This is a genomic window from Embleya sp. NBC_00896 (assembly GCF_045207785.1).
Lineage (GTDB): Bacteria > Actinomycetota > Actinomycetes > Streptomycetales > Streptomycetaceae > Embleya.
Genome location: NZ_CP108776.1, coordinates 6070439 through 6126843 on the forward strand (window position 1 = coordinate 6070439; position 56405 = coordinate 6126843).

The following is a 56405-nucleotide window of genomic DNA, read 5'->3' on the forward strand; positions in this document are numbered from 1 at the left end:
GTCCCGCGCGTCGACGGTCGCGATCGCGCAGTTCTCGATGACGATGCGCCCGGAATCGGCTGAGGTATCAACTGCTGAGCTATCAACTGACATGGCAGTCCCTTTGCGGCAGCGGTCCAACGTACGAACGTACCGCCGTCTGGTCCTGCGCGAGGGCCCCGGAGGCGGGACGGCGGATCGAGAATCCTCCGGGGGTGTGCGCCGTTCGTCAGCACATGACGAAAGGCGTCAGTCCACGGGAATCAGTGGAGTGACACCCTCACGGTGCACCGTGCCCTCGATCAAACCGTACGGCCGATCGGCGGCGTAGTACACCTCCTTGTCATTCTTGATGCCGATCTGCTCCATGTCGACCAGGAAGTTGTGCTTGTTCGGCAGCGACAGCCGAACCTCGTCCACCTCGTGGCGATTCGTCAGTACCCGGTTCGCCATCGCGTACAGGGTCTGCTGGAGCGAGTAGGAGTAGGTCTCGGAGAACGCCTCCAACAGGTGCCGGCGCACCTGGGCGTACGAGCGCTCCCAATTCGGCTCGGCGCCCTCGTCGCTCGCGTCGAAGCCGAACCGCCAGCGGGCGGTGACCTGGGTGGCGAGGATCCGGTCGTACGCCTCCGGGAGTGTGGTGTACCGGTCCTTGATGTAGCCCCAGAACTCGGACGACGTCGTGTTCATCACGACCAGGTCCTTGAGTCCGGAGATCACCTGCACGCGGCCGTGCTCCCAGACGATCTCGCTGGTCCGGGTCTCGCCACCGTCCCGGACGAACGAGTGCTGGATCTCGTCCGCGCCGACGAACCGGTTGCGCGATTCGGCGGCGGTGATCCGGTTCCAGGGGTATTCCTCGATTCGGATCCGGGCCCGGGTGATCGAGGGCTGCGACTCGACGAAGTGCCGGGCCAGGCGCACCCCGTAGGCCTCGGCCGAGTCGATGCCGTGCTCCTGCGCGAAGGCGAACACGGTGTTCTTCATCGTGTCCGTCGGCAGGACGTTCTCGTTGCCGCCGGTGATGTGGGTGTCGGAGAGGTCCCCCGACAGTGCGACGCTGACGTTGAGGTCCTTGACCTCGTGCCGTTCGGTGTCGCGGCGGACCCGGACGACGCGGGTCTCCGCCTTTCCGTACTGGTTCTGGCCGAGCACCATCGGCATGCCTGTCAGCTCCCTCGATAAACGGAGTATCCGTACGGGTTGAGCAAGAGCGGTACGTGGTAATGCGTGCCGGGGTCCGCGGTGAAGACCACCTGGACCTCCGGGAAGAACGGCGTCTCGCCGCGGGCGCGGCGGTACGCGGCGATGTCGAAGACGAGGCGTACGTCGACCGGGCCGGCGTCCGGCCCGTCGCCGAGCGGCGGCAGGTCGGGGCAGCGGCCGTCGGCGTTCGTCGCGGACGCGCCGAGGACGGTCCACGTCCCGTCGGCCTCGCGCCGGGACAACTCGACCGGGACATCCGTCGCCGGCCGGCCCTCGCTCGTGTCGAGGATGTGGGTGGAGATCACGCGGAGATCAGCCCTTCGAGGCGCAGGCGGTTGATCTTCCGCAACTCCTCACGGGTGACCTCCCACTCGGTCGCCGGGTCGTTGTCGAGTCGGTCGTGCAGTTCGGCGAGCATCTCCACCGCGCTGCGACCGCTCGCGCAGATCAGGAAGACCCGTCCGAACCGGTTCTCGTACGCGATGTTCCCGGCCCGCAGGTCGGCCAACACGACGTCACCCGCGTGGTGGACCCCCGACTGTTCGCGCGCCGACTGCGGGTCGTCGTGACGCGGGCGGCCGATCACGGCGTGGCCGTCGATGGCCTCCTGGAGATCGTCGGCGGTCAGGGCCGCGATCGCCTCGTCGGAGTTCGTGTAGAGCTTGTCCGGGTCGCCGTAGGGACGGGCGGCGACCACCGCGCCGATCCAGGCGCGACTCGCGCAGACCTCACCGAGCAGTCGGATCGCCTCGTCGGCGGACGCATCGTTGAGCCTGTCGAGTCCTGGCGCTGATGACATGTCAGGACCTCCTCGCTCGGAGGGCGCACCCATCCAGAGGTAAACGCCGCACCCGAGCGGGTACCCCGATGCGGCGATGCCCGGAACGCTAAGCGCTCCGAATCGCCGGCGTCAACAGTTTGTTGAAGTCGATCAACGCAACGAACGACAGCCGACCTTCCGGAAACGCACCAAGGCGACGGATGGCCCACCGGTTCCGCGTGACGCCCTGTGCCGACGTCCGCGCATCCGGGTCAGGGGCGGGATTCGCGGTTGAGGTAGTTGTAGACGGTGAAGCGGCTTACGCCCAGGGCGGCGGCGACGGTTTCGACGCCGTGGCGGATGGTGAAGGCGCCGCGTTGCTCCAGGGTGCGGACGACGCGTTGTTTGTCTTCGCGGTCCAGGTCGGCCAGCGGGCCGTAGGTGCGTTCGGCGTCGCCCAGGAGGCGGTCCAGGGCGGTGCCCAGGCCGGGGAGGCGGACGGCGACGACCGGTTCGCCCTCCCACTCCAGGGTGACGTCGTCGGGCTCGGTCCGGTCGACGGGGACGAACGTCGCGCCCATCGCGGCCACGAGTGGTTTGATCGCCGCGGCCAGGGGGTGTTCGGCGGGGCTCATGTGGCGGTTCCCGGGGTGTCGAGGCCGGTCTCGGCGCCCGCCTCGCGGTCGGCCGGGGGCTCCGGCACGGTCGTGACCTGGACCGAGATCCGGGACGCGCCGACGCCGAGCGCGCCGCGGAAGACTCGGTCCAATGCCGTCAGCACGGTCTCCGCCTCGCCCTCCGCGGTCGTGCCGAACGGGCCGACCTCGACGTCGAGGCCCGCTTCGTCGATGACCCGCCGCGCCTCCAGGGCGTGGGGCGGTACGCCGTCCAGGTCGAACGGCTCTGTCGAGAATTCCATCCGCAATCGCACGCCCGAACCCTAGCGCCCGGCCCCGAGCCCGCGCCCGGTCGCCGACCCCGGTCGCCACGGCTCGCCGGCGCCGGGCCCTAGCCGGCAGCGCCGACGCCGGTCAGACTGCCGTCATCCTCGGCCCTTGACAAACTGTTGAAGCGACGTGGCATGATTCCGGTGAGCAGAATCTTACTTCCGCATTGTGGAACCGACGTGGAAGAGGTGGTCACGTGAGCGCTGACGCTCTGCGCTTCGACATCAATCTCTCGATCCTCTTCACCGAACTGCCGCTCCTCGAACGACCGGCCGCCGCCGCCGCGGCCGGCTTCACGGGGATCGAGCTTTGGTGGCCCTTCGAGGGCCCGACGCCCGCCGACTCCGAACTGGACGCGCTCGCCCGAGCGATTCGGGACGCCGGTGTCGACCTGGTCGGCCTCAACTTCGACGCCGGCCACATGCCCGGCGGCGACCGCGGCCTGTTGTCCAGGCCGAGCGAGTCGGCGCGCTTTCGCGCCAACATCGACGTCGCGACGGGCTTCGCCGAGAGCCTGGGCTGCCGCGCGCTGAACGCGCTGTACGGCAACCGGGAGGACGGCGTGGACCCGCGCGCCCAGGACGAACTCGCGCTGGAGAACCTGGCGGCGGCCGCTGCCGCCGCCGACCGGATCGGCGCGATCGTGCTGATCGAGGCGCTCAACACGCCCGAGAACCCGCGCTATCCGCTGGTGACCGCGGCCGGTGCCGTGGCCGTCGCGGACAAGGTCAACGCCGAGACCGGCCTCGGCAACGCGACCTTCCTGTGCGACCTGTACCACCTCGCCCGCAACGGCGAGGACCTGCCCGCCGTGATCGACACGTACGCCGACAGGTTCGGCCACGTGCAGATCGCCGACACCCCCGGACGGGGGCAACCCGGTACCGGCGAGCTGGACTTCGAAGACCTGTTCCGCCGACTCGTCGCCGCCGGTTACACCGGGCGCGTCGGTCTCGAGTACAAGCCCGTCGGCGCGAGCGCGGACAGCTTCGGCTGGCTCCCGCGCGCGCTGCGTGGCACCAAGGGAGGGGCCGGATGACCGGCGCAGTCACCGTCAAGAAGATCGGCTTCATCGGCCTCGGCATCATGGGCGGGCCGATGGCCGCGCACCTGGTCGCGGCCGGCCACGAGGTCACCGGGTTCAACCTGGAACGCGCCGCCGTCGACCGGCTGATCGCGGCCGGCGGCAAGGGCGCCGAGAGTGTCCACGAGGCCGTGCGCGACGCGGACGTCGTGATCACGATGGTCCCGGCCGACCCGCACGTCGAGAAGGTCATGTACGGCGACGGCGGCGTGCTGGGCAGCGTCAAGCCCGGCACGCTCGTGATCGACATGAGCTCGATCAAGCCCAGCACGTCGATCGCGGTCGCCCAGGCCGGCGCCGAGCACAAGCTGCGCGTCCTGGACGCGCCGGTGAGCGGTGGCGAGGCCGGCGCGATCGAGGCGGTGCTGTCGATCATGGTCGGCGGCGAGGCGGCCGACTTCGCCGCCGCGCTGCCGCTGTTCGAGGCGCTGGGCAAGACGATCGTGCACGTCGGCCCGCACGGCGCCGGCCAGACCGTCAAGGCCGCGAACCAGCTGATCGTCGCGGGCAACATCCAACTCGTCGCCGAGGCACTGCTGTTCCTGGAGCGCGCGGGCGTGGACACCGAGGCGGGCCTGACGGTCCTCGCCGGCGGTCTCGCCGGCAGCACGGTCATGGACCGCAAGGGCCGGGTCATGCGCGACCGCGACTTCAAGCCCGGGTTCCGGATCGACCTGCACCACAAGGACATGGGCATCGTCACCGAGTCGGCCCGCGAGTTCGACCTCGTGCTGCCGCTCGCCGGCCTCACCGCCCAGCTGGTCGCGTCGCTGCGGGCCCAGGGCGGCGGCGGTCTCGACCACTCCGGCCTGCTGCTCGGCCTCGAACGGCTCAACGGCGGCCCCCAGGACAGTAGTTCGAAGCAGGGAGACAACTGATGGCACCCCGTCGAGTTCCGGTCATGAACGCCGTCGTGGAGGTGCTCAGGTCCGAAGGCGTCGACACCGCGTTCGGCTGCCCCGGCGCGGCGATCCTCCCGCTGTACCAGGCCATGGAGGACGTCGGCGGCATCGAGCACCTGATCGTCCGTCACGAAGAGGGCGCGACCCACATGGCCGACGGCTGGGCGCGCACGAACGGCGGTGTCGGCGTCGCGATCGGCACGTCCGGTCCGGCCGGCACCAACATGATCACCGGCCTGTACACCGCCCTCGCCGACTCGATCCCGATCGTCTGCGTCACCGGCCAGGCCGTCTCCAGCAAGCTGCACCAGGAGGCGTTCCAGGCGGTCGACATCGTCGAGATCTCCAAGCCGGTGACCAAGTGGTCCGTGCAGGTCAAGGAGGCCGCGCAGGCCCCCTGGATCTTCCGTGAGGCGTTCCGCCTGGCCCGCTCGGGCCGGCCCGGCCCGGTCCTGATCGACCTGCCGCTGGACGTCCAGAAGCAGGAGATCTGGTGGGACTCCGAGGTGGACGCCCCGCTGCCGGTCAACGAGGTGTTCCCGCACCAGCCGCGGGTGGACGCGGCCCTGGAGCTGCTGCTGGCCGCCGAGCGCCCGCTGCTGCTCTCCGGCGGCGGCGTGATCATCGGCGAGGCGCACGAGGAACTCGTCGAACTCGCCGAACTGCTCCAGATCCCGGTGCAGGTCACCCTCATGGGCAAGGGCTCGATCGACGAGAACCACGCGCTGTACAGCGGCATGACCGGCGTGCAGACCTCGCAGCGCTACGGCAACGCGTCGTTCCTGGAGTCCGACCTGGTGCTCGCGCTCGGCGCGCGCTTCGGCGACCGGCACACCGGCACGCTCGACGTGTACCGCGGCACCCGCAAGTTCATCCACGTGGACATCGAGCCGACCCAGATCGGCAAGGTCTTCGAGCCGGACCTGGGCATCGTCTCGGACACCCGGCACTTCCTCCAGGCGATCCTGGCCACCGCGAAGGCCCGCGGCATCCGCCGCGAGGCGGGCGAGTGGGTCGCGCGGATCCAGGAGCTGCGCGCGACGCTGACCCGGCGCGAGGACTTCGACACCGTGCCGATCAAGGCGCCGCGCGTGTACAAGGAGATCAACGAGGTCTTCGACGCGGACACCTACTTCGTCACCGCGATCGGCCTCTACCAGATCTGGGGCGGCCAGCACCAGAAGGCGTACAAGCCCCGCCACTACCAGGTCTGCGGCCAGGCCGGCCCGCTCGGCTGGGAGATCCCGGCGGCCATCGGGGTCAAGAAGGCGCTCAAGCACAGCGACCCGAACGCCGAGGTGGTCGGCATCGTCGGCGACTACGGCTTCCAATACCTGGTCGAGGAACTCGCGGTCGCGGCGCAGTACAACGTGCCGTTCGTGATCATCATGATCAACAACGAGTACCTGGGCCTGATCCGCCAGGCGTCGATCCCGTACGACATGAACTTCCAGGTGGACATCCACTACGACGAGTTCGGTACGGACAACGTCAAACTGATGGAGGCGTACGGCTGCTCGGGCAAGCGTGTCGTCGAGCCCGACGACATCCGGTCCACGCTCGAATGGGCCCGCAAGGAGGCGCAGCGCACGTCGCGGCCCGTCCTCGTGGAGATCATGATCGAGCGCGAGGCCAACACGCCGCACGGGCCCGCGATCGACGCGGTCAAGGAGTTCGAGCCGGTCCCGGTGCCGTAGCCGGCGGGCCGTGCGAACCGCGCCCGCACAGACCGGAGCGGGGCGTGCCGGGTCATCCGGACCGTCTCCCAGGGCCTGCCCCGCTCCCACGATCCCGCCCGGTGACGCTGATCCCATCCCTGGTGTCGCGCCCGCGTCACCGGGCGGCTTCCACCCCTGTCGGTCTCCCCGAGATCGGCATCCACGTAGTTGACTGTGCCTCGGCACGGTGCTCGATCGGCGGGCCCGGTACCGCCGAAGCTCCGCCCACGCCCCTTGGACCGAAGGAGAACGCGCATGGGACCAGTGGTCGTCCTGGCCCCCGACAAGTTCAAGGGGACCCTGACCGCCGTGGAGGCCGCGGCCCGGATCGGTGCCGGGATCCGGCGCGTGTTCCCGGACGCGGACGTGCGCGTGCTGCCGATCGCCGACGGCGGCGAGGGCACCGTGGACGCGGCGGTGGCGGCCGGTTTCGCGCGGATTCCGGCCCGGGTCACGGGCCCGACCGGTCGGCCCGTGGACGCGGCGCTCGCGGTGCGCGGGCACACCGCCGTGGTCGAACTGGCCGAGGCGTCCGGGCTCGCGCTGCTGCCGGAGGGGCCGGCGCCGCTGACGGCCGACACCACCGGGGTGGGCGAACTGATCGCCCGCGCGCTCGAACTGGGCTGCACCCGGATCGTGCTCGGGCTCGGCGGCAGCGCGTCCACGGACGGCGGCTCGGGGATGGCCCGGGCGCTGGGCGTGCGGCTGCTCGACGCGGCGGGGCACGACCTGCCGCGGGGCGGGGCCGCGCTGAACCGGCTCGACCGGATCGAACCGGGCGACCTGGCGGCGCGCCTGGCCGGTGTCGAGGTGGTGATCGCGTCCGACGTGGACAACCCGCTGCTCGGCCCGAAGGGGGCCGCGGAGGTGTACGGGCCGCAGAAGGGCGCGACGCACGACGACGTGCGCGTGCTCGACGCGGCACTCGCGCGCTGGGCCGAGGTGGTCGCGCCGGACGTCGCCGACGTACCGGGTGCGGGCGCGGCCGGGGGCGCCGGGTTCGGCGCGCTCGCGCTGCTCGGGGCGACCATCCGGCCCGGCATCGGACTTCTGCTGGAACTCCTCGGTTTCGACGAACTGCTGGACGGCGCGCGGCTCGTGGTGACGGGAGAGGGCAGCCTGGACCGACAGACCCTGCACGGCAAAGCGCCCGCGGGGGTGGCGGCGGCCGCCCGGGAACGGGGTGTACCCGTGGCGGTGGTGTGCGGCCGCGTCGAGCTGAGCGGGGTTCAGCTCGACGCGGCCGGCATCGTGGCGGCATACGCGCTGGAGGACCTCGGTGCGGACAGCATGACCCGCGCGGGCGAACTCGCCGAGGTCGCGGGGGAGCGGTTGGCCCGGGACCTGCTCACCGGAGACTCGGAGGACGCATCGTGACCCATGCCCCCACGCTCGTGCTGCGCTCGCGCCGGGTGTTCACGCCGGACGGGGAGCGCCCCGCCGACGTGGTCCTGGCCGGCGACCGGATCGCGGACGTGCTGCCCTACGGGAGCGCCGCCGGCGTGCCCGTCGAGGACCTGGGCGAACTCGCCCTGCTGCCCGGCCTGGTGGACACCCACGTTCACATCAACGAGCCCGGCCGCACCGCGTGGGAGGGCTTCACCAGCGCGACCCGAGCGGCCGCCGCGGGCGGCGTCACGACGCTGATCGACATGCCGCTGAACTCGATCCCGGCGACCGTGACGGTGGACGCGTTGCGGGCCAAGCAGGAGGTCGCGCGCGGGCGGGTGTACGTGGACGTGGGCTTCTGGGGCGGCGCGATCCCGGGCAACACCGGCGACCTGGAGCCGATGCACCGGGCCGGCGTGTACGGGTTCAAGAGCTTCCTGGCGCCGTCCGGCATCGACGAGTTCCCGCACGTGGACGCGACCGAACTGGAGCGGGCACTGACCGAACAGGCCCGGATCGGCGCCCTGGCGATCATTCACGCCGAGGCGCCGAACGTCCTGGACGCCGCGCCGCAGCAGGCCGGGCGGGTGTACGCGGACTTCCTCGCGTCCCGCCCGGACGCGGCCGAGACGGTCGCGGTCGAGCAGCTCCTGGACACCGCCAAGCGCACCGGCGCGCGCGTGCACGTCCTGCACGTGTCCTCGGCCGAGGTGCTGCCGCTGCTCGACGCCGCGCGCGCGGACGGGATCGCGGTGACCGCGGAGACCTGCCCGCACTACCTGACGCTGGTGGCCGAGGGCGTGCCGGAGGGCGACACGGCGTTCAAGTGTTGTCCGCCGATCCGCTCCGAGGACAACCGCGACCGGCTGTGGCGCGGCATCGAGGCGGGCTCCTTCGCCGCCGTGGTGTCCGACCACTCGCCGTGTACCGCGGACCTCAAGCGGCTGGACGTCGGCGACTTCGCGGCCGCGTGGGGCGGCATCGCCTCGCTGCAACTGGGCCTGTCCACCGTCTGGACCGAGGCCCGCGCCCGCGGATTCGCGCTCGCCGACGTGGTCGCGCTGATGTCGGCCGGCCCGGCGCGGCTGGTCGGCCTGGCCCGCAAGGGCGCGATCGCGCCCGGATACGACGCCGACCTGGTCGCGTTCGACCCGGACGCGGTGTTCACCGTGGACCCGACGGGGCTGCACCACCGCAACCCGGTCACCCCGTACGCCGGCCGCGCGCTCACCGGCGAGGTCCGCACGACCTGGCTCGCGGGCGCGCCCGTGGACGTGCACGGCAGCCCGCGCGGGCGCCTGCTCGACCGGACGGAGACCGCCTAGTGCTCACCGCCCGCATGCGCCGCCGACGCGGCCACGGCCCCCCTTCCCGTCCTTGTCGCTGAGTCGTCGCCGATTCCCGCTCACCACAAGGAGATCCACGCATGACCACCGATTTCACCGAATACGTCAACCTCGCCGCTCGCGCCCTCGGCGCGGGTGTGGTCGCGGCCAACGACGAGTGGTTCGCCGAGAAGGAGAACCTGCTCAAGGCCGAGGCGCCGACCTTCGCGCCGCACACGTTCGGCCCCAAGGGCCAGATCATGGACGGCTGGGAGACCCGCCGGCGGCGCGGCGACTCCGCCGAGCGGCCGCACCCCGAACCGGACGCGCACGACTGGGCGATCGTCCGACTCGGCGTGCCCGGCGTGATCCGCGGCGTCGTGGTCGACACCGCGTTCTTCACCGGCAACTACCCGCCGACCGGCTCGGTCGAGGCCGCCTCCGTGCCCGGTGTCCCGTCGGTCGAGGAGTTGCTCGACCCGGCGGTCGAGTGGACCACGATCGTCGCGCGCACCGACCTCAAGGGCGACACGGCGCACCCGTTCGCGGTGTCGACCGAGCAGCGCTTCACGCACGTGCGGCTGAACATCTTCCCCGACGGCGGGGTCGCCCGCCTGCGCGTGTACGGCGAGGCCGTACCCGACCCGGCCTGGCTCGCGGGGCTCACCGTCGACCTCGCGGCGCAGGAGTACGGCGCGGTGGCCGAGGCCGCCAGCGACCGCTACTTCTCCTCGCCGCACAACCTGAACGCGCCCGGCCGCTCGCGGGTGATGGGCGAGGGCTGGGAGACCCGGCGGCGGCGCGACGACGGCAACGACTGGGTGCGGGTGCGCCTGGTCGGGCAGGCCGAGGTCCTGGCCGCCGAGATCGACATCGACAACTACCTGGGGAACGCGCCGGGTTGGGTCGCGCTGGTCGGCAGCGACGCGACGGCGGACCCGGACGCGTGGTTCGAACTCCTGCCGCGCACGCGGGTGCAGCCGGACACCCGGCACCGCTTCCGGCTCGCCGACGCACCGCCCGTCACGCACGTGCGGATCGAGGTCTTCCCGGACGGCGGGATCGCCCGCCTGCGGCTCCCGGGCCGGCTGACCGAGTCGGGCCTGACCGCCCTTCGAAACCGCTTCAACACCGCCGGATAGCCGAGTCGAGGAGCCGACGGGATCCGGCCGGATCCCGTCGCAGGCCTGGCCGGATTAGCTGACAGGGAGTCAACTCCGTTATGAGCAAGCCGATACTGACGACGGAGGCCGGTGCGCCGGTCTCCGACAACCAGAACAGCGCGGCGGCCGGGGCCGGCGGTCCGCTGCTGATCCAGGACCAGTACCTGATCGAGAAGCTGGCCCGGTTCAATCGCGAACGGATCCCGGAGCGCGTCGTGCACGCGCGCGGTTCGGGCGCGTACGGCGTGTTCGAGGTCACCGAGGACGTCACCCGTTACACACGGGCGCACTTCCTGGGCGCGGTGGGCCGTCGGACCGAGGTGTTCCAGCGCTTCTCCACGGTCGCGGGCAACCTCGGTGCCGGCGACGCGGTGCGCGACCCGCGCGGCTTCGCGCTGAAGTTCTACACCGAGGAGGGCAACTACGACCTCGTCGGCAACAACACCCCGGTGTTCTTCATCAAGGACCCGCTGAAGTTCCCGGACTTCATCCACTCGCAAAAGCGCGACCCGTACACGGGCGTCACCGAGCCCGAGAACGTGTGGGACTTCTGGTCGCACTCGCCCGAGGCGACGCACCAGATCACCTGGCTGTTCGGCGACCGCGGCATCCCCGCCTCCTACCGGCACATGAACGGCTTCGGCTCGCACACCTACCAGTGGGTCAACGCCGAGGGCGAGGTGTTCTGGGTCAAGTACCACTTCAGGACCAACCAGGGGGTGCGCTGCCTCACCGGCACCGAGGGCGCCGAACTCGCGGGCGAGGACCCGGATTCGCACCAGCGCGACCTGCACCAGGCGATCGATCGCGGGGTGTTCCCGTCGTGGACGCTGCACGTCCAGGTGATGCCCGCCGCGGAGGCGCCGCGCTACCGGTTCAACCCGTTCGACCTCACGAAGGTGTGGCCGCACGCGGACTACCCGCTGATCAAGGTCGGTCGGCTCACCCTCGACCGCAACCCGGAGAACGTCTTCGCCGACGTCGAGCAGGCCGCGTTCAGCCCGAACAACTTCGTGCCGGGGATCGGGCCGAGCCCCGACAAGATGCTCCAGGGACGGCTGTTCGCGTACGCCGACGCGCACCGCTACCGGCTGGGCGTCAACCACACGCAGCTCGCGGTGAACGCGCCCAAGGCGACGACGGCGAACAACCACGGCCGCGACGGCGCGATGTCGAGCAACGTCGGCGGGCGGGCCAGGAACTACGAGCCGAACAGCTTCGGCGGCCCGCTCCAGAGCGGCGAGCCGCTGTTCGCCCCGCTCGTGGTGAGTGGACACACCGGCACGCACGAGGCGCCGGCGCACCCGAAGGACGACGACTTCTTCCAGGCGGGCCGGTTGTACCGGCTGATGTCCGGCGAGGAGCGGGCGCGGCTGGTGGAGAACATCGCGGGCAGCCTGGGCCAGGTCACCCGCGACGACATCGTGGACCGCATGGTGCGGCACTTCCACGCCGCGGACCCGGAGTACGGGGACCGCGTGGCGAAGGCGGTCTCGGCGATCCGGGACGCCTGACAGCCGGGCCGCGCCGTCCGGGACGGCCCGAACTCGCCCGAGAACCTCCCGAAGCCCGATCGGGTCGGGGCCGGCGCGCGCTTCGACGTCCGCGGATGTCGAAGCGCGCGTTCGGCCGTTTGGCCCCCTCCCGCGGGGTGCCTCACCCCCCCCGACCTCACAGACCTCCGTAGCTACTTGCCCCTCCCGCGTCCCTCCAGTCTCACTCGATCGGGGAATGGCGGGCAGCCCTCGGACCCGTGACGATTGACCGCGAAGGCCGGTTCATCCAAGGGGAGGCGGAATCGTTGTCGATCGATGCTGGGGTGGGGACCGAAAGCGAAGCTCAGGACACGCAGGCTCGGTCGAGTCTCGCGACGGCGGCGGCGCGAAACCTCGCGACGACCACCAAGACCGTCCCGCAGATGCAGGACATCACGTCGCGTTGGCTGCTGAAGATGCTGCCGTGGGTCCAGGTGTCCGGTGGCACCTACCGGGTCAACCGACGGCTGAGCTACCGGGTGGGCGACGGACGCGTGCAGTTCGTGCAGACCGGCGCCGAGGTTCGGGTGATCCCGGCGGAGTTGGGGGAGTTGGCCCCGCTGCGCGGGTTCGAGGACGAAGAGGTGCTGCGCGCGCTCGCGGACCGCTTCGTCCGGCGCGAGTTCGCCGCAGGGGAGACCCTCGCGCAGGCGGGGGCGCCGAACGACCGGGTCTTCCTGGTCGTGCACGGCAAGATCAGCAAGTTCGGCGAGGGCCCCTACGGCGACCGGACGACGCTCGGACTGCTGGGCGACGGTGACCACTTCGGTGAGCGGATGCTCGTCGACGAGGCGTCGGCGTGGGAGTACACGGCCACCGCGGCCACCGCGGTGATCGTCCTGGAGATGCCCAGAGAGGCATTCGACGGAGTGCACGCCGACGCGTTGCGTGCGCACCTCGCGGAGTACGCGCAGGGCAGCAGCCGGCCGCAGAACGCCAAAGGCGAGGCGGAGATCCCGATGTCCGCCGGCCACCACGGCGAGGCGGTGCTGCCGGGCAGCTTCGTGGACTACGAACTCAAGCCGCGCGAGTACGAGTTGAGCGCGGCGCAGACGGTGCTGCGGGTGCACAGCCGGGTCGCCGACCTGTACAACCAGCCGATGGACCAGATCGAGCAACAGCTGCGACTGACCATCGAGGCGCTGCGCGAGCGGCAGGAACACGAGCTGATCAACAACCGCGAGTTCGGGCTGCTGCACAACGCGGACTACGACCAGCGGATCCAGGCCCAGGCGGGCCCGCCGACGCCCGACGACATGGACGAGCTGCTCAGCCGCCGGCGCGGCTCCAGGATGTTCCTGGCCCATCCGCGCACGATCGCCGCGTTCGGCCGCGAGTGCAGCCGCTTGGGCCTGTACCCGGGCACGGTCGACGTCGCGGGCAACCAGGTGCCGTCCTGGCGCGGCGTGCCGATCTTCCCGTGCAACAAGATCCCGATCTCCGACGCGCGCACGAGCTCGATCCTGGTGCTGCGTACGGGTGAGGACGATCAGGGCGTCGTCGGCCTGCACCAGACCGGCCTGCCGGACGAATACCAGCCGGGCCTCTCGGTGCGCTTCATGGGCATCAACGAGCAGGCGCTGATCTCGTATCTGGTCACCGCCTACTACTCGGCAGCGGTCCTGGTGCCCGACGCGTTGGGCGTCCTGGAGAACGTCGAGATCTCCCGGGCCCGGTGAGGAAGGTCACGAAAGTCACGAAAGTGTGTCAAAGGGGTCGTCGGCGGTAATAGGCCCGGCTGGAGATCGCGCGATCACCCGACGCGCGCGGTCGCAGCGACAGGAGGCTCGAACCATGGGCACCGACGACAACATCCGCAACAAGGCCGAGAAAGCCACCGGCCGGGCCAAGGAGAAGGTCGGCGACGTGACCGGCGACGAGGACCTGCGCGCGGAAGGCCAGGAGCAGCAGGGCGCCGCGAAGGCCCGGGAGGTCGCCGACGAGGCCAAGGACAAGGCCACCGAGGCGATCAACAAGATCAAGGGCGCCTCCAAGCGCGACTGATCACACGCGACGTGTCCGTGCGGCTCCCGTTTTCGAACGGGGGCCGCGCGGCTGTGTGATCGCCGGCGGGGAATTTCCGAAATCGCCCGGCCGGTCAGCGCAGTCTGAGGGCCAGAAAGAAGTCCACCTTGTCTTCCAGGCGGGCCAGTTGACGCCCCGTCAGCTCCTCGATGCGGCCGATCCTGTAGCGCAGCGTATTGACGTGCACGTGCAACCGGGCCGCGCAGCGCGTCCACGATCCGTCGCAGTCGAGGAAGACCTCCAGCGTGGTGACCAGGTCGGCCTGATGGCTCTCGTCGTACGCGCGCAGCGGCTCCAGGAGCCGGCCGCGGAAGGCACGGCGGACGTCCTCGGGCACGGCCGCGAGCAGCGCGACGTGGGAGGCCAGCTCGGCGTGCCCGACCACCTCGACCCGCCCGCTCCTGGTGCCCGCGATCCGGCCCGCGTGCCACGCCTCCTCCAGCGCGCCGCGCAGACCGTCGGCACGGGCCACCCGCGCGCTCACGCCGATGTGCACGCGCACGCCGCCCGCCGTCGGGCCGTCGAACGCGGCCAGCCGCTCGCGCAGCAGGCGCGTGGTGGGGTCCGGCTCGGTGCCGTCCGGGTCGCCCGGGCCCTCGCACGGGATCAGCGCGACCGCGCCGGGCCCGGTCGCGGACACCAGGGCCGGGATGGGCTGATCCGCCAACGCCTCCTCGAGCAGGACCCGGGCCAGCCGCTGCGCGTCGCCCGAGGGCAGGTCCGGCAGCGCGGCCGTGGCGAACTGCCAGCGGGTCCCGCCGGCCCCCTCCTCGGCCACCCGAAGCCGCGCGGCCACCTCGACCGGGTCGGCGCCGGACGCCAGCAGGTTCAGCACGTCCTCGGACAGCCGCCGGGTGCGTCGGCGCTGGTCCTCGACCCGGTCGCGCCCCACCGACACCAGCCGGACCAGCTCGCCGAGCAGCGCCTGGTGCCGGTCGGGCCAGTCGGTGACGTCGTCCTCGACCGCCAGGAACCAGTCGCCCCACGCGTCCGGGTCGACCGACCCGCCCGCCTCGGACACCGGCAGCAGCGAGAACGAGCGCCCGTCCACGCGGTAGCGGAACGGCACCCGGGCCTTGCGCTCGCGGGCGCCGAGGTGCGCGCGGGCCATCTTGACGCGCAGCCCCGGCGGGAGATCGGGCCCGCCCGCCGCGGCCTGGCGACCGGTCAGCGAGAGCACCCAGCAGTGGATGTCGATGTCGGCCGCGACCAGGCCGAGCACCCCGTCCAGTCCGGCCCCGCCGGCGGCGGCCTGGACCAGGCGCCGGTGCCGGTCGACCACCGCGGTCAGGTCGGTGGCCCGCTCGGCGGAGATCCGCCGGACCACGAACTCGGTCAGGTGCGCGAAGGACAGTTCCTCCTCGACCGCGAACAGCGGCAGATGGTGCCGTTCACACGCGGTGACCAGATCGGGGGGAATGTCCCCGATCTCGGCCTGCCCGGCGGCCAGCGCCGTGGCGCCGCCCTTGGTCAGCACCCGGACGAAGCGATCGGAGTCCTCCGGGCCCGAGCGCCAGCCCATGCCGGTGAGCACGAGGGCACCGGCGGTGAGGTAGCGGCTGGGGTCGTGCAGGTCGGTGGTCATCACCGCCCGCACCGTGCGATCGAGCTCCCCCTCGCCCACCAACAGTCGAATGCCCGATATTCCGCTACCGGTTATTCCATCGCCGAGAAGCGCGCGCAATCGCATCGACGGCCCCCTCTCGATCGAGCAGTGCACCGGCCCGGCGCACGGCGGATCCGTCATACCGGTTCGACGACCGGGCGAACACTTGGAGAAAAGTACGGGAACAACCCCCGCTTGACACGCCTGGGTCATGTCTTCCGTGGGTACTCACAGTGACCCTCGTCTCGGTGTACTGGTGCGCACCCTCCGAACCACTTCACCCCGAGCGAAGCGCCCCCCGCGACGGGTACAAGGACGGTAGGGCCACACGCAAGGCAGAAGGAGACACCCGTCATGGAATTCCTGCGGCCCGCGACGTGGGAGGAGGCGCTCGCCGTCAAGGCGCAGCACCCGTCCGCGGTCCCGATCGCCGGTGGCACCGACGTGATGGTCGAACTGAACTTCGACCGGCATCGTCCGGACGCCCTGCTGGATCTCAACCGTATCCGCGAGTTGCACGAGTGGCAGATCGAGGACGACGGAACGGTACGCCTCGGCGCCTCCGTCCCGTACTCGCAGATCATCGACTCGCTGCACGACCGGCTTCCGGGCCTGTCGCTCGGTGCGCACACCGTGGGCTCGCCGCAGATCCGCAACCGCGGTTCGGTCGGCGGCAACCTCGGAGCCGCGTCGCCCGCCGGCGACGCGCACCCGCCGCTGCTGGCATCCGGTGCCACCGTCGAGGCGGCCTCGGCGCGCGGCACCCGGCTGATCCCGATCGACGACTTCTACCTCGGGGTCAAGCGGAACGCGCTGGAGCCCGACGAGCTGATCCGGGCGATCCACATCCCCTCGGCGACCGGGCCGCAGCAGTTCGCCAAGATCGGCACCCGCAACGCGATGGTGATCGCGGTGTGCTCGTTCGCGGTCGCGCTGCACCCGGACGCCCGGGACGTGCGGACCGGGATCGGCTCCGCCGCCCCGACGCCGCGCCGGGCGAGCGAGGCCGAGGCGTTCATCCGCGCCGAGCTCGCCGACACGGGGCTGTGGACCAGCGGCGCCGAACTGCCGATCGCGACCGCGAAGCGCTTCGGCGAGCTGGTCGCCCGGGCGGCCTCGCCGATCGACGACGTGCGCGGCTCGGCCGCGTACCGGCGACACGCGCTCGCCGTCATGGCGCGCCGCACCCTGCTTTGGACCTGGAACGACCACCGCGACACCGGGAGGGCCGCCGCATGAGGGTCACATTCACCGTGAACGGCCGCCCGACCGAGGCGGACGACGTATGGGAGGGCGAGAGCCTGCTCTACGTCCTGCGCGAGCGGGTCGGGCTGCCCGGTTCCAAGAACGCGTGCGAGCAGGGCGAGTGCGGTTCCTGCACGGTCTATCTCGACGGCGACCCGGTGTGCGCGTGTCTGGTCGCGGCCGGCCAGGTGCAGGACCGCGAGGTCGGCACCGTCGAGGGGCTCGCCGACGGCGACACGCTGGACGCGGTCCAGCAGGCGTTCGTGGACGCGGGCGCCGTGCAGTGCGGGTTCTGTACGCCGGGCCTGCTGGTCCAGACGCACGACCTGCTCAACAAGGCGCACCACCCGTCCGACGCGGAGATCCGCGAGGCGCTCTCGGGCAACCTGTGCCGCTGCACGGGCTACGAGAAGATCATGGACGCGGTCCGACTCGCCGCCGCCCGCAAGGCGGACGCTCGCGATGTGGCCGCGGCCGGACGGGAAGGCTGAGTCATGGCCGGTCTGACCAAGCCCAAGAACCTCCAGCACGTGATCGCGCCCGGCCGCGACGGCATCGGTGCCTCGCCGCTGCGCCCGGACGGGATCCTCAAGGTCAAGGGCGACTTCGCGTACTCCTCGGACCTGTGGCACGAGGACATGCTGTGGGGGATGGCGCTGCGCAGCCCGCACGCCCGGGCCCGGATCCTGTCCGTGGACGTCGCTCAGGCGCTCGCCCAGCCGGGCGTGTACGCGGTGCTCACCCACGAGGACATCCCCGGCGCGAAGTACTACGGCCTGGAGATCCAGGACCAGCCGGTGCTGGCGATCGACGAGGTCCGCTTCCACGGCGAGCCGATCGTGATCGTCGCGGCCGACCACCCGGAGACCGCGCGGCGCGCGATCGCCAAGATCGTGGTCGAGTACGACGTGCTGCCCTCGATCGGTCCGGTCGAGGCGCTCGACCCACAGACGTACGGCTACGTGCACCAGCCGGCGGACTACAAGGCGCACGCCTCCGCCAACATCGTGCACAGCCAGCACATCCACCACGGCGACGGGGATTCGGCGCGGGTGCGGGCGCTCGCCGACGTGATCGTGCGCGGCGAGTACGAGGTCGGCATGCAGGACCAGGCGTTCCTGGGTCCCGAGTCCGGCCTCGCGGTGCCCGCCGAGGACGGCGGCATCGACCTGTACATCGCGACCCAGTGGCTGCACGTGGACCAGCAGCAGATGTGCCCGGTGCTCGGCCTGCCGCCGGAGAAGGTCCGGCTCACCCTGGCCGGGGTCGGCGGCGCGTTCGGCGGTCGCGAGGACATCTCGATGCAGGTGCACGCGTGCCTGCTCGCGCAGCACACCGGCAAGCCGGTCAAGATCGTCTACAACCGCGAGGAGTCGTTCTTCGGGCACGTGCACCGACACCCGGCGACGATGGTGTTCGAGCACGGCGCGACCCGCGACGGCAAGCTCGTGTTCGTCAAGGCCGAGATCGTGCTCGACGGCGGCGCGTACGCGTCGGCCTCGCCCGCGGTGGTCGGCAACGCGGCCTCGCTGGGCATCGGCCCGTACGTGATCCCGAACGCGGTGGTCGACTCGACGGCGGTGTACACGAACAACCCGCCGTGCGGCGCGATGCGCGGGTTCGGGGCGGTCCAGATGTGCTTCGGCTACGAGACCCAGATGGACCGGCTGGCCGCGGAACTGGGCATGGACCCGGTCGAGTTGCGGCAGCTCAACGCGATGGAGCAGGGGTCGGTGCTGCCCACCGGGCAGGCCGTGGACGCCCCCGCGCCAGTCGCGGACCTGCTCCGGCGGGTCAAGGAGATGCCGCTCCCGCAGTCGGAGAACTGGCGGACCGCGGACGGTGCGGACGTGCGCGAGCTGCCCGGCGGGCTGTCCAACACCACGCACGGCGAGGGTGTCGTGCGTGGGATCGGCTACGCGGTCGGCATCAAGAACGTCGGCTTCTCCGAGGGCTTCGACGACTACTCGACCGCCCGGGTGCGCCTGGAGGTCATCAACGGCGAGCCGGTCGCGCTCGTGCACACCGCGATGGCCGAGGTGGGCCAGGGCGGGGTCACCGTGCACGCGCAGATCGTGCGCACCGAGCTGGGCGTGGACCAGGTGACGATCGCGCCCGCGGACACGCAGGTGGGTTCGGCCGGTTCCACGTCCGCGTCGCGGCAGACGTACATGACCGGCGGTGCGGTCAAGATGGCCGCCGAGGCGGTCCGCACGACGGTGCTCGGCCGCGGTCGGGACCGGTACGGGTGGGCGCCGGCGTTCACGGCGGGCCTGCTGCTCGCGGGCGGCAAGGTGGCCGACCCCGGCGGCGAGGTCGTCGCGGACCTGGTCGAGCTGCTCGGCGACGAGCCGGTGGAGGAGACGACCCAGTTCCACCACCGCCCGACCGAGGCGTTCGACAAGGTCACCGGACAGGGCTTCGGCCACGTCCAGTACACGTTCTGCGCGCACCGCGCGGTCGTGGACGTCGACGTCGAGCTCGGCCTGATCAAGGTGATCGAGCTGGCCGCCGCGCAGGACGTCGGCAAGGCGATGAACCCGCTCGCGGTGGTCGGTCAGATCCACGGCGGCAGCACGCAGGGCCTGGGCCTGGCGGTGATGGAGGAGATCATCGTCAAGGACGGCAAGGTCCGGAACCCGTCGTTCACGGACTACCTGATTCCCACCATTCTCGACACGCCGCCGATGCCGGTGGACGTGCTCGAACTGGCCGACCCCAACGCCCCGTACGGGCTGCGCGGGGCCGGCGAGGCACCCACCCTCTCCTCGACACCGGCGATCGTCGCGGCGATCCGCGCGGCGACCGGACTGGCCCTGACCCGGGTACCGGTCCGGCCGGAACATCTCACTGGGACCTGAGACACCGTCAGTTCCGGAATCCACACCGCAGTACGGGCCCGGCGGCGGCGCAGACGTCGCCCCCGGGACCGGACCGGTCCGACTCCGCACGGCCGATCGCCGTGTCGTCGAACGGACGCGCCCCCACGCAGGAAGGTCGCCGTCGTCGCCTGCCCGAAACCGAATTCGGGCCGCCCCGCGACCCGGCGGCCGGCTCCACCCCAACAACACCTAAGACACTTGGGAGTGGGAAGTGGCTCAGACCTCGGTTCCGACGGAACCCGGCGAGAATCCCCCGAATCCGCCACGCGACTCGGGGGCGATGATCGCGCCCGACCCGCCGCCGACCGGCAACGCGTCGGCCGGCTCCGGCGCGCTCGACACGTACTTCAGGATCAGCGCGCGCGGCAGCTCGGTGGGCCGCGAACTGCGCGGCGGCCTCACCACCTTCATGGCGATGGCGTACATCCTGCTGCTCAACCCGATCCTGCTCGGTGGCAAGGACGTCGACGGGGCGCAGCTCGACCCCGCGCAGATCACCACGATGACCGCGCTGGCCGCGTTCATCACCACGGTCGCGATGGGCCTGATCGGCAACGTGCCGCTCGCGCTCGCCGCGGGCCTTTCGGTGGCCGGCGTGGTCGGCAACCAGGTCGCCGCGGAGATGACCTGGCCGCAGGCGATGGGCCTGTGCGTCATCTACGGCCTGATCATCATGCTGATGGTCGTCTCGGGTCTGCGCGAGCGGATCATGAACGCCATCCCGATGGCGCTCAAGCACGCCATCACGATCGGGATCGGCCTGTTCATCGCGATGATCGGCCTCAACAAGGCCGGCGTCGTGACCGAGAACGCCGCTCCGGGCGGGCCGCCGGTCACGCTCGGCCCGGCCGGCGAGCTCGCCGGCTGGCCGGTCCTGATCTTCGCGGTCACGGTCGTCTCGATCTTCCTGTTGATGGCCCGCAACATCCGCGGCGCGATCCTGATCGGGTTGGTCTTCGGCACCCTGCTGGCGATGGTGGTCAACGCCGTCGTCGACATATCCGACCAGACCTGGGGCGGTGGCGTCCCGAACCTGCCGGACAAGGTGGTCGACTCGCCCGACTTCGGGTTGTTCGGTGACGTGAGCGTGTTCGGCGGCTTCGCCGAGGCCGGCGGCATCACCGCCTCGGTGCTGGTGTTCACCCTGGTGTTCGCGGGCTTCTTCGACGCCATGGCGACGATCATCGGCATCGGCAACGAGGCCAAGCTCGTGGACGACAAGGGGCGCATGCCCGGTCTGTCCAAGGCCCTGGCGATCGACGGCGCGGGGGGCATCATCGGTGGCGTGACCAGCTCTTCGGGGCAGACGGTCTTCATCGAGTCGGCGACCGGCGTCGGCGACGGCGCGCGGACGGGTCTGTCCAGCGTGGTCACCGGCGGCATCTTCGGCCTGATGCTGTTCTTCACCCCGATCGCGGGCGTGGTCCCGGACCAGGTCGCGGCGGCCGCCCTCGTGGTGATCGGCTCGATGATGATCACCCAGGTCAAGCACATCGACTGGGACGACAAGGCGGCGGCGATCCCCGCGTTCCTGACCATCGTGCTGATGCCGTTCACCTACTCGATCACCGCGGGCGTCGGGGCCGGCGTGATCGTCTACACCCTGATCAAGGCCGCGCAGGGCAAGTGGCGGGACATCGGCCCGCTGATGTGGATCCTCACCCTCGCGTTCCTCGTGTTCTTCGCGCTCCACCCGATCAAGGAGTGGTTGGGCGTCAGCTGACGTGCCCGACCGCCCCCCCACAGCCCAAGGAGACGTCGATGCTCGACCTCGGGACCGAACTCGCGGCATGGCGACGTGCGGGAACGCCATACGCCCTGGCCACCGTCGTCGGCGTCAGCGGGAGCGCACCCCGCCCCCCGGGTGCGGCGCTCGCGGTGGGCGCCGACGGCACGGTCGTCGGAAGCGTCTCGGGCGGGTGTGTGGAGGGTGCGGTGTACGCGTTGTGTCAGGAGGCGCTGGAGAGCGGTACCCCGGTGCTCCAGCGCTTCGGCTACAGCGACGAGGACGCCTTCGCCGTGGGTCTGACCTGCGGCGGAGTGATCGACGTGTTCGTACAGCGCGGCGGCGACGCCGCCGTGGAGGCGGCATTGGCCGCGGCCGAACGGGACATCCCCGTGGCCGCGGCCCGGGTCGTCGCCGGACCGGCCGAGCTGCTCGGCAGGGTCGTCACGGTCGTCGCCGACCAGGGCGTGATCTCCACCACCGGTACATACGGCGCCGATCCCGCGCTCGACGCGTCGGTGATCGGCGAGACGCGCGCGCTGCTCGACATGGGCCGCTCCGGCCTGTTGACGCTGCGGCAGGACGGCCGGCCGTGCCCGGAGGCAGCGCCGGAGGACGTCACGATCTTCGTGGAGAGCCGCACCCCGGCGCCGCGCCTGCTGGTGTACGGCGCGATCGACTTCGCGGCGGCGGTCACCCGGATGGGCAAGCTGTTGGGCTACCGGGTCACCGTCTGCGACGCGCGGGAGGTCTTCGCGACCCGGCGGCGCTTCCCCGACGCGGACGAGGTCGTGGTCGACTGGCCGCACCGGCACCTGGCCTCGGTCGCGGACACGCTGGACGGCCGCACGGTCGTCGCGGTGCTCACCCACGACCCGAAGTTCGACGTGCCCCTGCTCGAACTCGCCCTTCGCCTCGGGGTCGGCTACGTCGGCGCGATGGGCTCCCGCCGCACGCACGACACGCGCATGGAGCGGCTGCGTGAAATCGGGCTCACCGAGCGCGAGTTGACCGCCCTGCACTCGCCGATCGGCCTCGATCTGGGGGCTCGCACCCCGGAGGAGACGGCCCTGTCCGTGTTCGCCGAGGTGGTCGCCGGCCGCACCGGCGCGACGGGCCTGCCCCTGCGCGTGGCGGGCGGGCCGATCCACCGGGCGGCGTGAGCGGTCGGTCCCCGGAGCCGTGATCGGGCTCAGCCGCCGATCGACACCCCCGACGTGACCGGCGTGATGGTGCCGGTGATCGCCCGTGCCTGTGCCGAGGCCAGGAACGCCACGACGTCCGCGATGTCCTCGGGCCGGGTGAGCCTGCGCAGCGCCGACGACTTGGTCATCTCGTCGCGCACCGTCGTCACCGGCACGCCCCGGCGGTCCGCGATGTCCGCCATGTACGCGGCGAGTTTGGCGTTGTCGGTGTAGCCCGCGACGACCACGTTGACCCGCACGCCGTCGGGGCCGACCTCCTTGGCCAGCACGCCGGAGGCGACTTCCATCGCGCCCTTGGTCGCCGCGTACGCGCCCAGGTTCACCAACTTCGCGCGCGGCGCCTCCGAGCTGATCTGCACGATCGACCCGCCGCCGACCGCGCGCATGTACGGCAGCGCCGCACGCGAGACCGCGAGCACGCCGAGCACGTTGATCTCGAACGCGCGCCGGAACTCCGCGGGATCCAGGTCCTCCAGGCGCCCCGCCGGGTTGTACGTCGCGACGTTCACGACCACGTCGACCCGGCCCAGTTCCTTCGCCGCGGTGTCCACGAGCGCGCGACACGCGTCCTGGTCGGCGAGATCGGTCGGCACGTCGAGCACCCGACGGCCGGTCAGGTCGGCGATGTCGGCCGCGAGTCGCCGCAGCGGCTCGGGACGGCGCGCGGCGACCACGACATCGGCGCCGGATCGCGCGAGCGCGATCGCACACGCCCGCCCGATGCCGTCCCCCGCCCCCGCGACGATTGCGACGCGTCCGTCCGGTTCCTCCGCCATGGCACCTCCGTGTGACCGTGCGAATACCTCGAGAATCGGTACCCGTCCTATCGCACGGTGCTTTCAATCGCCATGATCATCCGGTTGGGTTACTGTGCGCGGCCGTTCGCCGCCGAAGCGTCAACCCGGCAAGCCGTACCGACACCACCGGAGGCACCGATGCCCACCGTCGTACTGATCGGAACGCTCGACACCAAGGGATCCGAATACGCGTGGCTGGCCTACCGCCTGCGCGCCCGGGGCGCGGAAGTCGTCCTGATGAACGTGGGCGTGCTCGGCGACGCGCTCGCCCAGGCGGATGTCCAGGCGTCCGATGTCGCCGCCGCGGCCGGCACCGATCTGGCCGACCTGCGCACCCGCGCCGACCGCGGCGCGGCCACCACCGCGATGGCCGAGGGCGCCGCGACCATCCTGCGTGACCTGTACGAGCAGGGCCGGGTCGACGGCGTGCTCGCGGTCGGCGGCTCGGGCGGATCGGCGATCGCGTCGCACGCGATGCGCGCGCTCCCGGTCGGGGTGCCCAAGCTGCTCGTGTCCACGATGGCGGCGGGCGACGTGTCGCCGTACGTCGGCGCCGTGGACGTCACGATGATGTACAGCGTGGTCGACATAGCCGGGATCAACCGGCTCTCCGAGCGCATCCTGGGCAACGCGGCCGACGCGATCGCCGGGATGGCCGGCGGCTTCGCCGAGGACCGCGCGGCGGTCGCGGGGGTGACCGGCGAGGGGCGTCCGCTGATCGCCGCGTCGATGTTCGGGGTGACCACCCCGGCGGTGGACGCGGCGCGCGAGCGGCTCACCGAGCTGGGCTACGAGGTCCTGGTCTTCCACGCCACCGGCGCGGGCGGCACCTCGATGGAGAACCTGGCCGAGGCCGGTTTCCTGGCCGGGATCCTCGACCTGACCACCACCGAGCTGGCCGACGACCTGGTCGGCGGCGTGCTGACCGCGGGCCCGGAGCGGCTCGGCGCCGCCGGGCGGATGGGGCTGCCGCAGGTGGTCAGCGTCGGGGCCCTGGACATGGTCAACTTCGGCCCGCGCGACACCGTGCCCGAGCGGTTCGAGCAGCGGAAGCTGTACGTGCACAACCCGACGGTGACGCTGATGCGCACCACGCCGGAGGAGAACGCCGAACTGGGCCGGCGGATCGCGGCCAAGCTGGTCGCCGCGACCGGCCCGACCGCGCTGTACCTGCCGCTGCGCGGGGTCTCGGCGATCGACGTCGAGGGCGCGCCCTTCCACGACCCCGCCGCCGACGCCGCGTTGTTCGACGCGCTGCGGGTGGGACTCGCCGGCAGCTCCGTCGAGCTGTACGAGTCGGACACCGACATCAACGACCCGGCGTTCGCCACGGCGGCGGCGGATCGGTTGCACCACCTGATCATCAAGGGGAGCGAGGACTGACATGAACGGACGCGAGGCGCGCGGTCGGCTGCGCACGACGGTCGAGCGGGGCGGGGTGGTGGTCGGCGCGGGGGCGGGCACCGGCCTGTCGGCCAAGTGCGCCGAGGCCGGCGGCGTGGATCTGATCATCATCTACAACTCCGGCCGCTACCGGATGGCCGGCCGCGGCTCGCTCGCCGGCCTGCTGCCGTACGGCGACGCCAACGCGATCGTGGTCGACATGGCCGGCGAGGTGCTGCCGGTGGTCCGCGACACCCCGGTACTCGCGGGGGTGTGCGGCACGGACCCGTTCCGGATCATGCCGCACTTCCTGGACCAGCTCGCCGCGATGGGCTTCGCGGGGGTCCAGAACTTCCCCACGGTCGGGCTGTACGACGGCGTCTTCCGGCAGAACCTGGAGGAGACGGGCATGGGCTACGACCTCGAGGTGGAGATGATCCGGCTCGCCGCCGAGCGCGGCCTGCTCACCGCGCCCTACGTCTTCGACCCCGAGCAGGCCCGCGCGATGGCCGCGGCCGGGGCCGACGTGCTGGTCCCGCACATGGGGCTGACCACCAAGGGCAGTATCGGCGCGACCACCGCGCTCACCCTCGACCAGGCGGTCGAGCGGGTCCAGGCGATGCGCGACGCGGCGGCCGAGGTCGATCCCGACGTGCTGGTGCTGTGTCACGGCGGTCCCATCGCCGAGCCCGAGGACGCCGCGTACGTGCTCGCCAACACCATCGGCGTGGTCGGGTTTTTCGGCGCCTCCAGCATGGAGAGGCTCCCGACCGAGCTGGCCATCACCGCCCAGGCGAGGGCCTTCAAGCAGATCGGCGGCAAGAGCGTCACCGACGACCGGGACGCCTGGGAAGCCCGGGACCTCCCGGAAGCACCGGACACCTACCGAGACAGCGAGGACTGAGACATGTACAAGCTCACCGTCTTATACGGCCACCCCACCGATCCGGCGGCGTTCGACTCCTATTACTGGGAGAAGCACGTCCCGCTCGCCCGCACGATGCCGGGCCTGACCGGCTGGACCATCGGCACCTGCGAGCCCGACCCCGCCGGGGGGAAGCCGCCCTATTACATGGTGGTCGCGCTGTACGCGGAATCCCGCGCGGGGATCGAAGCGGTCCTGGATTCGCCCGAGGGCCGGGCCACGGTGGCCGACGTGCCCAATTTCGCGACCGGCGGCGCGACGTTCCTTTGGGACGAAGAACGGGTAGTCGTACCTGTGGAGCTGCCCGCGACGGAATAGCCCCGTGTTGACGCACGGGTGATCACGCGGCTGCGCACCGTGGACGCCGGAACGGTGACCTGCGAAGATCCCGACAATTCGGGCAAAGTGGTGTTATTCCAGCCTGTCGGGCACGTCACAAAGCGGTCGAAATGTTTGCCAACCGGGCGAACCGGTGCGTAGTTTCGTGGTTGTTCGCACAAGCGGACTCCCCGGGCGGTACGCCGAATCCTGCCGCCGCTCGAGGGACGCAGTCGATATCGACTGGCGGCAGGAGCGGGGGAACCAAGTGGTGCGACATCGGCACTGTCGATGTCTTTGGGGTGAAGCCATGCCTGAATCAGGCGAGGCCGGGCCATTCGTCCGAACCCGACAGCTAACTTCGTAGGCGCCCGACGAGGTAATCAATGACGTTCCGTGCCATCACCGCTCCCGTTCGCTCGCTCTCTCGTGGCCGTCGCGCCGGCATCGCCGTCGCCGCCGGTGCGGGTCTCGTCCTTCCCCTCGTGGGCATGACGGGCAGCGCGAGCGCCGCGACCTCGTCCGAGTGGGACAAGGTCGCCCAGTGCGAGAGCACCGGTAACTGGGGCATCAACACTGGCAACGGTTTCTCCGGCGGTCTGCAGTTCACCCCGAGCACCTGGAAGGCGTTCGGCGGCACCGAGTACGCGGCCAACGCCGAGAACGCCACCAAGACGCAGCAGATCGCTGTCGCCGAGCGCGTTCTCGCCGGCCAGGGCCCCGGCGCGTGGCCGGTCTGCTCGCAGAAGGCCAACCTGGGCAAGGGCAACGCGTCCGCCCAGGCCGAGTCCTCGACGGCGACGACCGGCAAGACCAAGACCAAGGTCGAGCAGAAGGCCGCGCCGAAGAAGTCCACGGAGCAGTCCGTGAGCGAGGCCGCGCCGAAGAAGTCCACGGAGCAGTCCGTGACCGAGGCCGCCCCGAAGGTCCGGGTGCAGCACAAGCAGAGTGACACCGCGACCAAGGCCGGGCCGAAGTCCGCCGCCTCCAAGCAGGCGTCGACCTCCGGCCGCTACACGGTCAAGGCCGGCGACACGCTGTCCGACATCGCGTCGAAGAACGGCGTCAAGGGTGGCTGGAAGGCCCTCTACAACGCCAACAAGAGCGCCATCGGCGACAACCCGAACCTGATCAACATCGGTGCCAAGCTGGCGTTCTCCGCCTGACGCACCATCACGACGTAGGCCCCGCCGAATACTTCGGCGGGGCCTACGCCCATTTTCCGGGCCGTCGGCCCGGCTTGCCGCTCAGGTCGCCTCGTCGGGCCCCTCGCGCAGCCACAGCAGGGCGAGTTGGGTGCGGTTCGCGCAGCCGACCGTCTGCATCGCGTACGTCAGATGCTTCTTGACCGTGTCCCCGGTGATCGACAGCACCGCGGCGATGTCGCGGTTGGTCAGCCCGCGCGCGACGAGCGCGGCGATCTCGGCCTGACGCGGCGTCAAACGGGTGATCAGGCTCGGCGGTCGGGTGGGCCGATCGATGAAGAGGGCGAACAGATTGCCCAGGTGCCGGGACAACAGCGTGGCCACCGCGACGTCGCGCGCGCCGAACGCGCCGGATTCGGTGCCCAACAGGCCGATCCCGCCGCATCGGGTCGGCCCCGGGAGCGGCACCACGATCTTCGCGTGGATGCCCATCGGGTACAGGAACGACTCCAGGTAGCGCACGTGTGCCGCCCGCACCGGCTTGGGCAGCGATTCGAGCGTGAGCGGCACGGCCTTGCGCCCGGGCGCGGCACGCAGCGCGATCAGGTGGAACGGGTCGTCGCGATGGAAGGTCTCCATGTACGGCACCAGGCCGCGGAGTCCGATCCCGGTCGCGAGCGGGTCGCGGTCCTCGAAGATCGCGGGCAGATTCGAGCCGGTGAAGAACGTCGTGTCGCGATAACCGAAGTACCGCGCGAGCGCGTCGAGCACGCTCTCCCGGAACGTCGCGACGTCGGCCGCTCGCGCGCACTCGTCGAGTAATCGCAACAGCCGCTCCAGGTCCCGACGTTCGACCAGGTCGAAGTCACCCGCGAGGTCTGGCTCGAACCGGGCTGCGACACTCAACGCGACCTCCGACAAAGCGACCTCCGGCCGGCGACCTCCGACAAAGCGACCTCCGAAAGCGCCGGGGGGAGGGCCGATTATGCCGAAGGAACTCCACCTTTGGGCCATGTCGCCGGCGCCCCCGACCCCACAGGATGGAACACGAGGGTCACGCTCCGAGACCGAGGGGGGAACGCGTGCGGCTCAGGCCGCGCGGGTCACGGGCGTGACGTTGGGGGAACGGCAGCCGGGCGGCCTGCCGTCGGGTTGTGCTCGAACGCCGGACGGGCTTGAAGAAGCCCCTCCGGCGTTCGAGGACGGTCCCCATGGCGGTCTTTACGGCGGTCCCTGTGGCGGTCTCCGGGACGGCACCGACGGTCAGGCCCGTGCGGCCTTGGCCAGGGCGTCGATCGGCTCCGGCGGGACCGGATTCGCGTGCTGTCGCGCCTCGGCGTCGTCGGGGCCGCGGCCGGTGTGGTTGAGCAGCAGGTTGAGCACGACGGCGATGATCGAGCCGGCCGAGATGCCGGACTCGGCGATCATGCCGAACTTCTCCGGGAACGCGTGGTAGAAGTCCGGGAACGCGATCGGGAAGACGCCGAAGGCCAGCGCGACCGCCACGATCAGCGCGTTCGACCCGGCGTTCAGATCGGCCTTGCCGAGCGTGCGGATGCCCGCGACCGCGACGGTGCCGAACAGGACCACGCCGGCGCCGCCGAGGACCGGTTGCGGGACGAGCGCCACCAGCCCGCCGACGATCGGCATCAGGCCCATCAGGACCAGGAATCCGCCGCACACCGCGACCACGAACCGGCTGCGGATCCGGGTCAGCGCGACCAGACCGATGTTCTGCGCGAAGGCCGTGCACGCGAAGCCGTTGAAGACGCCGCCGAGCGCGGTGGCCAGGCCGTCCGCGCGCAGGCCGCCCGCGATCGTCCTGTCGTCGGCGGGTTTGTCCACCACCTCGCTCAGCGCGATGATGTCGGCCGTCGACTCGGTCATGCACACGATCATGACGACGACCATGGAGATGGTCACCGACACGTCGAACTGCGGTGCGCCGAACGCGAACGGCTCGGGGACCTCGAAGATCGCCAGTTTGCCCAGCGCGTCGCCGTCGACCTTGTCGAACGGGATCGCGAGCAGCGTGCCGAAGAGCAGACCGAGCAGGATCGCGATGCGCTGGAGGAATCCGGTCAGGACGCGGTGCAGGACCAGGATCGCCACCAGCGTCGCGGCGGCGAGGCCGAGGTTGGTCGGCGAGCCGTAGTCGGACGCCTTCGCGTCGCCGCCCTGCGACCAGTTGCCCGCGACGGGCAGCAGGGACACCCCGATCAGGGTGATCACCGTGCCGCTGACCACCGGCGGGAAGAACCTGACGAGTCGGCAGAACACCGGCGCGAGCAGGAAGCAGAACACCCCCGCGACGATCGTCGAACCGAAGATGATCGGCAGCGTCGCGTCCTGCTTGGACGCCGCGACCGCCAGGATCGGGGACACCACGGCGAACGTGACGCCGTTGACGAACGGCAGCCGCGAACCGATCCGCCAGAACCCGAGCGTCTGCAACAGCGTCGCGAGGCCGGCGATCAGCAGGCTCGCGCCGAGCAGCGTGGTCATCTCGGCGGCGGAGAGGCCGAGCGCGCCGCCGATGATCAGCGGCGGGGCCGCGACTCCGGCGTACATCGTGGCCACGTGCTGCAGGGCGCCGACGAGCATGCGCCCGGGCGGCAGGAGCTCGTCCACGGGGTGTACGGCCCCGGATCCGGCCGTGCTCTCGGCCTCGGCCCCGGTCCCGGCTCCGGCCCCGGCCCCGGCCCCGGTCCCGGCCTCAGCCACGGATCCGGCTCCGCTCTCGGCCACGGATGCGGCTGCGGTCCCGGCCGGGTCGGCCCCGGTATCCGGGTCCGCCGCGCCTGCGGTCTTCCTGGTGGTTCTCCAGCCCATGATCGGTGCCTCCACATCGGGTGCCGCCTCGCGACGGCCCGGCCCATTGGACGTACTGGATCGCAGGATCGGCCGGGGGGAGTGGATGCAGATCCGGGGCGATCCCCTCGCCGACTATTTCGCCATACGGAATCAACATTCCGTTGAGCAGAACGAGACTGTAGGGACGGGCCGGATCGCCGGTCAATAGCTACAGCCGTCGCGGCCGCGGCCGGCGAAATCTTGTGTCTTCCTCCAAGCGGGTACTCGCTCCCCAGCGGACTCCCGGTCGACGCCGACCTCGGGGTGGGCCGCGAAGATCGAAGGAGCGTATGGCCAATCTCAGGTAATTCGGGCAAATGGCCCCACTGACGATAAGATTGCGTTTGGAATGCCCTTGCGGCGTTAAAATCTTCTGACATAGGTTCTTCAAACCGTGGTTCCTGCTTTCTCCTGTGAGGGGTCCATGCCGAACATGACCCGCGTAGCCGTCCGTACCGCCGTCGACCACCCGCTGTGGCCGGTGCTGAAGGAATCCGTCGCCAACCTGCGTCCGCTGCAGGCCAAGGACGGTTCGATCGAGCCGGCCGGGCACGCGTCCGCGCGCACGCTGGTCGACGACATCACGTCGTCGATCACCGGGCTCGCGCCGCTGTTCCCCCACGACGAGGCCTACCTCGACGCCGTGGTGACCGACTTCCGGCGGTGGGCGGTGGAGGGTTTCGGCCGCCCCGACTTCCTGGACTCGCTCGTCGCCTTCCGGCCCGAGCAGGCCCGGTACGACGGGCTCGAACACCTCGTGGTGTTCCCGATGACCACGCAGAACGGCAATCCGAACCGCAACGTCGAGGCCGTGCTGCTGCGCGTGGTGTGGCCCGAGTGGCTCGCCGCGCTGGAGGCCGAGCGCTACGACAACGCGATGTTCGTGCCGATCACGTTCGTCGACTTCACCGCGGGATACGACACCGACTCGGCCGTGCTCTTCCCCGAGACGGTGGCCGTGCGCGAGGTGCCGCGGTTCACCTGGGGCGGCATCTTCTGCGACCGCGAGGCGGCCCGCTTCCGCCGGGTCGGGGCGGCCGCGTCGGTCAGCCTCGGCCTGGACCTGCCGCCGGCCGCCGCCGAGGTGGTGGCCAGTCAGGAGCTCGCGCAGGACGCGTTCGTGCTGTGGGACCTGATCCACGACCGCAGCCACATGCGCGGCCACATGCCGTTCGACCCGTTCATGATCAAGCAGCGGATGCCCTTCTGGATGTACGCGCTGGAAGAGCTGCGCTGTGACCTGACGGCGTTCCGCGAGGCCGTCACGCTCGCCGCCGAGGGCGTGGCCACCGCCCGCTCGGTGCAGTACGCGATCGTGTTCGACCGGCTCTTCCGCTTCCCGGTGACCGGCGGGCGGGTGCGCAACTACGACGGGCTCGGCGGCCAGCTGCTCTTCGCCCACCTGCACCGCGACGGCGTGCTGAACTGGGCCGACAACCGGCTCACCGTCGACTGGGACCGGATCGAGGGCTCCGTGCTGGGGCTGTTCGACGAGGTGGACCGGCTCTACCGCGAGGGCGTGGACCGCTCGCGGGTCGGGCACTGGCTCGCGGCCTACGAGCTGGTCGCCAAGTACGTTCCGCCGCACCCCGGTTCGGTGTGGGCGCGTGGGCCCGCCGCACTGCCGATGGACGGGCCGCCCAAGGCGCTCGTGGACGCGGTGCTGCCGGACGAGTTCCCGCTGAGCATGTTCTACGAGGCGCTCAACCGGCGCCTGCGCGATGTCATCGCGTCGACCCGCGGCATCACGGCGGGCAGCGACGCGGAGGGCATGGACGACCGCACGATGAACGAGGAGTCGGCGTGATGAACGGTTTGGACGGTGCGGTGATCGCGGTCGCCGGAGCGGGTGGACCGGCCGGGCGGGCGGTCGCCGCGCGGCTCGCGCGTGCCGGGGCCCAGGTGTACGGCGCGGACGCGGACGGCGGGCGGCTGCGGGAGAGCATGGCGGCCGCACCCGGCGCGCGCGGCGCCGTGGTCGACCTGTTGGACCCGGAGGCGACCCGCCGTTGGGCCGGCGAGATCGAGCACGAGCACGGTCGCGTGGACGGGCTCGTGCACCTGGTCGGCGGGTGGCGCGGCGGCAAGGAGTTCGGCGACAACTCGCTCGACGACTGGGCCTTCCTGCACGACCTGCTGGTGCGTACCGTCCAGCACACCAGCCTCGCCTTCCACGAAGCGCTCGCGCGCAGCCCGCGCGGGCGGTTCGTGCTGGTGTCCGCCGAGGCGGCCGGGAAGCCGACGGCGGGCAACGCCGGCTACGCGGCGGCGAAATCCGCCGCCGAGACCTGGACGCTCGCGCTCGCGGACGCCCTCAAGGAAACGGACGCCGCCGCCGTGGTGCTGGTGGTCAAGGCGCTCGTCAACGACGCGATGCGGGAAGCTCGACCCAACGCCAAGTTCGCCGGCTTCACCGATGTCGCCGATCTCGCCGACGAGATCGCCGGCCTGTGGAGCACCGATGCAACCGACCTGAACGGGAAAAGACTGTGCCTGAACGTCCCCTGACCCCGCGTCACGACCCCAACGCGCGCGGCTTCGCGAGTGACAACTACGCGGGTATCCACCCCGAGGTGCTCGCCGCGATCGGCACCGCGAACGGCGGACACCAGGTCTCGTACGGCGAGGACGTGTACACCGAGCACCTCACCGACGTCTTCCGCGCCCACTTCGGCGATCGCGCGCAGGTGTTCCCGGTGTTCAACGGCACGGGCGCGAACGTGGTCGGTCTCCAGGCGATGACCGACCGATGGGAATCGGTGATCTGCGCCGAGACCGCGCACATCAACGTGGACGAGTGCGGCGCGCCGGAGAAGGTCGCCGGGCTCAAGCTGCTCACGGTGGCCGCCCCCGACGGCAAGCTCACGCCCGAGCTGGTCGACGCACACGCGTGGGGCTGGGGCGACCAGCACCGCGCGCAGCCCCGGGTCGTGTCGTTCGCCGAGAGCACCGAGCTGGGCAGCGTGTACACGCGGGACGAGATCGCGGCGCTCGTCGCGCACGCGCACGACCACGGGATGCTCGCGCACCTGGACGGCTCGCGGCTCGCGAACGCGGCCGCCGCGCTGGACGTGCCGCTGCGCGCGCTGAGCACGGACGTCGGGGTCGACGTGCTGTCGTTCGGCGGTACCAAGAGCGGCCTGATGTTCGGCGAGGCCGTCGTCGTGCTCAACCCCGAGGCCGTGCGTGGTGTGGCCTACCTGCGCAAGGCCGCGATGCAGCTCGCGTCGAAGATGCGGTTCGTGTCGGTCCAGTTCGAGGCGCTGCTCGCGGGCGATCTGTGGCTGCGCAACGCGCGGCACGCGAACGCGATGGCGACCCTGCTCGCCGAGCGGGTCGGCGGGCTCGACGGGGTGACGCTGTCCCGGATGCCGCAGGCGAACGCGGTGTTCGCGGTACTGCCGGCGGACGTGACCGAGCGGATGCAGAAGCGGTTCCGGTTCTACACCTGGAACGAGTCGATCGGCGAGGTCCGCTGGATGACGGCGTTCGACACGACCGAGGCCGACGTCGAGGCGTTCGCGACGGCGCTCGCAGAGGAGCTCGGCGCGCGGTAGCGAGCTGGTTGGTATCGAGTAGGTCGTAGGCCGGAAGCGGGCCGGGGCATGATGCCCCGGCCCGCTTTCGCGTGTTCCGGATCGGGATGGTCGCGCCCTGCCTCCGGGTGGTCCGACGGGTGGTCCCAGGGGTGCGCTCAGGCCAACCCGAAGCCGTCCGCGAGCGTGTCGAGCGCGCTCGCGAGCAGGATCGGGGCGGTGTGGCCCATGCCGGTGAACTGGCCGGCCACCTCCAGGCCCACGATCCCGTGCAGCTGCGTCCAGGTGAGTACGGCGCCCGCGAGGGCCGGCCCCGCGTTGTCCGGGTCGCCGGCCGCGCCGCCCGCGCCCTCCAGCCAGGCGCGGACCGCCGGCTCGTCCCGGGCCCAGGTCTGCATCTGGCCCACCACGGGGGCGATCGAGGGGCTCGGGACGCCCTCGGCGTACACGGTGAGGAACGGCGCGAGGGCCGCCCGCGCGCGCAGCAGCGTGTCCGGGGGTGCGGTGTACCCGGGCAGCGGGGTGCCCGCGATCAGCAGGTAGCGGTGCGGCTGCTCGACGGCCCAGCCCCGGTGGGCCGCGCCGAGCGCGTGCAGCCGGGCTCGCGGCCGCTTGCGCGCGGCGGCGGTCGCGGCGGCCTCGATGGCGCTCGCCAGGTCGTCGTACGCGTCCCGGATGAGGGCGCTGAGCAGGTCGTCGCGGCTCGCGAAGTAGCGGTAGAGGGCGGGCCCCGACATGCCCAACTGCTTGGCGATCCGGGTCAGCGCGACGCCCTCCATGCCGCCGTCGGCGAGTTGGCGCAGGGCGATCTCCTTGATCTCGGCGCGGGTCTGCTCCCTGAAGCGGGCCCGGGGGCCCTCGATGGTCGGTGTCACGAGTGCGTCCTAACGTCGAGCGTGCGATCAACGATAGCAAGTCTTATTGATCGTAACCAAAGCGACTGACTATAACCTGCGTGGCGTCGATTCCGACTGGAGAGACCGAGGACGACGGCTACCTGTTGACGGCCGTGAGCGATCTGGCTCGGGACGCCTCGGAGACCACGGCCGAGACCGATCGCCCGGGAGCCGCGGGCGCGGACGGACGGGTGTCCTTCGGGAGGTGTGTCCTACCGCGTAGCGTCGCGTCGCTGGTGGGGCGGGCGCGCGTCTCGGTGTTCGTCGCGGTGCACAAGGGGCGCGAGCTGCCCGCGGTCCTGACGGACGCGGTGCTCGCCTCGGGCGACGAGCGCCTGCTGCTGCTCGAACTCCTCGACACGGCGGCGGCCGTCGCGAGCCCGCGAAAGGTCTGAGGCACATGGGAGGGCAGCGCGCGGTGACGGTCGCGACCGCCGCGGTCGCGGCGTTCCGGCTCGCCGATCGGGCGTGGGCCGGGGAGTTGCCGGGGCGACTGCGCGGCCCGTACCTGTTCGGACGGCTGCCGCGGCATCCGGGGACGTTCATTGCCCTCGTGGCCGACGCGCGGGCCGGTCGCCCACCGCTCCCGGGAGTGCCGGAGGCTCTGTCTCCGCAGGACTTCGAGAGGCCCGCCAAGCGGCCACGGTGGGTGCGGGCGAGTCGGATACACCTTCTGCGGTGCGCGGCCCCGTCCGTGCGCGGGGAACTCGTGTCGCTGCTGGATCCGCGCGGCGTGCAGCACCTCCTGGCCGACCCGCGGACCGAACCCGAGGTACGGGCCCGGGCCTTCGCCGTGCACGGCCGGGTCGCGGCCCTCGCCCTCGCCGCGGTCGAGGACCAACCGGCCGCCACGGTCGCGGAGTTGCTGGACCTGGACGATCCCGACGTGAACGCCCTGCTCTACCGGTACGCGCCCCTCGACCCGCGCCGACGGGCACGGATCCTCGCGGGCGAGGATCGGGACGGGCGACTCGGTGCGGTGCGGCCGTCGGACGATCTGCTCGCCGCGCTCCGCAGGCCGGGCCGGGACGAGCGACTGCGCGCGCTCACCGGGCTGACCTCGGGCAACCCCGACGTGCTGCGCGCCATGTTGTCGTCGCCGGTGTTGCGGACGGAGGCCGGCCGGCTGCGCCTGCTCCTCGCGTTGTGGGAGCGGCACGGGCCGGACGAAGTGCGCGCACTGCTCGACGAGCGACACTTCCCCGGTCGCAAGCACGCCATGCATCCGCTGCCGGCCGGGATCCGCGGGTTCACGCGCACGTTGCTCGAAGAGCCCGACGGACTCGACCGGTTGCGCGCTCGATGGGCCGAGGAGACCGCGCCCACACGGGTGATCGCGCGGATCCGGGTCCGGAAGCGGGCGATCGGTGACCTGGTCGATGAGGGCGTCGCCCTGCCCTGGCCCGAGCTGTTCGCCGCGCACACCGCGGATCCGCTACCGCACGACCGCGTAGTGGAGCTGTTGGAACGCCCCGACTGCCCCCGCGAGTTCCTGCTGCTGGGGCTGCGCTTCGGGCCCATGCGGGAGGGCCGACCCGCGGCCTGGCTGCGGAACGCGCTCGACCAGGGCCGGATCACTCCGCGGGACGTGCGCACGCGCTGCCGCCCGGCGGGGCGCACCGTGCGGATCCTGGCGGGCGCGGTCGCCCCGACGCCCGACCGGGAGCACCGGATGCGGATGTTCCGGGACTGGGCCAACGAGAAGCCGGAGGCGGTGGATCCGTGGCGGCTGCGCCGGGACGCTCGCGGCGACTTCGTGCGCGAGCGGCTGGGCGACTCGATCGACGCCTGGGTGGTGGCGATGCAACTGTTCCCGCGCTTTCCCGGCACGCTGCTCGAACTCCTCGACACCGCCGCGGCCGTCGCGGGCGTCGGTTCGCCGGAGGCGGCGCCGGGCCGGGGGTGAGCGGGGCGGCAGGCGTCGGCGTGCCGGTCCGGATGCGTGGCGTGACCCCCGCGGTGTGATCGCAACGGCCGTACGCGGCTTGCCCTAAAGTCCGAACACGCCGTTCGAGCGCGGGCGGCGTGCGATCGCTTCGTGGGGGAGTGGAATTCGTGGCTGCGGCCAAGGTCTTTGCGGTGCTGCTGTTCATCGGCACGACGATTCTCGGAATCGTGCTGTACTTCGTCAACGACGTCTCGTTGGCCGACCTTCTGTCGCTCGGCGGGGGAGCGCTGTGTCTGTTCTGGGCTCTCGTCGTGCTCACCGTGCCGTGGAATCTGTACTTCCAGGCCCGGCGGCTGATCCAGGAGATCGGGATCAGCCGGGAGAGGGGCATCGCGGTTCCGGAGGCGCGTGAGCCCGAGGCCCGCAGGATCGCCCGCCGGCTGCTGTGGGGCGCGCTCGGCGCGCATGTGATCTCGGCCGGGCTGATCGCGATGATCACGTGGATTTCCGGTGGAGTGGTGGGCTACTGGTTCGCCGCGTTCTACGTCGTCAGCACCCTGTTCCGGCCCGGCCAGGCCTACTTGGCCCATCTGAGCCAGCGCTTGACGAGCATGCTGCGCGAGGTCAAGTACCCCCGCGAGGACGTACTGGCACTGATCGACCGGGTCACCGCCTTGGAGAACGCGAACAAGAGCATCGTCGAATCGATCAACGGCCTGACGACCAGGACGGCCGCCGACGCCGACAGCACGACCACCCGGTTCCAGGAAGGCGATCGCAAGGTCGAGGCGCTGGGCAGGCGTTTCGAGGACGCCATCAGCCAACTGACGGACAACCAGGAAGTGATCTCCGGTATCAAGGCGTTCCTGCGTCTGCTGCGCACCGAGCAGAGCTGACCGGCGCGGTGGCGCGGCGGGAAGCCGGACTGCCGTCCGCCCGTTGATTCCCTTTGCGTGACCGACCCTCCCACCTGGGAAGATGGGGTCGTGCACGTGCCGACCGAAACCTCCGATCGCTTCCCCGCCCACATGGCCGGGGTTTTCGAGACGCACGTCACCGTGCGCACCGACGACGTCGACGGGCTCGCCCGCCGGGCCGGTGCGTACGGGGTGGGTCTGACCCACATCGTGCTCGCGCGCGGCCGCACGGTGTCGCAGCCGATGCTGACCGAGCGCGCGACCACGACCCTGCACCGGGCCCGGGAGCGGGCCGCCGAGCTCCGTGTCGCGTTGCACGGGGACGGGTTCACGGTCACCCGCACCAAGATCGAGGCCGCGCCGTGGCATCCGGGTGTGCCGCGGACGGACGCCGAGGCGCACGCGCTCGGTCCCGAGCTGTACTTCGAGCATCACGTCAAGCTGATCCTGGCGCCGGACATCGACCTCGACGCGCTGGCCGCCGAGGTCGCTCCGCACGGCGCGCACCTCTCGCGCAACGCCCGGCGTCTGCGGGCCGACGGGCGGACCGAGCGGTACGTGACCCAACGCTGCCACCGGGTGGGGGACCGGGCCGCGGCGCAGGCGTCGGCGCTTCTGGTGGACGCTCTAGGGAAACACGAAATCGCGTCCATAGAGCGGGAGTTCGTCGTCTTCGACGACAACGGCACGCTGGACGACGGTTGGATCGAGGGCGAGACGGACCGATGACGGCGTCGCGAACGCGACGTGGGCTGGGTCCGGTACGGGTCGTGGTCCTTCGCCGGGTCGGTATGCCACCGCCGGTACGGCCCCTGAGTGCGGGGCCGCACCGGCGGTAGTCGGGTCGGGTCGAGTCGGGTCGGGTCGTCGGATCGGTCAGGGCAGTAATACGTCCAGGAACGGGTTGCCGAAGATCCGGCTCGGGTCGTACTTGTTGAACGTCGCGCGGGCCGCGTCGAAGTTGCTCGCCGCGGGCAGGCCGGTGCGGAAGGAGTCGGGGATCCGCCCGGTCACCGCCGCCGTGTCGGTCCACGCGCCGCCGAGCCCGTACGCCCAGCCCTTGGACCACTCGGGGCGCACACACGCGTAGTTGCCGGTGTAGTTGCCCCAGATCCAGGAGTCCATCTGTCGGTAGAAGTCGTGGTTGGTCGGCGTGCCGGGCAGCGTCGCGACGTCGAGCCAGACGACGGTGTCCCACTCGGGGTGGTCCGGGCGCGGGCGCGCGGCGGACAGCGTCGGCTCGACCGCGCCCGGGGTCGCGACCTCGCTCGCCCTGTCGACCCCGGTCACCCGCAATTCGATCGGACTGTTGCACGGATACTGGCCGTTGGCCTTGTACGCGTTCAGGAGACCGGTGTACTTGACGAAGAACTCGTTGAGCACGCGCTGCACGTTCGCGCGGGTGGTCAGCACGGCCCAGCCGCCCTCGTGGATGCGCAGCGTGGTCGGTTCGACGAACAGTTGGGTGTTCTTCGACCAACCCCAGACGTCCCAGGTCCAGGTCACGATCAGACCCGAACCGACCACCGCCATCTCGGCGTTCGTGAACACCTCGGTGCCCCCGACGTTGCCGGTCTGGATGTCGGCGAGGAACTGCGCCTGGTCCTCAGTGACGAAGTTGGCGAAGGTGTACGGGTAGGGGCTGTTGATCTGGCTGGACGTCCACGGCTTGCTCGGCGCGACGCTCCACACCTTGAGCCAGGGCACCGTGGTGAACGGGAACCAGATCACCTCGACCCGGCCCGAGTCGCGGATGTAGTCGGCGAGTTTCTTGCCGCTGCCGCCGGGCGGGCCGAGCAGCGTGCCGATCTGGTCGTGGTAGAAGTTCTGGCAGCGCAGCCTCTGGTTCGCGTTGGTCTGCAGGGTGACCTCGGTGACGAACGCGCGGCCGAGGTGGACCAGGAACGGGCCGATCTCCGGGTCGTTGCGCTGGAACGTCTTGAGCACGTAGGCGTTGGCGCTCGTGCTCCACACCACGGCGGTCAGCGAGAGCACCAGGTTGCTGAGCGTGCCGTAGCTGCCGCCGAGCGGCCGGGTCTCGTTCGCGGTGGGGATTCCGCTGCCGTGCGCGCCGATGGCCAGCACGCCGCCCACGCTCAGCTTGCCGGGCGCGGTGGTCGCGATCATGCCGCGACCGGCTTCCTCCAACTTGGTCAGCAGTCGTTCCACGCTGCAACCGGCCTCGACGGTCACCGTCGTGGGCGAGCCCGCGTTGATCACGAGCGAGGTCAGATGCCGGGTGGTATCGACCATGAGGGTGCGCGAGGTGTCCGCGCCGTTGGGGATCAGGATCGGTGACCAGTTGTGGCTCATCCCACGCGGGCGGAGCCGATAGCCGTTGGCGCGCGCCCAGTTCGCCAGCACCACCACGTCGGCGGGGCGCGCGGGCACCGCCGTCCAGACGTCGTCGGCGCGCATCTCGCCGGACCAATTCTTGTACTGCTGGACGCCGAGGGTGATGCCGGCCGGGAAGTTCGGCGGCGTCGGCGACGCGACGGCCGCGTCGGCGGGCAGGAGGCCGGCCGGTGTCCATTGCGCCGCGGCGATCGCGGCGGCACCGGCCAGGCCGCCGAGGAGCGCCCGGCGGGAGAGGCCGCCGCCGGCGGGTTCGGTGGGCGGGATGGTCGCGGAGGTGGGTCGTTCGGGATTCGAGTCGCTGGGTGTGCTCGTTCGCGGCATCAGGATGCCTTTCGGGGCGTCCCGAGGGCCTGCAGCCCGGGGGATTCGACATGCGGAAACGGAGGCTCCGGTTCCGGAAGATCGATATGCTGCGGTGCCGAATTGCGTGGTGGATCAGGTGCGGATCACGCGCCCGTCGGGCGCGGATCGATGGTTGATCCGGGAAGGGTCACGAGCCGACGGCGGGCATGGGAACGGTGCGGTGCCGAGAGCCGGTGTACGGGTTCCGGACCCGCGAAGCGGCTGGCCCGAGGGTCCATCCGGGGGCTGTCCAAGTCAACACCCAAGCGCCGGTGACACGTGTCGAGGATGCGACCGATTCACGCCGGGAAGCGCCGAGTATCGGGTGGTTTCGGGGTGTGACCCACAGAGGGCTCCGAGTGTCGGTTTTGCGACTGCTTTCGATCGGTTCGCGCGGGTTCGCTCTGTATCGGCCGGGAATGGTGCGGCGGGCGGTCGGGCGGTGTGTCCGAGGTCGCGGCCGGGCAGCGGGCGCCCGCGGGGAACGCGCGGCCGGTCGATGCGATGCGGTGGTGCGGGCCGGGCAAACCCGTTTCCCCGGTGCCCGGTTCGCAGCGGCCGAGCCGCGGCCGGGGCGACGCCGAGCCGAGTGACGTGCCGCCGCGCCGCCGCGCCGCGTGGAGTGATGCCACATCAGGTGACCCGGGGTCAGGTGCCCCCGGGTCATTCGGCGTTCCCGGACCCGCGTCGGGTCACCCGGGTAGTCCTGGAGAGCTACCCGCCAAGTGCACCCCGTGGTGCGACGCAGGCTACGGACCCTGATTTCTAGCTTCGTGTCCTGAACCTCGAGGACGGGAGCGGGACATGCACGGTCGGCTGCGGATGGGCCTGGTCGCGGCGTTGATCGCCGGGGCGTTGGTCGGACCGGGAGCGGGGGTCGCCGAAGCCGCGGCGCCGGTGCCGCCGACCCTGCCGGCGATGTCGGCCGCGACGCTCGATGCGCGATACGACGCCAACCAGCGCGCGATCGCCGAGGCGGCGGGCATGGCCCGGGACAACGGACACGAGGGGCGCGCCGACAAGCTCGCCCGGATGGCCGATCCGGCCCGGAAGTTCCTCTCCTTCGACGGCCGCGCCCGCCGGGTCCGCGCGGTCGAGGTGGTCGGCGACCTCGCCGGGGCCGACCGGATCGCCGTCCTGGTCCCGGGCACCGGCTCCGACCTCGACCACTTCGACACCCGCGGCGACAAGCCGTATTCGACCCCGGGCGGCGGCGCCCGCGCGCTGTACGCCGAGATCCGCGCCCAGGACCCGACGGCGCGCGTGGCGGTGATCGCCTGGCTGGGCTACTCGCCGCCGGCCACGATCGGCGTCGACGTGCTGACCTCCGGCCGAGCCGAGACCGGCGCCCGCGAACTGCGGCGCTTCATCGCCGAGTTGTACGCGGTCGCGCCCGCCGCGCAGGTGTCCCTGCTGTGCCACTCGTACGGCTCGACCGTGTGCGGGCGGGCGGTCTCCGAGATCGACGTCGCCGACCTGGCCGTGTTCGGCAGCCCCGGGCTCGGTGTGGACGACGCGGACGACCTCGGCACCGGCGCCCGGGTGTGGGCCGGACGCGGCGGCTCGGACTGGATCGACTGGGTCCCGAACGTGCGCATCCCGTTCTTCGGCACCACCATCGGCTTCGGCGCCGACCCGTCCGAGGACGGCTTCGGCGCGCGCGACTTCGCGGTCGGCGGCGGCGGTCACTCGGACTACCTGCGGCCCGGCGGGCCGTCCCTGCACAACCTCGCGCTGATCGCGCGCGGCCGCGCCACGGAGGTGACCCATGGCTGATCTCGGCACGCTGGTCCGCAGGATCGAGGCCGGCACACCCACAGGCCGCGAACGGGAGGTGGACGGCCTGCGGGCGTTCGCGATCCTCGGCGTCGTGTTCGGGCACTGGATCGTCACCGCGGTGTACGCGGGCACCGCCCACTGGCAGACCGACAGCCCCCTGCGGCACCTGCCCGAGTACGCGCCGGTGACCTGGCTGCTCCAGCCGCTCGCGGTGTTCTTCCTGGTCGGCGGGTACGTGGCCGCGCAGTCCTACGCGCGGGCGGACGGATACCGGTCGTGGGCCCGGCACCGGATGATCCGGCTCGGCCGGCCGATCGCGGTGCTGCTCGCGGTGTGGACCGCGCTCGGCGCCGTGCTCTACGACTTCGTGGGCGGCGAGAGCCTGTACACGCTCGGCAAGCTCGTCCTGTCCCCCCTGTGGTTCGTGCTGGTCTTCGCGGGCCTGACCGCGCTCACCCCGCTGGTGGTCCGGCTCGGCCGGGCCGGACCGGTGCTCGCGATCGCGGCGGTCGCGGTGGTGGACCTCACCCGGTTCGCCGCCGACGGGCCGGCCGCGCTCGGCTGGGTCAACGTGCTCGCCGGCTGGCTCGTCCCGTACAGCCTCGGCGCGCTGTGGGCCGGCCCCGACCGCGCGCGGATCGAGCGCGGCGGCGCCGCGCTGCTCGCGGGCGGCGCGCTCGCGTGTGCCGGGCTGATGCTCTGGTGCGGCTACCCGGTGAGCATGGTCGGCATACCGGGCGAGGCGATCTCCAACCTCAACCCGCCCACGCTCGCCGCGGTCGCGTTCGGGATCGCGCAGTGCGGGCTCGCGCTGCTGCTCAGGGCACCGTTGCGGCGGGCGCTCACCCGGCACCCCGGCGTCTGGGCAGCGGTCGCGATGGTCAACCTGTCCGCGATGACGGTGTTCCTGTGGCACCAGAGCGCGATGCTCGCGGTCACCGCCGGCGGGATCGGCGCGGGCGGAGTGGTCGGCCTGGGCACCGTGCCGGACGGACCGCTGTGGGTGCTCGCCCGGATCGGCTGGATGCCGGTGTTCGCGGCCGTCCTGCTCGCCCTGTGGGGGCTGTTCCACCGGTGGGAGACCGGCGCCCGGCGGGCCCGGCCGGCCCGGTCGTAGCTCCTGAGAGTGACTCGCGGTTTCACTCGGGGTGGGGACGTCGGGCGTCGTCACCGGCCGTAGCGTGTTCGGGGTGAGCTCGAAAGCAAGTCGAGGTCTGGCCGCCCTGCGCGAGGACCTCTTCGACGTCCGGATCCGGACCGACCGACCACCGGCCCCCTTCGACGGCCGCGTGGTCGCGCGCGGCCTGCTCTTCCTGACGGCGGTCATCGTCGTGGGCACCCACGGGGGGGTCCTGGCCGGCTACCCCGGGGTCTCCGGCGGCCTGGCCGCGGCCTTGGGGTTCGCCGTGGGGGTGCCGATCCTGCTCGCGCCGCAGCGCCCGCTGCTCGCGTGGTGGATGTCGCTGGGCGCGACCCTGGCGAGCGCCTTCGCCGGCGAGCAGATCGGCCACGACCACGTGCAGTGGCCGTGGACCGCGTCGGGCGTCGTCGCGCAGGTGGTCGTGATGGCCTACGTCGCCTTCCACACCCCCGTGCGCGTGGTCGCGGAGACGTGGGCGATCACCGCGCTGCTCGGCGTGGTGCTGGTGCGCAACGCCCGGCAAGACCCCTCCGGTTGGGGCACCATGCCGGTGGTCGCGCTGCTGACCGCGACGGTGATGATCGTCGTGGTCGCGCTGCGCGGCCGTACCGACGCGCGCCGCGAGCTGGCCGTACAGTCCGACCTGACCTCGGTGGAACGCGAACGGCGGGCCCTCCTGGAGGAACGCGCCCGGATCGCCCGCGAGCTGCACGACGTGGTCGCGCACCACATGTCGGTGATCGCGATCCAGGCCGAGGCCGCGCCCTATCGGGTCGCCGACCCGCCGCCCGAACTGGTCAAGAGCTTCGGCACCATCCGCACCAACGCGGTCGACGCGCTGGCCGAACTCCGGCGCGTACTCGGTCTGTTGCGCGCCGAGGGGGAGAGCGGCGCCGAGCTGGACGGCCAGGGCCGACCCGCTCCGCAGCCCACCCTGGACCGGCTCCCCGAGCTGATCGAGAACGTCCGCGCGGCCGGCATGACGGTCGAGAGCGTCCTCGTCGGCACCCCGCGCCGACTGTCCCAGGGCGTCGACCTGTCCGCGTACCGGATCGCCCAGGAAGCCCTGAGCAACGCGCTGCGACACGCGTCCGGCGCGCTCGTGCGGGTCGAGGTCGAGTACGCGCCCACCGGCGTCGGACTGCGCGTGCGCAACGAGCCGCCGCCCAACCCGGTGCCGCCGGCGCGCGACGGTTCGGGCCACGGGGTGCTGGGCATGCGCGAACGCGCGACCATGATCGGCGGCACCCTCGAAGCCGGGCATACTCCTCAAGGGGGCTATCACGTGGCCGTCTTCCTGCCGACCGAGGAGCTGTGACGGGGATGGCCATCCGGGTGTTGATCGCCGACGACCAGATGATGGTGCGCGAGGGCTTCTCGGTCCTGCTCGGCGCCCAGCCCGGGATCGAGGTCGTGGGCGAGGCGGTGGACGGGCGGGACGCGGTCGAGCAGGTCGCGGCGCTGCGCCCGGACGTGGTCCTGATGGACGTGCGGATGCCGGTCCTGGACGGGCTCGCGGCGACCCGGCAGATCACCGCCGACGCGGGCGCCACGACGCGGGTCCTGGTGCTGACCACGTTCGACCTGGACGAGTACGTGTACGAGGCGCTGCGGGCGGGTGCGAGCGGCTTCCTGCTCAAGGACGCCTCCGCGATCCAGCTCGCGCACGCGGTACGGGTGGTGGCCGCCGGCGAGGCGCTCCTCGCGCCGACCGTGACGCGCCGGCTGATCGCCGAGTTCGCCCGCCTCGGCGGCCCGAGCGGGGCGCCGCACGGGCGCGTGGACCGGCTCACGGAGCGGGAGACCGAGGTCCTGACGCTGATCGCGCAGGGGCTGTCCAACGCCGAGATCGCCACGCACCTGGTGCTCAGCGAGCAGACGGTCAAGACGCACGTGAGCCGATTGCTGACCAAGCTCAACCTGCGCGACCGCACGCAGGCGGCGGTCTTCGCGTACGAGAACGGCGTGCGGCGGGTGGGCGACTGAGGTCGCGGGACGGGCAAGCCGGGACGGGACGAGGGAGGGGGCCGGATGTTACCGAAGTGTCATCCGGCGCCGGCTGTCGGCCGTTGACACCCGCCGTGACGGGCGTGTGGGGTGGTACACATGGCGACGCTATTCGAGCACGCCGGCGGACACGAGGGTCTCCGCCGATTCATCGAGGTCTTCTATGCCAAATTCACGAACGACCCACTGATCAAACCGCTGCTGGGTCATGAACGCCCCGAACACATCGAGCACTTGACCGCCTTCACCGCCGAGACCTTCGGCGGTCCGGACGATTTCTCCCGCAGCATGGGCGGGTTCATGCATCTGATCTCGGTGCACCGCGGCCTGCGCATCTCCGAGGACCAGCGACAGCGCTTCGTCGACCTGTACATGGAGGCCGCCGACGAAGCCGGCCTGCCCGACGACGGCCCCTTTCGCGAAGCCCTGCGCTCCCACGTCGAGTTCGGCTCACACGTGGCCGTACAGAACTCGCACGCCACGACCGACGCCGAGCTGCACCCCCTCCGCGAGGTCCCCATGTGGAACTGGCCGACCGCGACGGAGTAGCCCGACGAGTGGCGGGGAGCGGCGCGCCGGCTCGACGGATCGGCAGGACCGACGCCTTCGCCGGGTGGGGGTGCGCCGCCCGCGATCCACCCCCACCCGGCTCGTCGTCAGGGGCGTACCGCGATCGCGTCCACCTCGAAGAGCATCCCGGGCAGGGCCAGCGACGCCACCCCGCTGAGTGTCTGCGTCGGCGGCCGGGCGCCCCAGATCTCGCCGATCGCCTTGCCGAGAATCGACAGCTTGTCGGAGTCGTGGTCGACGATGTGGGTGCGCAACTGCACGATGTGCTCCAACCCGAGCCCCACCGCGTCCAACGCGATCCGCAGATTCCCGAACGACTCCTCCACCTGTTCGGCGAAGTCGTCGGTCGTGACATGTCCGTCGGCATCCGACGCGTACTGTCCGGCGACGAAGACGAGCTCCCCGGACGCCACGGCCACGTGGCTGTACCCGAAATGCACCGGATCGTGCAGGCCGGCGGGGTTGATGATGCGATGCGACATGGTCGGCGTCCCTCCGAAGCGGTTGGTCGTGAGGTACAGGGACGAAGCGCACCGGATCATTCCCGGCGGTGCCATTCGTCCGAACGGTGGGACGGCCGGCCCGTGTCCTCTCGTGGCGGGGTGCCCGGCCGGGTCGACGAAGCGTGTCGGCGCGGCCGGGACCGGGTGCTCAGGCCGCCGGGCCACCGGTGCCCGGGATGCCGGCCGGGGCGTCCATCACCGCGTCGATCAGTCCGTACTCCTTCGCCTCGGTCGCGGTGAACCACCGGTCGCGGTCGGAGTCGCGGGTGATGGTCTCGATGGACTGGCCGGAGTGTCGGGCGATCAGGTCCGCCATCTCGTGCTTGGTGCGCAGGAGCTGCTCGGCGTAGATCCGGATGTCGGTCGCGGAGCCCGCCAGGCCCGCCGAGGGCTGGTGCATCAGGATCTTGGTGTGCGGGAGCGCGAACCGCTTGCCGGCGGTGCCCGCCGTGAGCAGGAACTGGCCCATGGAGGCGCAGAATCCCATGGCGATCGTGACGACGTCGTTGCGGATGTACTGCATGGTGTCGTAGACGGCCATGCCCGCGGTGATCGAGCCGCCGGGTGAGTTGATGTACAGGTATATGTCCTCGTCGGACGCGGCGGCCAGCATCAGGAGCTGGGCCGTGATCCGGTTGGCGATGTCGTCGTCGACCTCCTTGCCGAGGAAGATGATTCGTTCGCCCAACAGTCTGTTGTACACCTGGTCGCCGAATCCGCCGGGGATGTCGGCCGCGGCCTCCGGCGTGAGTGGCGCGGGGGTGGTGAGCATCGCTGCCTGCATGTCGCTTCCCTTCGGTGAGACCTCCGGTGCGCGCCTTCGTCGTCGTTCGTCCGTCGAGCCTCGACGCCTGATTTTCGATGTGCTTTTCGAAGTGCAGGTCGATGTGCGGTTCGTTGCCTGGTCCGACCGGGAGTTCGAGGTGGACTCGGACTCGGGGCGCGGCCCTCGGGGCGGCTCGATCGTCGATGTTCGATCCGCGACCGTCGGCTGACGGCGAAGGTGATCACGTGTGGAGGGGTCCTGCTCGGCCCAGGCCGAACGGGTGTTGTCGAAAGCCTGATCGATGAGATCGGCGAGGGGTTCGGCGCCGTCGCCGTCCACCCACGCCTCGGTCGCGGAACCGGCCGTGCCGACGCAGACGGCGGTCAGCGTGCGGACCCGCAGGTCGGTGTCGGGGAGCCCGAGCCGGCCGGCGAGCCACGGGATGAGGGCGGCCATCACCCGGGTGTGCCATTCCCAGGTGGCGGCGCGCAGTTCGGGTGTCCGGTAGACGAGTCGCAACCGGTCGAGCAGCAGCCCCTGGTTCGAGAACTGCGCGTAGCCCTCGCGGTAGCCGCGCCGGACCGCCTCCAGTAGCGGCAGGTCGGCGGGCTGGCGGTGGAAGCACTCGGCCATCCGGGCGTCGTCCTCGTCGTCGCAGAACACGATGTCTTCCTTCGTGGCGCAGTGCCGGAAGAACGTGCTGGACGAGATACCGGCCGCCTCGGCGACCTGCTGGACGGTGACGTCGGCGTAGCCCTGCTCGGTGAACAGGCGAATCCCCGCGGCCTGGATCTCGGCACGGGTCTCGCGCCGCCTGCGGGCCCGCAGTTCCTCACCGCTCACGGTGTCGTGCTCCCCGGTCGGGTCGATCCCCGAATGGGATCGACTGTCATGATGAAAGTCTGTGTCATTCCATCAACTCCTCACAAGCGGGAGGGATAAGCCCTCAGCGGAATCGCCTCGCGGTCAGTCGGTGTCGGTGGTGTCCGTCCGTTCGGGCCCCGACCGGTGTGCGCTCGGTGCGGGCGGCGTCGTCGGGATTCATGGTGTCGGCCTATCTTCTTGCCGAGACCGGGAGTCTCGACAATGGCCTCCGCGGGCCCCGCGCAACGGGGTTGCCCCAGGGCCGTGCCGCCCGCCGAAAAAAGATGGCCGAGATCGGGAACCCGGGGAGGACTCGCGCGTCTGGATGTCCGTCACCGAATGGTGGCGACCGCCGTCTTCGGACGGTGGTCCGTTCGACGTCCCGCAAGGAGAACGGTGTTCATTCCTCCCCAGCGCAGCACGTCCGCTTCCCCCACGGCCGGTCGCGCCCGCGTTCGGGCCGGTCGCGTGATCGGTGCCGGCTTCGTGCTGGCCGCCTCGCTCGCGCTGCTGCCCCAGACCGCGGCCGTCGCCGCCGACGGGCCGGCGCCGTCGAATCCGACGCCCGTCTCGGCCGACCGGGTCCCCTCGACCGCCCCGACGCCCCCGACGCCCAGGGCACCGCAGCCCACGCCCCCCACCGCGGAGCGGAACGCGTCGGTAACTCCGACCAACCCTCCGCAGCCCGCGGATTCGGCCCGCAAGCCGGGTGACCCGGCTCGGCCGAACGCCGGGTCGGTCACCCCGACCCCGGCGCCGGAGGGCCGACTGGCCGAGACCGGCGGTAGCGACAAGACCGCGATGCTGATCGGCGGCGGCGCGGTGCTGCTCGTCCTCGGTGCCGGAACGGTTGTCTTCGCCCGGCGCCGCGGTCGCGTCGCGGCCTGACGCCGGAACCGGCCGGCGGGCCCGGGACGTGACTGTTCCGGGCCCGCCGGCCGGTCCCGCGATCGCCCCACCGGTACGGGTCCGAGGAGTTCATGACCATCCAGGAGTCACACGTCCGGGGTCGGCACGAGCCGAGCCCGGCCTTCGCCGCGCCGTCCGGCGAGGCCGCCCCGCCCCGACGGCGCGTCTTCGGCCTGTTCCGCCGCCGGACCCGGGAGGTCGGCGAGCCGCCGCCGACCATGACGCAGCTCTACCACGCGCACCGGATGCGGCTGGTGCGGCTGGCCACGCTCCTGGTCGACGACCAGGAGACCGCGGAGGACGTCGTCCAGGAGGCGTTCACGGCGGCGTTCCGGCGGCACGGCGCGCGGCTGGGGGAGTTGGACGACCCGCCCGCGTACCTGCGGCGCTGCGTCGTCAACGGCGCGCGGTCGGTGCTGCGCCGGCGGCGGACCGCCCGCGCGTGGGTGCCGCCCGTGGCCCCACCGGTGGCCTCGCCCGAGGACGACGCGTTGCGCGCCGAACGCGACCGGCGACTACGGCACGCCCTGGGCCTGCTGACGAGGCGTCAACGCGAGGTGCTGGTGCTGCGCTACTGGGAGAACCTCAGCGAGGTCGAGATCGCCGGCACGCTGGGCATCCCGTCCGGCACCGTGAAATCCACCGCGAGTCGCGGGCTGACCGCGCTGCACAAGTTGTTGGAGGACGACGCGTGACCCGACACGGCGGTGCGCCCGAGCGGTCGGGGACCGACGACCACTCGGCCCTCGAGGCCGAACTGCGCGACTGGCTGGGTCGACGGGCCGAAGCGGTGACCCCGGCGACACTGCGAGCCCGCGAGGTACCGCTGCCCGACCCGCCCGTACGCCGGCGCCGCGTCCCGTTGCGTCTGGCCGTTCCGGCGGCGGCACTCGCCTTGGCGGCGGTCGGCTGGGCGCTGACGACCACGACCGCGGACGAGCCCCGTCCGGTGACCGTACCGCCGGCCGGCCCGGCTCCCGCGGCCACGGCGACGACCGCGCCCCCGTCAACGGCCGCGGCCACGCCCACCACGCCCACCACGCCCCCCACGCCCCCCGCACCTCCGGCTTCGCCGGCGGCGACGGAACGCCCGACCGCCCCGACCGATTCGAGCGCCACCTCGGCCACCCCCGCAACCCTGCCGACCGGCCGCCGGATCACCCCCGACCCGCCATCACGAAGTGCGCCACCGCGCTCGGTCCGCTGAGGACCGCCCCCGACACCGACGCCTGTGGCGATCGCGGGCGAGCCCACGGCGGGTGGGGCAGAGGGACGACGGCTTCCGGTGGGCCGCCGCGTCTACCTACCGGTTCGGCCGTCGGTGAGTTCGCGGATCACGTCGAGGTGGCCGTTGTGGCGGGCGGTCTCCTCGATCAGGTGCAGGAGGACCCAGCGGAGGTTGGGGTGGCGGCCGTCGCGGAACGGGCGCTTCGCCGGGGTATCCAGGTCGGTGTCGGCCACCAGTTCGCGGTAGCGCGCGCTTTGCGCCTCGTACTCGGCGAGCAGGTCCGCCAGGGGGACGTCGAGCGCGATCCGCATTTCGCGGTCGGGGTCCTCGTCCGTCCACGGGCCCTCGTCCTCCCGGCCGAGGAACATCACCTCGAACCAGTAGTACTCGACCCAGCGGAGGTGGCCGATCAACCCGCACAGGGTCATCAGCGGGGAGCCGGGGAGCGGTGCGTTGCGAGCGTCGTCGGCGGAAACGCTCTCGCACTTGGACCGGGCCGTGCTCCGGACGTAGTCGAGGAACGTGGTCAGCGAGGCGCGCTCGTCGCCGGTGGGCGGTGTATCGGTTCGTGTCATCGGGGACGATGATCTGCGATCTTCCCGCGGAAGTCGAACACGGCCGGACCAACCCCGGCGACGTCGAGGCGGACGTGCTCCGGTGGATCGCGCCGGCCCTGCCGCGCCATGTGACGAAGCCGCGGCCGAGCCGCTGAGCCGCGTCGATCCATGGTCGACTCCACAGCGCCGGCTTTGGTTTCTATGCTTGCGGCGTGACCGACCCCAATGACCTCGATGTCCGACCGGCGTTCTCGCCGTCCGCAGCCGCCACCGCCCGGGGGGTGATGGCGCTTACCTGCGAGCGTGTGGCCGCGACATTGGCTTCGTACGAGCTGCGGGTCCTGCCGTCGACCGTGGCCCAGTGGGAAGCCGGGACCGAACGACCGAACGAAGCCGAACTGCGCGCCCTCGCCAAATCCCTGGTCGTCCCCATCGGCCAACTCATGGGTGGGCGACCGACGAACCTCCAGGACCACCGGATCGCGGCCGGGTTTACCCGCCCCGAACTCGCCAACCGCGTGCGGATGAAGGAAGTCGGCTACGCCCGGCTCGAACGCGCCAACAAGTGGCGCGCCGACGAGGAGCGCACCGGATTCCTGGTCCGCGCCCTCGGCCTGTCGATGCGCGACCTCGCCGAAGTCTCCGGCGTGGGTCCGGAGTTGGAGGGCCTGCTGGCCGAGGCCGTGGTCGGCCGCTGGAAGACCCGGCTGCCGGACATCACCCGGCTGACCGGCCTGCGACGCAAGCGGATCGGCGACGTGCTCGAGGCGCTGAGCTCGGTCTTCCCCGAGGGCATGGACGTCGCCGACGTGCCGCGAGCCGCCGTGGTCGAGCGCTTCTGGGGCCTGCTCGGCGATCCGGTCGCGGACCCGGGGGCGCCGGGCGTATGGCTGTTGCAGGGACGCTTCGCGTAATCCGTACGAGAGCACCCGGTCCCGGTGTCCGGCACGGCATTCGGTCCGAGGCCCGTACGCAACCCGGTCCTGATGCCCCGTCGGACAGTCGACGGGGCATCGGGACCCTTTCCCGGCCCGATGCTTCCGGTTCCCGGACCGCCGCGGCCGGGACGATCGGGCTACACCGGAACGCTGACCAGCGTCGCGCCGTCCGTCGTGCGTACCTCGAAGCGCGCGAGCTGGTCCTTGGGTGTCCACGTGCCGGTGTGCACGACCAGGGGCGCCTCCGACCCCGGCACGCCGTAGCCCTTGGCCGGGACCATCCAGGTCGAGACCTGCTGTTCCTTGCCGTCCTTGCCGACCGCGACCAGCGAACACCGCAGCGGGCCGCGCACGTTGGACAACTCCAGGGCGAGGTTGGTGCCCCACCCCTTGCTCTCCAGGCCCAGATGCGCGACCGCACCCGTCGTGGGACTGGTCACCCGGATGTTCTGGCCGGTCGCGAAGATGGCCTCCGTCGCGCTCGGTGCGGTCGAGGAGGAGTCGTCCTCGAACCACGCCTTGCCCGCGAGCAGACCCCCGCCGAGACCGACCACGAGCAGCGCGACGCACGCGGCGGCGACCAGGAACATCCGTGGCGTCCGCCGGGCGGCCCGCCGCGCGGCGAGATCGGTCACCGGGGCGGACCCGGTCTCCGAAGGCGATCGCGCCGGCGGAGCGGCCTCCACCACCGGAGCGGCCTCCACCACCGGAGCGGCCTCGACCACCGGGGCGGTCGCGATCGGCCGGACCGGCCCGGCCGACCGCTCGGGTTCCCCGACCGGCGGAGGCAGCTCGTACAGGTCTTCGGAACGCAACTCGGTCAGCAGCGTGGCCATGCCGGAAAAGTCGGCCAACTCCTCGATGCACCGATCGCACGTCGCGAGGTGCTCCTCGAACGCGTCCCGATCGGCCGCCTCCAGCAGGCCGAGCGCGTACGCGCCGACATCGGCGTGCTCGGGTTGGACGGTCATGCCGAAACACCCCTCTCCTCCAGGACGACCCGCAACGCGCGAAGTGCGTAGTACACCCGCGACTTCGCAGTACCCGCGGGGATGCCGAGTACGTCGGCCGCCTGATTGACAGTACGGTCGCGGAAGAACGTTTCGATCAAAATTTCCCGGTGCGATGCCGACAGCGCGTCGAGCGCGTCGCCGACCACGACCGAGCGCAGCAGCCGATCGACCTCGTCGCCGGTCGGCAGCGCCGCCAACGGCTCGTCGCCGACCTCCGGCGGCCGGGCCGAACGGGCCCGCTGCTCGTCGATGACGAGCCGGCGGGCGACCGTGACCAGCCACGGCAGCAGCGGCGCCGACGGGTCGAGCCGCTCGCGGTTTCGCCAGGCCCTGACCAGGACCTCCTGCACGCTGTCCTCGGCTCGTTGACGGTCCCCGCCGTTCAGGCGCGAGACGACGGCCAACAGGGGTCGCGAGTATTCGCGATAGAGCATCGTGACGAACTTCGTCTCGTCATCCGATGTCCCGCCCTCCGACCCCGGTGCGTCCACATCGGTCATCTCCGTTCGGCCTCCTCGCCCGGTAGCCGTGATCCGAGATCCCGGAACAGGCAACACCATATGGGCTAAGCGGGCCGCGCCCGACGCCGTCCACGGCTCGGCTCCACGCCGGGTGCGCGTCGCCCGCCACGACGCCGACTCGGGCGCCGACCCCGGCGCCGACTCAGGCGCCGGCCGGGTCCGGCTCCTCGTCCGGCTCGTTCCCCGGTTCGCCGGACAGCAGTGGACGTTCGAAGACGGTGCGGAGCACGATCGTGGTGCCGGTGCCGCGGATCACCGGGATCGCGCGGATCCGGTCCAACGCCTCGGCGAGGGCGGTGGTCGAGGCCACTCGGACCTTGATCCAGTAGCAGTCCTGGCCCGCGACCTCGTGTACCTCCAGCACGCACGGCTCGCGGCGCAGCGCCGCGTCGACCTGATCGCGCGCCTCCCGGCCGCCGGCGTCGAACCGGAGCGCGACGAACGCGGCGGTGCCGGCGTCCACGCTCTCGGGGGCGAAGTCGGCGTGGTAGCCCCGAATCACGCCGTCGCGCTCCAACCGCTGGAGTCGATCACGGACCGCGGGCTCGGACAGGTCCACGGACTTCGCGAGCGCGCGGACCGTTCGCCGTCCGTCGTTGCTGAGTGCCCGAAGCAGGGCGTGGTCGATGTCGTCGAGCTGCCTGGACACCCGTACTCCTTGTTTTCGCCAACGTCGTGGACCTAATCTACAGAGGTATTCAGCAAATCCACCTCACTTAAGAAGGTTCGAGGGCTACTTTGGCTCTTCAAGAGAGGAATCGATGGCTGCCCTGGATCGCCCTTGGCATCGTCTGGATCGTCTGGGGCTCGACCTACCTGGGCATTCGGTACACCGTCGAGACGATCCCGCCGATGCTCGCCGCCGGCGTCAGGTTCCTGGTCGCGGGGCTGCTGATGTTCGCGTTCGTCGCCCCGCGCCACGCGCGCGGCGCGGACCGCCCGACGTGGCCGCATCTGCGGTCCGCCGCGATCATCGGCTGCCTGCTCCTGGTCGGCGGCAACGGCCTGGTCAGCGTCGCCGAACAGCACCTCGACTCGGGGCTCGCGGCGCTGATCGTGGCGACCGTGCCGGTCTGGATGGTGCTGATCAACGCGATCGTGACGCGCACCCGGATCTCCGCCTCGGTGGTGTTCGCGCTGCTTCTGGGCACGATCGGGATCGCCGTCCTGGTCGGCGGGCCCGGCGGTGACGTGCACGTGGGCTCGGTGGTGCTGATCCTGATCGCGTCGGTGTTGTGGGCGGCCGGCTCGGTGTACGCGCGCGGCGCACCGCTGCCGAGGCATCCGTTGCTGACGACGTCGATCGAGATGATCGCGGCGGGCGTGGTCCTGCTCGTGATCGCGACGGTGCGCGGCGAACCGGGGCGCGTGGTGGTCGCCGACATCTCCACGGCTTCCTGGCTCGGCCTGACCTGGTTGATCCTCGCCGGCTCGATGGTCGCCTTCAGCGCGTACGTGTACGCCAACGCCACACTCCCGAACGACACGGTCGCCACCTACGCGTACGTCAACCCGGTGATCGCGGTCCTGCTCGGCGCGCTGATCGGCCGCGAGTCGATCGGCCCGAACGTCTACCTCGGCGGCGCGGTGATCGTGGTCTCGGTCGTGCTCATCGTGGGCGGCCGCTTCCGCAAACGGCCTGCGGCGCCGGCCCCGGTGCCACCCGACCCGAAGAGCGCGCCGGGAGAGCGCGGGTCGCTCGCCCCGGAGCGCGCGACCACGCCGACCGAACCCGCCCGCTGACCGGTCCCTCCCATACCGACACCCGCCCACCCGGCCCACGGAGCCCGAGTCGTCGAGCCGAGCGTGATGGGCGGGGTGTCGGTCGGGCGCGGGTCAGGGTTTGATGCCGACGGCTCCATAGCCCCAGACGTTCTCGACCGCGTCCAGCGGCTCTTCCGGCTCGGCGTCCGGGTTCCAGTGCGTCCGCAGGCCGGGCTCGACCAGGTCGAAGCCGTCGAACATGGCCAGGATGTCGTCGTAGCTGCGCATGTTCATCTCGGCGGAGGCGTTCTTCCAGCCGTCGGCGCCCGCGCGGCCCTGGTTCGGGTTGGCGTCGAACGAGGCGTGCGACATCAGCAGCATGCTGCCGGAGGGCAGCGCGGCCCGGAGCTCGGCGATGATCTCCCGCGGGTTCTCGTCGTCCTTGATGAAATGCAGGATCGCCACCAGCATCAGCGCGACGGGCTCGCCGAAGTCGATGACCTCCAGCACCTGGGGCGAGGACAGGATGTCCTTGGGCGAGCGCAGATCGGCCTGGGTGAAGGTGGTCCTGCCCGGGCCGCCGTCGGTCATCAGCGCGCGCCCGTGCACGAGCACGATCGGGTCGTTGTCGACGTAGGCCACTCGCGCGTCGGGGGCGATCTCGTGTGCCGCCTCGTGCGTGTTGCCGGCGGTCGGGATGCCCGTACCGATGTCCAGGAACTGCCGGATGCCCCGACGCGCGGCGTACCGGACGGAGCGGCGCAGGAAGAGTCGATTGAGCTGGAGGGTGACCGGCAGATCGGGGATCGTGGCGACGATCGCGTCCGCCGCCGCGCGGTCGACCGCGAAGTTGTTCTTGCCGCCGAGCAGGTAGTCGTAGATCCGTGCGGTGTGCGGGATGCTCGTGTCGATTCGGGTGGGAGCGTGGTTCTCCACCTCGTCGAGACGGGGCAGGCGCCAAGCCTTCCCGTCGCCGTCGCCCGCGTCCTCCGCTGGTATGGGTGTCACGTTCGTACCCTCCACACAACCGATTCCGTACTCCTGCCGAGACTACTGTGTCCATCCGCCGTTCAGGTGAACCCTGTGGCGCTGTCGCAGAATTGCCTCGACCGGTGGCCGCGGACGAACCGCGGGCCGGTGGCGACCGAATGTCGCCGCCGGCCCGCCCCCGATCGGCGCTATGCCGGATTGCCCTCGGCGATCCAGCGGGCGAAGGCGTCGACGCGCTCGGCCGGCCAGGCGCCGTCGCACGGCATCGTGCCCTGGCGCAGGCGGGCCAGGATCGCCTCGGCGTGCGTGGTCACGTCGTCGTGCGACCACAGGTCGAACATGAAGCTCATCGACTTGCGGTCCATCTCGCGAAACAGCGGTTGGATGTGCGCCGCGAAGCCGATCGGCTCGTTCTCGGCGGGCAGTTCGGTCACGGGTTGCTCCGGGGTGGGGGCGAGGGCGGAGACGCGGGCGCCGGGCGTGGCACCGCACACCCACCACCAGCGGGGGACGGGCATGTGCGGCGGCGGGGTGGCGCCCGGCTGGGAGTTCTCCACCGCGATCCGCGAGCCCCACTCGACGTAGCCGGCGAAGGCCGCCCGGAACTCGGCGTCGGTGGGCAGCCCCGCGTCGTCGGCCGCGCGGCTGATCAACTGGGCCCAGCGGGCCCGCCACTCCTCCTTCAGCGCCTTGCCCGCGTGCTCGGCGACCATGTGGTCGTAGCCGCCGTACTGCTCGGTGTAGAGCTTGGGGCCGCCGAACGTCTCGACCAGCCAGGCCGCGACGCGCTCGGGGTGATCGGGCGCCATTCGGGCGAACAGCGGTGCCAGCAACGGGTCTTGCGGGACGTACTTGTCGTA

General features: G+C 71.4%; 55 protein-coding genes, 1 pseudogene and 1 riboswitch (2 of these 57 running past the window's edge). Of the genes and pseudogenes, 35 read left to right on the forward strand and 21 right to left on the reverse strand.

What is annotated here, in order from left to right; genetic code table 11:
- From OG928_RS27480 to OG928_RS27505, 6 genes are all read right to left on the reverse strand, one after another.
- A protein-coding gene (locus OG928_RS27480; RefSeq protein WP_406288503.1) for an 8-oxoguanine deaminase crosses the window boundary here: on the reverse strand, positions 1–93 show its 5' portion. It extends 1302 nt beyond the left edge of the window; 93 of the gene's 1395 nt are visible here — the first part of the coding sequence; it begins with the start codon at positions 91–93; its stop codon lies off the left edge, out of view.
- A 135-nt stretch (positions 94–228) separates the two neighbouring features.
- A complete protein-coding gene (pucL, locus tag OG928_RS27485; RefSeq protein WP_406288506.1) occupies positions 229–1143 on the reverse strand; it encodes a factor-independent urate hydroxylase in 915 nt (304 codons plus the stop codon).
- A gap of 5 nt (positions 1144–1148) precedes the next feature.
- Positions 1149–1490 carry a hydroxyisourate hydrolase gene (gene uraH / locus OG928_RS27490; RefSeq protein WP_406288508.1) on the reverse strand — a complete coding sequence of 114 codons (342 nt, stop codon included), beginning with the start codon at positions 1488–1490 and terminating at the stop codon, positions 1149–1151.
- Positions 1487–1984, reverse strand: coding sequence for a 2-oxo-4-hydroxy-4-carboxy-5-ureidoimidazoline decarboxylase (gene uraD / locus OG928_RS27495; RefSeq protein WP_406288509.1), 498 nt, complete (start codon positions 1982–1984; stop codon positions 1487–1489). The genes uraH and uraD overlap by 4 nt, the downstream gene beginning before the upstream one ends.
- 233 nt (positions 1985–2217) lie before the next feature.
- Entirely contained in the window at positions 2218–2580 is a 363-nt protein-coding gene (locus tag OG928_RS27500; protein ID WP_406288512.1) for a helix-turn-helix domain-containing protein, read from the reverse strand.
- Positions 2577–2864, reverse strand: a complete 288-nt coding sequence (locus tag OG928_RS27505) for a thiamine-binding protein (protein WP_406288515.1) — start codon at positions 2862–2864, stop codon at positions 2577–2579. The genes OG928_RS27500 and OG928_RS27505 overlap by 4 nt, the downstream gene beginning before the upstream one ends.
- A 224-nt stretch (positions 2865–3088) precedes the next feature.
- Here OG928_RS27505 and OG928_RS27510 point away from each other — a divergent pair, with 224 nt between their 5' ends.
- The 9 genes from OG928_RS27510 (at position 3089) to OG928_RS27550 (ending at position 14012) form a co-directional block, all read left to right on the forward strand.
- Positions 3089–3931, forward strand: coding sequence for a TIM barrel protein (locus tag OG928_RS27510; protein WP_406288517.1), 843 nt, complete (start codon positions 3089–3091; stop codon positions 3929–3931).
- Entirely contained in the window at positions 3928–4854 is a 927-nt protein-coding gene (locus OG928_RS27515) for a 2-hydroxy-3-oxopropionate reductase (protein ID WP_406288519.1), read from the forward strand. The genes OG928_RS27510 and OG928_RS27515 overlap by 4 nt, the downstream gene beginning before the upstream one ends.
- Positions 4854–6575 (forward strand): glyoxylate carboligase, encoded by a 1722-nt coding sequence (gcl, locus tag OG928_RS27520; protein WP_406288522.1) that lies wholly within the window; start codon positions 4854–4856, stop codon positions 6573–6575. The genes OG928_RS27515 and gcl overlap by 1 nt, the downstream gene beginning before the upstream one ends.
- 276 nt (positions 6576–6851) lie before the next feature.
- Positions 6852–7973: a glycerate kinase gene (locus OG928_RS27525; RefSeq protein WP_406288525.1), complete on the forward strand. Its 1122-nt coding sequence runs from the start codon at positions 6852–6854 to the stop codon at positions 7971–7973.
- On the forward strand, positions 7970–9310 hold the full coding sequence (allB, locus tag OG928_RS27530) for an allantoinase AllB (RefSeq protein WP_406288527.1): 1341 nt from the start codon (positions 7970–7972) through the stop codon (positions 9308–9310). Before OG928_RS27525 ends, allB begins: the two co-directional genes overlap by 4 nt.
- Positions 9311–9411: 101 nt before the next feature.
- On the forward strand, positions 9412–10452 hold the full coding sequence (gene alc / locus OG928_RS27535; RefSeq protein ID WP_406288529.1) for an allantoicase: 1041 nt from the start codon (positions 9412–9414) through the stop codon (positions 10450–10452).
- Positions 10453–10532: 80 nt separating this feature from the next.
- Positions 10533–11987 carry a catalase gene (locus tag OG928_RS27540; protein WP_406288531.1) on the forward strand — a complete coding sequence of 485 codons (1455 nt, stop codon included), beginning with the start codon at positions 10533–10535 and terminating at the stop codon, positions 11985–11987.
- Positions 11988–12274: 287 nt separating this feature from the next.
- Positions 12275–13687 carry a family 2B encapsulin nanocompartment shell protein gene (locus OG928_RS27545; RefSeq protein ID WP_406288533.1) on the forward strand — a complete coding sequence of 471 codons (1413 nt, stop codon included), beginning with the start codon at positions 12275–12277 and terminating at the stop codon, positions 13685–13687.
- Between the two features lie 115 nt (positions 13688–13802).
- Positions 13803–14012: a CsbD family protein gene (locus tag OG928_RS27550; protein WP_406288535.1), complete on the forward strand. Its 210-nt coding sequence runs from the start codon at positions 13803–13805 to the stop codon at positions 14010–14012.
- A 94-nt stretch (positions 14013–14106) separates the two neighbouring features.
- Here OG928_RS27550 and OG928_RS27555 read toward each other — a convergent pair whose 3' ends face one another.
- Positions 14107–15723, reverse strand: coding sequence for a PucR family transcriptional regulator (locus OG928_RS27555; RefSeq protein ID WP_406288537.1), 1617 nt, complete (start codon positions 15721–15723; stop codon positions 14107–14109).
- Between the two features lie 270 nt (positions 15724–15993).
- Here OG928_RS27555 and OG928_RS27560 point away from each other — a divergent pair, with 270 nt between their 5' ends.
- The 5 genes from OG928_RS27560 (at position 15994) to OG928_RS27580 (ending at position 22655) form a co-directional block, all read left to right on the forward strand.
- On the forward strand, positions 15994–16878 hold the full coding sequence (locus OG928_RS27560; RefSeq protein WP_406288539.1) for an FAD binding domain-containing protein: 885 nt from the start codon (positions 15994–15996) through the stop codon (positions 16876–16878).
- On the forward strand, positions 16875–17375 hold the full coding sequence (locus OG928_RS27565; protein ID WP_406288541.1) for a (2Fe-2S)-binding protein: 501 nt from the start codon (positions 16875–16877) through the stop codon (positions 17373–17375). Before OG928_RS27560 ends, OG928_RS27565 begins: the two co-directional genes overlap by 4 nt.
- A gap of 3 nt (positions 17376–17378) precedes the next feature.
- Complete coding sequence (pucD, locus tag OG928_RS27570; RefSeq protein WP_406288544.1) at positions 17379–19745, forward strand: xanthine dehydrogenase subunit D; 2367 nt, start codon at positions 17379–17381, stop codon at positions 19743–19745.
- 301 nt (positions 19746–20046) lie between these two features.
- Positions 20047–21489 carry an NCS2 family permease gene (locus OG928_RS27575; protein ID WP_406291259.1) on the forward strand — a complete coding sequence of 481 codons (1443 nt, stop codon included), beginning with the start codon at positions 20047–20049 and terminating at the stop codon, positions 21487–21489.
- 38 nt (positions 21490–21527) lie between these two features.
- A complete protein-coding gene (locus OG928_RS27580) occupies positions 21528–22655 on the forward strand; it encodes an XdhC family protein (protein WP_406288546.1) in 1128 nt (375 codons plus the stop codon).
- Between the two features lie 29 nt (positions 22656–22684).
- Here OG928_RS27580 and OG928_RS27585 read toward each other — a convergent pair whose 3' ends face one another.
- Positions 22685–23473, reverse strand: coding sequence for an SDR family NAD(P)-dependent oxidoreductase (locus OG928_RS27585; protein ID WP_406288548.1), 789 nt, complete (start codon positions 23471–23473; stop codon positions 22685–22687).
- A gap of 159 nt (positions 23474–23632) precedes the next feature.
- On the opposite strand from OG928_RS27585, the gene OG928_RS27590 reads away from it, so the two are divergent.
- The 4 genes from OG928_RS27590 to OG928_RS27605 all read left to right on the forward strand — a co-directional run bounded on the left by OG928_RS27590 (position 23633) and on the right by OG928_RS27605 (position 27286).
- Positions 23633–24877, forward strand: a complete 1245-nt coding sequence (locus OG928_RS27590) for a Tm-1-like ATP-binding domain-containing protein (RefSeq protein ID WP_406288550.1) — start codon at positions 23633–23635, stop codon at positions 24875–24877.
- Between the two features lies 1 nt (position 24878).
- Positions 24879–25781 (forward strand): phosphoenolpyruvate hydrolase family protein, encoded by a 903-nt coding sequence (locus OG928_RS27595; RefSeq protein WP_406288552.1) that lies wholly within the window; start codon positions 24879–24881, stop codon positions 25779–25781.
- A gap of 3 nt (positions 25782–25784) precedes the next feature.
- Positions 25785–26120, forward strand: coding sequence for an EthD family reductase (locus OG928_RS27600; RefSeq protein WP_406288555.1), 336 nt, complete (start codon positions 25785–25787; stop codon positions 26118–26120).
- 193 nt (positions 26121–26313) lie between these two features.
- A riboswitch (cyclic di-AMP (ydaO/yuaA leader) is annotated at positions 26314–26506 on the forward strand.
- Positions 26507–26611: 105 nt separating this feature from the next.
- On the forward strand, positions 26612–27286 hold the full coding sequence (locus tag OG928_RS27605) for a transglycosylase family protein (protein WP_406288557.1): 675 nt from the start codon (positions 26612–26614) through the stop codon (positions 27284–27286).
- An 81-nt stretch (positions 27287–27367) separates the two neighbouring features.
- Here the strand turns inward: OG928_RS27605 and OG928_RS27610 are convergent, their stop codons facing one another.
- The gene (locus OG928_RS27610) at positions 27368–28171 is read right to left on the reverse strand and encodes a LuxR C-terminal-related transcriptional regulator (protein WP_406288560.1); all 804 of its coding nucleotides are present in this window, start codon (positions 28169–28171) and stop codon (positions 27368–27370) included.
- Positions 28172–28528: 357 nt separating this feature from the next.
- Entirely contained in the window at positions 28529–29869 is a 1341-nt protein-coding gene (locus tag OG928_RS27615) for a nucleobase:cation symporter-2 family protein (protein WP_406291262.1), read from the reverse strand.
- A 673-nt stretch (positions 29870–30542) separates the two neighbouring features.
- Here OG928_RS27615 and OG928_RS27620 point away from each other — a divergent pair.
- From OG928_RS27620 to OG928_RS27630, 3 genes are read left to right on the forward strand one after another with little or no spacing between them, the layout of a single operon-like run.
- Complete coding sequence (locus tag OG928_RS27620; protein ID WP_406288562.1) at positions 30543–31925, forward strand: DUF6421 family protein; 1383 nt, start codon at positions 30543–30545, stop codon at positions 31923–31925.
- Entirely contained in the window at positions 31925–32626 is a 702-nt protein-coding gene (locus OG928_RS27625) for an SDR family NAD(P)-dependent oxidoreductase (protein ID WP_406288565.1), read from the forward strand. The genes OG928_RS27620 and OG928_RS27625 overlap by 1 nt, the downstream gene beginning before the upstream one ends.
- Positions 32608–33675 carry a threonine aldolase family protein gene (locus OG928_RS27630; protein ID WP_406288568.1) on the forward strand — a complete coding sequence of 356 codons (1068 nt, stop codon included), beginning with the start codon at positions 32608–32610 and terminating at the stop codon, positions 33673–33675. Before OG928_RS27625 ends, OG928_RS27630 begins: the two co-directional genes overlap by 19 nt.
- Positions 33676–33812: 137 nt before the next feature.
- Here OG928_RS27630 and OG928_RS27635 read toward each other — a convergent pair whose 3' ends face one another.
- A complete protein-coding gene (locus OG928_RS27635; protein WP_406288570.1) occupies positions 33813–34529 on the reverse strand; it encodes a TetR/AcrR family transcriptional regulator in 717 nt (238 codons plus the stop codon).
- Between the two features lie 80 nt (positions 34530–34609).
- On the opposite strand from OG928_RS27635, the gene OG928_RS27640 reads away from it, so the two are divergent.
- The 4 genes from OG928_RS27640 (at position 34610) to OG928_RS27655 (ending at position 38084) form a co-directional block, all read left to right on the forward strand.
- Complete coding sequence (locus tag OG928_RS27640) at positions 34610–34945, forward strand: hypothetical protein (protein ID WP_406288571.1); 336 nt, start codon at positions 34610–34612, stop codon at positions 34943–34945.
- Positions 34946–34950: 5 nt separating this feature from the next.
- Complete coding sequence (locus OG928_RS27645) at positions 34951–36456, forward strand: hypothetical protein (RefSeq protein ID WP_406288574.1); 1506 nt, start codon at positions 34951–34953, stop codon at positions 36454–36456.
- Positions 36457–36605: 149 nt separating this feature from the next.
- Complete coding sequence (locus OG928_RS27650) at positions 36606–37334, forward strand: hypothetical protein (protein ID WP_406288577.1); 729 nt, start codon at positions 36606–36608, stop codon at positions 37332–37334.
- Positions 37335–37424: 90 nt separating this feature from the next.
- Positions 37425–38084 (forward strand): hypothetical protein, encoded by a 660-nt coding sequence (locus OG928_RS27655; protein WP_406288580.1) that lies wholly within the window; start codon positions 37425–37427, stop codon positions 38082–38084.
- 147 nt (positions 38085–38231) lie between these two features.
- Here OG928_RS27655 and OG928_RS27660 read toward each other — a convergent pair whose 3' ends face one another.
- Positions 38232–40034 (reverse strand): cholesterol oxidase substrate-binding domain-containing protein, encoded by a 1803-nt coding sequence (locus OG928_RS27660; RefSeq protein WP_406288583.1) that lies wholly within the window; start codon positions 40032–40034, stop codon positions 38232–38234.
- Positions 40035–40859: 825 nt separating this feature from the next.
- On the opposite strand from OG928_RS27660, the gene OG928_RS27665 reads away from it, so the two are divergent.
- The 5 genes from OG928_RS27665 to OG928_RS27685 all read left to right on the forward strand — a co-directional run bounded on the left by OG928_RS27665 (position 40860) and on the right by OG928_RS27685 (position 45531).
- Complete coding sequence (locus OG928_RS27665; RefSeq protein WP_406288585.1) at positions 40860–41831, forward strand: alpha/beta hydrolase; 972 nt, start codon at positions 40860–40862, stop codon at positions 41829–41831.
- Positions 41824–42951: an acyltransferase gene (locus OG928_RS27670; RefSeq protein ID WP_406288588.1), complete on the forward strand. Its 1128-nt coding sequence runs from the start codon at positions 41824–41826 to the stop codon at positions 42949–42951. Before OG928_RS27665 ends, OG928_RS27670 begins: the two co-directional genes overlap by 8 nt.
- 73 nt (positions 42952–43024) lie before the next feature.
- Entirely contained in the window at positions 43025–44293 is a 1269-nt protein-coding gene (locus OG928_RS27675) for a sensor histidine kinase (RefSeq protein WP_406288590.1), read from the forward strand.
- 5 nt (positions 44294–44298) lie between these two features.
- Positions 44299–44961 (forward strand): response regulator, encoded by a 663-nt coding sequence (locus OG928_RS27680; protein ID WP_406288593.1) that lies wholly within the window; start codon positions 44299–44301, stop codon positions 44959–44961.
- Positions 44962–45081: 120 nt separating this feature from the next.
- A complete protein-coding gene (locus tag OG928_RS27685) occupies positions 45082–45531 on the forward strand; it encodes a group II truncated hemoglobin (RefSeq protein WP_406288596.1) in 450 nt (149 codons plus the stop codon).
- 107 nt (positions 45532–45638) lie between these two features.
- Here OG928_RS27685 and OG928_RS27690 read toward each other — a convergent pair whose 3' ends face one another.
- The 3 genes and pseudogenes from OG928_RS27690 to OG928_RS27700 form a co-directional block, all read right to left on the reverse strand.
- A complete protein-coding gene (locus tag OG928_RS27690; protein WP_406288598.1) occupies positions 45639–46034 on the reverse strand; it encodes a RidA family protein in 396 nt (131 codons plus the stop codon).
- A gap of 169 nt (positions 46035–46203) precedes the next feature.
- Positions 46204–46827, reverse strand: a complete 624-nt coding sequence (locus OG928_RS27695) for an ATP-dependent Clp protease proteolytic subunit (protein ID WP_406291264.1) — start codon at positions 46825–46827, stop codon at positions 46204–46206.
- Positions 46828–47109: 282 nt separating this feature from the next.
- Positions 47110–47664 (reverse strand): annotated as a pseudogene (locus OG928_RS27700) (TetR family transcriptional regulator); the annotation flags it as partial.
- 417 nt (positions 47665–48081) lie between these two features.
- Here OG928_RS27700 and OG928_RS27705 point away from each other — a divergent pair.
- The 3 genes from OG928_RS27705 (at position 48082) to OG928_RS27715 (ending at position 49801) form a co-directional block, all read left to right on the forward strand.
- Complete coding sequence (locus tag OG928_RS27705; protein ID WP_406288601.1) at positions 48082–48573, forward strand: LAETG motif-containing sortase-dependent surface protein; 492 nt, start codon at positions 48082–48084, stop codon at positions 48571–48573.
- A 92-nt stretch (positions 48574–48665) separates the two neighbouring features.
- Complete coding sequence (locus OG928_RS27710; RefSeq protein ID WP_406288604.1) at positions 48666–49289, forward strand: RNA polymerase sigma factor; 624 nt, start codon at positions 48666–48668, stop codon at positions 49287–49289.
- Complete coding sequence (locus OG928_RS27715) at positions 49286–49801, forward strand: hypothetical protein (RefSeq protein ID WP_406288606.1); 516 nt, start codon at positions 49286–49288, stop codon at positions 49799–49801. The genes OG928_RS27710 and OG928_RS27715 overlap by 4 nt, the downstream gene beginning before the upstream one ends.
- 92 nt (positions 49802–49893) lie before the next feature.
- On the opposite strand, the gene OG928_RS27720 is transcribed toward OG928_RS27715, so the two are convergent.
- Positions 49894–50397 (reverse strand): DinB family protein, encoded by a 504-nt coding sequence (locus OG928_RS27720; RefSeq protein WP_406288609.1) that lies wholly within the window; start codon positions 50395–50397, stop codon positions 49894–49896.
- Between the two features lie 194 nt (positions 50398–50591).
- Here OG928_RS27720 and OG928_RS27725 point away from each other — a divergent pair, with 194 nt between their 5' ends.
- Positions 50592–51293, forward strand: coding sequence for a transcriptional regulator (locus tag OG928_RS27725; protein ID WP_406288611.1), 702 nt, complete (start codon positions 50592–50594; stop codon positions 51291–51293).
- A gap of 161 nt (positions 51294–51454) precedes the next feature.
- Here the strand turns inward: OG928_RS27725 and OG928_RS27730 are convergent, their stop codons facing one another.
- The 3 genes from OG928_RS27730 to OG928_RS27740 all read right to left on the reverse strand — a co-directional run bounded on the left by OG928_RS27730 (position 51455) and on the right by OG928_RS27740 (position 53500).
- Positions 51455–52288 carry an anti-sigma factor family protein gene (locus tag OG928_RS27730; protein WP_406288613.1) on the reverse strand — a complete coding sequence of 278 codons (834 nt, stop codon included), beginning with the start codon at positions 52286–52288 and terminating at the stop codon, positions 51455–51457.
- Positions 52285–52830 (reverse strand): sigma-70 family RNA polymerase sigma factor, encoded by a 546-nt coding sequence (locus tag OG928_RS27735; protein ID WP_406288615.1) that lies wholly within the window; start codon positions 52828–52830, stop codon positions 52285–52287. The genes OG928_RS27730 and OG928_RS27735 overlap by 4 nt, the downstream gene beginning before the upstream one ends.
- A gap of 163 nt (positions 52831–52993) precedes the next feature.
- A complete protein-coding gene (locus OG928_RS27740) occupies positions 52994–53500 on the reverse strand; it encodes an Lrp/AsnC family transcriptional regulator (protein ID WP_406288618.1) in 507 nt (168 codons plus the stop codon).
- Positions 53501–53589: 89 nt separating this feature from the next.
- On the opposite strand from OG928_RS27740, the gene OG928_RS27745 reads away from it, so the two are divergent.
- Positions 53590–54594 (forward strand): EamA family transporter, encoded by a 1005-nt coding sequence (locus tag OG928_RS27745; RefSeq protein ID WP_406288620.1) that lies wholly within the window; start codon positions 53590–53592, stop codon positions 54592–54594.
- Between the two features lie 93 nt (positions 54595–54687).
- Here OG928_RS27745 and OG928_RS27750 read toward each other — a convergent pair whose 3' ends face one another.
- Positions 54688–55563 (reverse strand): SAM-dependent methyltransferase, encoded by an 876-nt coding sequence (locus OG928_RS27750; protein ID WP_406288623.1) that lies wholly within the window; start codon positions 55561–55563, stop codon positions 54688–54690.
- A 170-nt stretch (positions 55564–55733) separates the two neighbouring features.
- Positions 55734–56405: the 3' portion of a CDGSH iron-sulfur domain-containing protein gene (locus tag OG928_RS27755; RefSeq protein WP_406288626.1), read on the reverse strand. Its footprint extends 1089 nt past the window's final position; only the last 672 of its 1761 coding nucleotides appear in the window; its start codon lies beyond the right edge, outside the window; it ends in the stop codon at positions 55734–55736.

Bases quoted from the DNA above. Each gene is read 5' to 3' on its own strand.
- pucL (WP_406288506.1), bottom strand. From the start codon at position 1,143: ATGCCGATGGTGCTCGGCCAGAACCAGTACGGAAAGGCGGAGACCCGC.
- uraD (WP_406288509.1), bottom strand. From the start codon at position 1,984: ATGTCATCAGCGCCAGGACTCGACAGGCTCAACGATGCGTCCGCCGAC.
- OG928_RS27500 (WP_406288512.1), bottom strand. From the start codon at position 2,580: ATGAGCCCCGCCGAACACCCCCTGGCCGCGGCGATCAAACCACTCGTG.
- OG928_RS27505 (WP_406288515.1), bottom strand. From the start codon at position 2,864: ATGGAATTCTCGACAGAGCCGTTCGACCTGGACGGCGTACCGCCCCAC.
- OG928_RS27515 (WP_406288519.1), top strand. From the start codon at position 3,928: ATGACCGGCGCAGTCACCGTCAAGAAGATCGGCTTCATCGGCCTCGGC.
- gcl (WP_406288522.1), top strand. From the start codon at position 4,854: ATGGCACCCCGTCGAGTTCCGGTCATGAACGCCGTCGTGGAGGTGCTC.
- OG928_RS27525 (WP_406288525.1), top strand. From the start codon at position 6,852: ATGGGACCAGTGGTCGTCCTGGCCCCCGACAAGTTCAAGGGGACCCTG.
- alc (WP_406288529.1), top strand. From the start codon at position 9,412: ATGACCACCGATTTCACCGAATACGTCAACCTCGCCGCTCGCGCCCTC.
- OG928_RS27540 (WP_406288531.1), top strand. From the start codon at position 10,533: ATGAGCAAGCCGATACTGACGACGGAGGCCGGTGCGCCGGTCTCCGAC.
- OG928_RS27550 (WP_406288535.1), top strand. From the start codon at position 13,803: ATGGGCACCGACGACAACATCCGCAACAAGGCCGAGAAAGCCACCGGC.
- OG928_RS27555 (WP_406288537.1), bottom strand. From the start codon at position 15,723: ATGCGATTGCGCGCGCTTCTCGGCGATGGAATAACCGGTAGCGGAATA.
- OG928_RS27560 (WP_406288539.1), top strand. From the start codon at position 15,994: ATGGAATTCCTGCGGCCCGCGACGTGGGAGGAGGCGCTCGCCGTCAAG.
- OG928_RS27565 (WP_406288541.1), top strand. From the start codon at position 16,875: ATGAGGGTCACATTCACCGTGAACGGCCGCCCGACCGAGGCGGACGAC.
- pucD (WP_406288544.1), top strand. From the start codon at position 17,379: ATGGCCGGTCTGACCAAGCCCAAGAACCTCCAGCACGTGATCGCGCCC.
- OG928_RS27575 (WP_406291259.1), top strand. From the start codon at position 20,047: ATGATCGCGCCCGACCCGCCGCCGACCGGCAACGCGTCGGCCGGCTCC.
- OG928_RS27580 (WP_406288546.1), top strand. From the start codon at position 21,528: ATGCTCGACCTCGGGACCGAACTCGCGGCATGGCGACGTGCGGGAACG.
- OG928_RS27585 (WP_406288548.1), bottom strand. From the start codon at position 23,473: ATGGCGGAGGAACCGGACGGACGCGTCGCAATCGTCGCGGGGGCGGGG.
- OG928_RS27590 (WP_406288550.1), top strand. From the start codon at position 23,633: ATGCCCACCGTCGTACTGATCGGAACGCTCGACACCAAGGGATCCGAA.
- OG928_RS27595 (WP_406288552.1), top strand. From the start codon at position 24,879: ATGAACGGACGCGAGGCGCGCGGTCGGCTGCGCACGACGGTCGAGCGG.
- OG928_RS27600 (WP_406288555.1), top strand. From the start codon at position 25,785: ATGTACAAGCTCACCGTCTTATACGGCCACCCCACCGATCCGGCGGCG.
- OG928_RS27605 (WP_406288557.1), top strand. From the start codon at position 26,612: ATGACGGGCAGCGCGAGCGCCGCGACCTCGTCCGAGTGGGACAAGGTC.
- OG928_RS27615 (WP_406291262.1), bottom strand. From the start codon at position 29,869: ATGCTCGTCGGCGCCCTGCAGCACGTGGCCACGATGTACGCCGGAGTC.
- OG928_RS27620 (WP_406288562.1), top strand. From the start codon at position 30,543: ATGCCGAACATGACCCGCGTAGCCGTCCGTACCGCCGTCGACCACCCG.
- OG928_RS27625 (WP_406288565.1), top strand. From the start codon at position 31,925: ATGAACGGTTTGGACGGTGCGGTGATCGCGGTCGCCGGAGCGGGTGGA.
- OG928_RS27645 (WP_406288574.1), top strand. From the start codon at position 34,951: ATGGGAGGGCAGCGCGCGGTGACGGTCGCGACCGCCGCGGTCGCGGCG.
- OG928_RS27660 (WP_406288583.1), bottom strand. From the start codon at position 40,034: ATGCCGCGAACGAGCACACCCAGCGACTCGAATCCCGAACGACCCACC.
- OG928_RS27665 (WP_406288585.1), top strand. From the start codon at position 40,860: ATGCACGGTCGGCTGCGGATGGGCCTGGTCGCGGCGTTGATCGCCGGG.
- OG928_RS27670 (WP_406288588.1), top strand. From the start codon at position 41,824: ATGGCTGATCTCGGCACGCTGGTCCGCAGGATCGAGGCCGGCACACCC.
- OG928_RS27680 (WP_406288593.1), top strand. From the start codon at position 44,299: ATGGCCATCCGGGTGTTGATCGCCGACGACCAGATGATGGTGCGCGAG.
- OG928_RS27685 (WP_406288596.1), top strand. From the start codon at position 45,082: ATGGCGACGCTATTCGAGCACGCCGGCGGACACGAGGGTCTCCGCCGA.
- OG928_RS27690 (WP_406288598.1), bottom strand. From the start codon at position 46,034: ATGTCGCATCGCATCATCAACCCCGCCGGCCTGCACGATCCGGTGCAT.
- OG928_RS27695 (WP_406291264.1), bottom strand. From the start codon at position 46,827: ATGCTCACCACCCCCGCGCCACTCACGCCGGAGGCCGCGGCCGACATC.
- OG928_RS27710 (WP_406288604.1), top strand. From the start codon at position 48,666: ATGACCATCCAGGAGTCACACGTCCGGGGTCGGCACGAGCCGAGCCCG.
- OG928_RS27720 (WP_406288609.1), bottom strand. From the start codon at position 50,397: ATGACACGAACCGATACACCGCCCACCGGCGACGAGCGCGCCTCGCTG.
- OG928_RS27730 (WP_406288613.1), bottom strand. From the start codon at position 52,288: ATGACCGTCCAACCCGAGCACGCCGATGTCGGCGCGTACGCGCTCGGC.
- OG928_RS27735 (WP_406288615.1), bottom strand. From the start codon at position 52,830: ATGACCGATGTGGACGCACCGGGGTCGGAGGGCGGGACATCGGATGAC.